46 protein-coding genes and 1 tRNA gene are annotated in these 57671 nt (G+C 38.1%); 16 read left to right on the top strand and 31 right to left on the bottom strand.

Features of this window, described 5'->3' with window-relative positions:
• Nucleotides 1-174 precede the first annotated feature (174 nt).
• From tsaD to ACFIJL_RS01005, 3 genes are all read left to right on the top strand, one after another.
• A complete protein-coding gene (gene tsaD, locus ACFIJL_RS01015) occupies nt 175-1269 on the top strand; it encodes a tRNA (adenosine(37)-N6)-threonylcarbamoyltransferase complex transferase subunit TsaD (protein WP_375622105.1) in 1095 nt (364 codons plus the stop codon).
• A 662-nt stretch (nt 1270-1931) separates the two neighbouring features.
• Nucleotides 1932-2366 carry an EVE domain-containing protein gene (locus ACFIJL_RS01010; protein WP_375622104.1) on the top strand — a complete coding sequence of 145 codons (435 nt, stop codon included), beginning with the start codon at nt 1932-1934 and terminating at the stop codon, nt 2364-2366.
• Between the two features lie 893 nt (nt 2367-3259).
• Nucleotides 3260-3940 (top strand): response regulator transcription factor, encoded by a 681-nt coding sequence (locus ACFIJL_RS01005; protein ID WP_375622103.1) that lies wholly within the window; start codon nt 3260-3262, stop codon nt 3938-3940.
• A gap of 903 nt (nt 3941-4843) precedes the next feature.
• Here the strand turns inward: ACFIJL_RS01005 and ACFIJL_RS01000 are convergent.
• The 5 genes from ACFIJL_RS01000 to argH form a co-directional block, all read right to left on the bottom strand.
• On the bottom strand, nt 4844-5614 hold the full coding sequence (locus ACFIJL_RS01000; protein WP_375622102.1) for a class I SAM-dependent methyltransferase: 771 nt from the start codon (nt 5612-5614) through the stop codon (nt 4844-4846).
• A 222-nt stretch (nt 5615-5836) separates the two neighbouring features.
• Nucleotides 5837-8266: a TIGR02302 family protein gene (locus tag ACFIJL_RS00995; RefSeq protein WP_375622101.1), complete on the bottom strand. Its 2430-nt coding sequence runs from the start codon at nt 8264-8266 to the stop codon at nt 5837-5839.
• 126 nt (nt 8267-8392) lie between these two features.
• Nucleotides 8393-9673: a diaminopimelate decarboxylase gene (gene lysA / locus ACFIJL_RS00990; RefSeq protein ID WP_375622100.1), complete on the bottom strand. Its 1281-nt coding sequence runs from the start codon at nt 9671-9673 to the stop codon at nt 8393-8395.
• An 8-nt stretch (nt 9674-9681) separates the two neighbouring features.
• Nucleotides 9682-9861 carry an LPS translocon maturation chaperone LptM gene (locus ACFIJL_RS00985; protein WP_375622099.1) on the bottom strand — a complete coding sequence of 60 codons (180 nt, stop codon included), beginning with the start codon at nt 9859-9861 and terminating at the stop codon, nt 9682-9684.
• A gap of 51 nt (nt 9862-9912) precedes the next feature.
• A complete protein-coding gene (argH, locus tag ACFIJL_RS00980; RefSeq protein ID WP_375622098.1) occupies nt 9913-11313 on the bottom strand; it encodes an argininosuccinate lyase in 1401 nt (466 codons plus the stop codon).
• Nucleotides 11314-11345: 32 nt separating this feature from the next.
• On the opposite strand from argH, the gene ACFIJL_RS00975 reads away from it, so the two are divergent.
• A complete protein-coding gene (locus ACFIJL_RS00975; protein ID WP_375622097.1) occupies nt 11346-12041 on the top strand; it encodes a TlpA disulfide reductase family protein in 696 nt (231 codons plus the stop codon).
• 2 nt (nt 12042-12043) lie between these two features.
• Here ACFIJL_RS00975 and ACFIJL_RS00970 read toward each other — a convergent pair whose 3' ends face one another.
• The 7 genes from ACFIJL_RS00970 to ACFIJL_RS00940 all read right to left on the bottom strand — a co-directional run bounded on the left by ACFIJL_RS00970 (nt 12044) and on the right by ACFIJL_RS00940 (nt 19119).
• Nucleotides 12044-12520 (bottom strand): YaiI/YqxD family protein, encoded by a 477-nt coding sequence (locus ACFIJL_RS00970; RefSeq protein ID WP_273790302.1) that lies wholly within the window; start codon nt 12518-12520, stop codon nt 12044-12046.
• A 30-nt stretch (nt 12521-12550) separates the two neighbouring features.
• The gene (locus ACFIJL_RS00965; RefSeq protein WP_375622096.1) at nt 12551-13405 is read right to left on the bottom strand and encodes a YihY/virulence factor BrkB family protein; all 855 of its coding nucleotides are present in this window, start codon (nt 13403-13405) and stop codon (nt 12551-12553) included.
• A 410-nt stretch (nt 13406-13815) separates the two neighbouring features.
• On the bottom strand, nt 13816-14745 hold the full coding sequence (locus ACFIJL_RS00960) for a prephenate/arogenate dehydrogenase family protein (RefSeq protein ID WP_375622095.1): 930 nt from the start codon (nt 14743-14745) through the stop codon (nt 13816-13818).
• Nucleotides 14746-15349: 604 nt separating this feature from the next.
• Complete coding sequence (gene holA, locus ACFIJL_RS00955) at nt 15350-16390, bottom strand: DNA polymerase III subunit delta (RefSeq protein WP_375622094.1); 1041 nt, start codon at nt 16388-16390, stop codon at nt 15350-15352.
• 4 nt (nt 16391-16394) lie between these two features.
• Complete coding sequence (locus ACFIJL_RS00950) at nt 16395-17189, bottom strand: ABC transporter ATP-binding protein (protein WP_375622093.1); 795 nt, start codon at nt 17187-17189, stop codon at nt 16395-16397.
• A complete protein-coding gene (locus tag ACFIJL_RS00945) occupies nt 17182-18078 on the bottom strand; it encodes an ABC transporter permease (RefSeq protein ID WP_375622092.1) in 897 nt (298 codons plus the stop codon). Before ACFIJL_RS00945 ends, ACFIJL_RS00950 begins: the two co-directional genes overlap by 8 nt.
• A 63-nt stretch (nt 18079-18141) precedes the next feature.
• On the bottom strand, nt 18142-19119 hold the full coding sequence (locus ACFIJL_RS00940; RefSeq protein ID WP_375622091.1) for an ABC transporter substrate-binding protein: 978 nt from the start codon (nt 19117-19119) through the stop codon (nt 18142-18144).
• 186 nt (nt 19120-19305) lie between these two features.
• Here ACFIJL_RS00940 and ACFIJL_RS00935 point away from each other — a divergent pair.
• A tRNA-Gly gene (locus tag ACFIJL_RS00935) sits at nt 19306-19380 on the top strand.
• Nucleotides 19381-21092: 1712 nt separating this feature from the next.
• Here ACFIJL_RS00935 and thiD read toward each other — a convergent pair.
• Nucleotides 21093-21947 carry a bifunctional hydroxymethylpyrimidine kinase/phosphomethylpyrimidine kinase gene (gene thiD / locus ACFIJL_RS00930; protein WP_375622090.1) on the bottom strand — a complete coding sequence of 285 codons (855 nt, stop codon included), beginning with the start codon at nt 21945-21947 and terminating at the stop codon, nt 21093-21095.
• Between the two features lie 129 nt (nt 21948-22076).
• Between thiD and ACFIJL_RS00925 the strand changes: the two genes are divergently transcribed.
• From ACFIJL_RS00925 to ACFIJL_RS00915, 3 genes are all read left to right on the top strand, one after another.
• Complete coding sequence (locus ACFIJL_RS00925) at nt 22077-22883, top strand: lysophospholipid acyltransferase family protein (protein WP_375622089.1); 807 nt, start codon at nt 22077-22079, stop codon at nt 22881-22883.
• Nucleotides 22884-23576: 693 nt separating this feature from the next.
• Nucleotides 23577-24674 (top strand): D-alanyl-D-alanine carboxypeptidase family protein, encoded by a 1098-nt coding sequence (locus ACFIJL_RS00920; RefSeq protein WP_375622088.1) that lies wholly within the window; start codon nt 23577-23579, stop codon nt 24672-24674.
• Nucleotides 24675-25080: 406 nt separating this feature from the next.
• On the top strand, nt 25081-26142 hold the full coding sequence (locus ACFIJL_RS00915; protein WP_375622087.1) for a CobW family GTP-binding protein: 1062 nt from the start codon (nt 25081-25083) through the stop codon (nt 26140-26142).
• Between the two features lie 1581 nt (nt 26143-27723).
• Here the strand turns inward: ACFIJL_RS00915 and ACFIJL_RS00910 are convergent.
• From ACFIJL_RS00910 to ACFIJL_RS00900, 3 genes are all read right to left on the bottom strand, one after another.
• A complete protein-coding gene (locus ACFIJL_RS00910; RefSeq protein ID WP_273790140.1) occupies nt 27724-28473 on the bottom strand; it encodes a murein L,D-transpeptidase family protein in 750 nt (249 codons plus the stop codon).
• Nucleotides 28474-28512: 39 nt separating this feature from the next.
• Nucleotides 28513-29469 carry an acetyl-CoA carboxylase carboxyltransferase subunit alpha gene (locus ACFIJL_RS00905; protein ID WP_375622137.1) on the bottom strand — a complete coding sequence of 319 codons (957 nt, stop codon included), beginning with the start codon at nt 29467-29469 and terminating at the stop codon, nt 28513-28515.
• A gap of 78 nt (nt 29470-29547) precedes the next feature.
• Nucleotides 29548-30486: a site-specific tyrosine recombinase XerD gene (locus tag ACFIJL_RS00900; RefSeq protein ID WP_375622086.1), complete on the bottom strand. Its 939-nt coding sequence runs from the start codon at nt 30484-30486 to the stop codon at nt 29548-29550.
• Between the two features lie 260 nt (nt 30487-30746).
• Between ACFIJL_RS00900 and ACFIJL_RS00895 the strand changes: the two genes are divergently transcribed.
• The 4 genes from ACFIJL_RS00895 (at nt 30747) to ACFIJL_RS00880 (ending at nt 33708) form a co-directional block, all read left to right on the top strand.
• Complete coding sequence (locus ACFIJL_RS00895; protein ID WP_375622136.1) at nt 30747-31379, top strand: shikimate kinase; 633 nt, start codon at nt 30747-30749, stop codon at nt 31377-31379.
• The gene (gene aroB, locus ACFIJL_RS00890; protein ID WP_375622085.1) at nt 31354-32487 is read left to right on the top strand and encodes a 3-dehydroquinate synthase; all 1134 of its coding nucleotides are present in this window, start codon (nt 31354-31356) and stop codon (nt 32485-32487) included. The genes ACFIJL_RS00895 and aroB overlap by 26 nt, the downstream gene beginning before the upstream one ends.
• A gap of 415 nt (nt 32488-32902) precedes the next feature.
• A complete protein-coding gene (locus ACFIJL_RS00885) occupies nt 32903-33298 on the top strand; it encodes an MliC family protein (RefSeq protein ID WP_375622084.1) in 396 nt (131 codons plus the stop codon).
• 17 nt (nt 33299-33315) lie between these two features.
• Nucleotides 33316-33708 (top strand): MliC family protein, encoded by a 393-nt coding sequence (locus tag ACFIJL_RS00880; RefSeq protein WP_375622083.1) that lies wholly within the window; start codon nt 33316-33318, stop codon nt 33706-33708.
• A gap of 16 nt (nt 33709-33724) precedes the next feature.
• Here ACFIJL_RS00880 and mnhG read toward each other — a convergent pair whose 3' ends face one another.
• The 7 genes from mnhG to ACFIJL_RS00845 all read right to left on the bottom strand — a co-directional run bounded on the left by mnhG (nt 33725) and on the right by ACFIJL_RS00845 (nt 40503).
• Nucleotides 33725-34135, bottom strand: coding sequence for a monovalent cation/H(+) antiporter subunit G (gene mnhG, locus ACFIJL_RS00875; RefSeq protein ID WP_375622082.1), 411 nt, complete (start codon nt 34133-34135; stop codon nt 33725-33727).
• Nucleotides 34132-34413 carry a K+/H+ antiporter subunit F gene (locus tag ACFIJL_RS00870; protein ID WP_375622081.1) on the bottom strand — a complete coding sequence of 94 codons (282 nt, stop codon included), beginning with the start codon at nt 34411-34413 and terminating at the stop codon, nt 34132-34134. The genes mnhG and ACFIJL_RS00870 overlap by 4 nt, the downstream gene beginning before the upstream one ends.
• Nucleotides 34410-34895 (bottom strand): Na+/H+ antiporter subunit E, encoded by a 486-nt coding sequence (locus ACFIJL_RS00865; RefSeq protein WP_375612748.1) that lies wholly within the window; start codon nt 34893-34895, stop codon nt 34410-34412. The genes ACFIJL_RS00870 and ACFIJL_RS00865 overlap by 4 nt, the downstream gene beginning before the upstream one ends.
• Nucleotides 34892-36514 carry a monovalent cation/H+ antiporter subunit D gene (locus ACFIJL_RS00860; protein WP_375622080.1) on the bottom strand — a complete coding sequence of 541 codons (1623 nt, stop codon included), beginning with the start codon at nt 36512-36514 and terminating at the stop codon, nt 34892-34894. Before ACFIJL_RS00860 ends, ACFIJL_RS00865 begins: the two co-directional genes overlap by 4 nt.
• Nucleotides 36514-36855 carry a Na+/H+ antiporter subunit C gene (locus ACFIJL_RS00855; RefSeq protein WP_273790150.1) on the bottom strand — a complete coding sequence of 114 codons (342 nt, stop codon included), beginning with the start codon at nt 36853-36855 and terminating at the stop codon, nt 36514-36516. The genes ACFIJL_RS00860 and ACFIJL_RS00855 overlap by 1 nt, the downstream gene beginning before the upstream one ends.
• Nucleotides 36855-39776 (bottom strand): monovalent cation/H+ antiporter subunit A, encoded by a 2922-nt coding sequence (locus tag ACFIJL_RS00850; protein WP_375622079.1) that lies wholly within the window; start codon nt 39774-39776, stop codon nt 36855-36857. Before ACFIJL_RS00850 ends, ACFIJL_RS00855 begins: the two co-directional genes overlap by 1 nt.
• 229 nt (nt 39777-40005) lie before the next feature.
• Nucleotides 40006-40503 carry a BA14K family protein gene (locus ACFIJL_RS00845; RefSeq protein ID WP_375622078.1) on the bottom strand — a complete coding sequence of 166 codons (498 nt, stop codon included), beginning with the start codon at nt 40501-40503 and terminating at the stop codon, nt 40006-40008.
• A 167-nt stretch (nt 40504-40670) separates the two neighbouring features.
• Between ACFIJL_RS00845 and ACFIJL_RS00840 the strand changes: the two genes are divergently transcribed.
• A complete protein-coding gene (locus ACFIJL_RS00840) occupies nt 40671-41768 on the top strand; it encodes a carboxynorspermidine decarboxylase (protein ID WP_375622135.1) in 1098 nt (365 codons plus the stop codon).
• A 53-nt stretch (nt 41769-41821) separates the two neighbouring features.
• On the top strand, nt 41822-43060 hold the full coding sequence (locus ACFIJL_RS00835; RefSeq protein WP_375622077.1) for a saccharopine dehydrogenase NADP-binding domain-containing protein: 1239 nt from the start codon (nt 41822-41824) through the stop codon (nt 43058-43060).
• A 1113-nt stretch (nt 43061-44173) separates the two neighbouring features.
• Here the strand turns inward: ACFIJL_RS00835 and lpdA are convergent.
• The 8 genes from lpdA to ACFIJL_RS00795 all read right to left on the bottom strand — a co-directional run bounded on the left by lpdA (nt 44174) and on the right by ACFIJL_RS00795 (nt 55306).
• Nucleotides 44174-45580, bottom strand: a complete 1407-nt coding sequence (gene lpdA, locus ACFIJL_RS00830; protein ID WP_375622076.1) for a dihydrolipoyl dehydrogenase — start codon at nt 45578-45580, stop codon at nt 44174-44176.
• Nucleotides 45581-45611: 31 nt separating this feature from the next.
• A complete protein-coding gene (odhB, locus tag ACFIJL_RS00825) occupies nt 45612-46823 on the bottom strand; it encodes a 2-oxoglutarate dehydrogenase complex dihydrolipoyllysine-residue succinyltransferase (protein WP_375622075.1) in 1212 nt (403 codons plus the stop codon).
• 33 nt (nt 46824-46856) lie between these two features.
• Entirely contained in the window at nt 46857-49856 is a 3000-nt protein-coding gene (locus ACFIJL_RS00820) for a 2-oxoglutarate dehydrogenase E1 component (RefSeq protein ID WP_375622074.1), read from the bottom strand.
• Nucleotides 49857-50021: 165 nt separating this feature from the next.
• The gene (gene sucD, locus ACFIJL_RS00815; protein ID WP_375622073.1) at nt 50022-50924 is read right to left on the bottom strand and encodes a succinate--CoA ligase subunit alpha; all 903 of its coding nucleotides are present in this window, start codon (nt 50922-50924) and stop codon (nt 50022-50024) included.
• A 3-nt stretch (nt 50925-50927) separates the two neighbouring features.
• On the bottom strand, nt 50928-52124 hold the full coding sequence (gene sucC / locus ACFIJL_RS00810; protein ID WP_375622072.1) for an ADP-forming succinate--CoA ligase subunit beta: 1197 nt from the start codon (nt 52122-52124) through the stop codon (nt 50928-50930).
• A gap of 88 nt (nt 52125-52212) precedes the next feature.
• Complete coding sequence (mdh, locus tag ACFIJL_RS00805) at nt 52213-53175, bottom strand: malate dehydrogenase (protein WP_375622071.1); 963 nt, start codon at nt 53173-53175, stop codon at nt 52213-52215.
• A 288-nt stretch (nt 53176-53463) separates the two neighbouring features.
• Nucleotides 53464-54663: a cell division protein ZapE gene (gene zapE / locus ACFIJL_RS00800; RefSeq protein ID WP_375622070.1), complete on the bottom strand. Its 1200-nt coding sequence runs from the start codon at nt 54661-54663 to the stop codon at nt 53464-53466.
• A gap of 97 nt (nt 54664-54760) precedes the next feature.
• Nucleotides 54761-55306, bottom strand: coding sequence for an AprI/Inh family metalloprotease inhibitor (locus tag ACFIJL_RS00795; protein ID WP_375622069.1), 546 nt, complete (start codon nt 55304-55306; stop codon nt 54761-54763).
• A 225-nt stretch (nt 55307-55531) separates the two neighbouring features.
• Between ACFIJL_RS00795 and dapF the strand changes: the two genes are divergently transcribed.
• The gene (gene dapF, locus ACFIJL_RS00790; protein WP_375622068.1) at nt 55532-56383 is read left to right on the top strand and encodes a diaminopimelate epimerase; all 852 of its coding nucleotides are present in this window, start codon (nt 55532-55534) and stop codon (nt 56381-56383) included.
• Nucleotides 56383-57666 carry a tRNA (N(6)-L-threonylcarbamoyladenosine(37)-C(2))-methylthiotransferase MtaB gene (gene mtaB, locus ACFIJL_RS00785; RefSeq protein WP_375622067.1) on the top strand — a complete coding sequence of 428 codons (1284 nt, stop codon included), beginning with the start codon at nt 56383-56385 and terminating at the stop codon, nt 57664-57666. Before dapF ends, mtaB begins: the two co-directional genes overlap by 1 nt.
• The last annotated feature ends 5 nt before the right edge of the window (nt 57667-57671 follow it).

Genomic DNA, 57671 nt, shown 5'->3' with positions numbered 1-57671 from the left:
GTTTTTAAAAAAACATTTGCATTTTATACTCGAAAATACAGCTTTATTTTTTAATCAACGATATCATAAAATTCAAAGAAATAGAAAAATCAATTCTAAGAGAAATACTTTGCATCTTTTTCTGTTCATGGTACGCACGCAGGAAAGAAGCTTCAATATAAGGTTTTGTTTAAAATGCGTCTGCTGGGAATAGAAACAAGTTGTGATGAAACGGCAGCAGCTATCATTGAATATAACAATGAATCAAACAGCCGAATTCTTTCCAATGTTGTTTGGAGTCAAATTGATCACCATGCACCTTACGGCGGTGTTGTTCCTGAAATTGCTGCTCGTGCCCATGTTGAAGTTCTTGATCATTTAATTCTGCAAGCACTAACAGAAGCAAACACAAAATTAAAAGATATTGATGGCATTGCAGCCACCAGTGGACCTGGTTTGATAGGAGGATTGTTGGTAGGCGTTATGAGCGCAAAGGCACTCTCTCTTGCCACTGGCAAACCATTTATTGCGGTAAATCACTTAGAGGGACATGCTTTAACAGCTGTGTTAACGCACAACGTCAGCTTTCCTTATTTATTACTTTTGGTTTCAGGAGGTCATACACAAACAATCCTTGTTCATGGAGTAGGCAACTACCAACGTTTAGGAACCACTATTGATGATGCATTAGGAGAAGCCTTTGATAAAACAGCAAAACTTTTAGGTCTTCCTTATCCTGGTGGACCAGCACTTGAAAAAGCAGCTTTATTTGGTGATAAAAATCGCATCCCTCTTCCACGTCCTTTAAAAGGTGAAAAACGATTAGATTTTTCTTTTTCAGGACTCAAAACTGCTGTTCGACAAGCCGCAACAGCCATAGCTCCTCTTACAGAAAATGATATTGCTGACATTGCCGCAAGTTTTCAAGCCGCCGTAACCGATACAGTACGTGATCGCGTTCACCTCGCTCTACAACACTTTGCCCACCAATATCCTCTCTCTCATAATCAAGAAAAACGTTCTCCTGCTTTGGTTGTTGCGGGCGGCGTTGCCGCAAACCAAGCCATTCGCTCTACATTACAAGAACTTGCCCATCAACATGGTTTTGAATTTATAGCCCCTCCTCTTTCCTTGTGTACCGATAATGCTGCAATGATTGCTTTTGCCGGTGCACAAAAGCTTGCACGGGGAGAAACAAGCCCTCTTGATATTGCCCCTCGCTCACGCTGGCCATTAGATGAAAAAGCCCCCCCCTTGATCGGGATGGGTCGCCGTGGAACAAAAGCATAAGAAAATTAACATCTCTCAAAGAACGAAAATTTTCATTCAATCTGAATCTGTAAACAGTCCGAATTTCTTATCAAGCGAATTTCCCTTGGCTTCCAAATCACACAATTCACTTAACCCAAAGCTCGACACGTAAACCTAAATATTCACCACATATTCTGAAAACCTTCATGTTTCAAAAAACTGCCTTATATCATTACATTTCAAATGACGGTATTTTACAGCATAATAAAACGCACTTTATCGTACGATAGCATAATACCAAGCCATCCCTTTGACATCATCACCTTTGTCCATCTATTTGTTTCATTGCCATTGTAATCTTAAAGCTTTTTAAAACCAATTTTCTTGCTAAATTCTCTCCAACGCAATGCTCCTATAGTAACTACATTTCAAACAGCAGCTGAAAAGATGATTAAGCTTCCACATGGCTGAGCAATTTTAAGTCTATTACTTCGATACACTGATATATTTTTCTGCTACAAGATAAGCAAAGTACCTTTATACAACATGAAATATTAATGGAACGCATTTTTCTATATACAAGTTATTTTGAAACAAGAAATTCTTTACCCCATTTTTAAAATTATCGTTAAGGGTATTACGAAAATACTTATAAAAATTCGTATGATAAATACATAACAATTTATGAAAAAGGTGAACTTATGGCTTATTGGCTTTTTAAATCTGAACCCTATAAATGGTCATGGGAGATGCAAAAGAAAAAAGGAGCTAATGGCGAACAATGGGATGGTGTACGCAATTATCAAGCCCGTAATAATATGCGCGCCATGAAATATGGTGATAAAGGTTTTTTTTATCACTCAAATAAAGGTTTAGAAATTGTGGGCATTGTAGAAATATGTGCTGAAGCACACCCTGATTCTACAAGCTCTGATCCACGCTGGGAATGTGTGGATATCCGTGCACTTTGTGACATGCCAACACCTGTTTCATTAAAACAAATTAAAGCCAACCCCAAACTAGCAAATATGGCGTTGGTCAAAACCAGCCGCTTATCAGTGCAACCCGTGACAGAAGATGAATGGAAAGAAGTCTGTTTGATGGGCAACCTTAAGAGGGAAATGCTTTTATCTTAAAACAATAATTTTTATTCATTAACTCATATAAAAAGATGCTTTATAGCGCAAAAGAATAAGCACAACACATCCTTCTGTTGAGGTATTCTCATGCTAAATGCATAAATATGATATTTTTCTTTGTCATTTTTTATCCTGCACTCTTTCTCAATACAGTCTCCTTCCAAATTACACAAAAAGCCTCTTTATGATGCATCTTTTCGGCATTGCTAAAGGCAAAGCTTGCTCAACGATTATAATAAGCAACACCACGAACATAACACTCAATCCCCTTCGCACACAAATGCAACAAAAAAACAAAACTGAACGTGGATAAAAAATAATAAAAATGATCGTGAAGTTCTCCTAAACAGTGCATATGCGCTAGGTTTTGCACAATTCTCTTCACGCTTAAAAAACGCATCATATTGCGTGTTCATTGTTTTGCATGTTGGACGAGTGCGCCTCATACCGCAGGATTCTCTCATTCCCAACCTGTTTATATTGAATCAATCAAAAGCTATTTGCTTGCACATTACAAGCGGAGAAAGTCCCATATGGATAAAAACCGTGAAAGAAAGAACTAAAAATTCCTCCTATGAATCGTCTCAAGTGCCAAGGACTGTCCGCAACACCCACGAACTAGCAAAGTGAATGATAGTGCCACCTTGTTTCTCCATAAAGCGTAAAGATGATGACACTCAATGGCTAAAACACGTTCTAGAACATAAAAAACGCTTCCAACCAATACGTAAAATACTCTACAGACGGAATACCTTCTTTTCAGCAAGCAACCATTAGAAATTATAAAAATTTATTTTTTAGAAGCGCTCTCTTTTAATTTTTCTTGCATGAAATCTCATTTTTCATGAAACTATACCAATCAGTGCATCAACATGCCTATAAGGAAAAACATGAACCACTATACTCTTTTAATCGTTGAAGATGATGATCTACGCCCCATTTTAGTAGAACAATTGCAAATGCATCAAGAGTTTAAAATTTTCCAAGCAAAAACAGCAGAAGCGGGAATGAGAATAATCCAAGAAGAAAATATTGATCTCACTATTTTGGGATTTCAACTTCCTGATCTTGATGGCTACAAAGCCGTTAAACAATTACGCACCCAAGGATTTCGTGCCCCCATTATCATGATAATAAATTATGATACAGACTGTGATAATATTTTAGATCTTGAAACAGGCGCCAATGATTATGTAACAAAACCCTTTCGCTTTGCGGTGTTATTAGCGAGAATTCGAGCACAGTTGCGCCAATATGAACAAAATGAAGACGCAACCTTTCATATTGGTCCCTATACTTTTAAACTAAGACAAAAACTTCTTCTTGATCAATGCAACAATAAAATCTGTCTCACAGAAAAAGAAGCAGCGATCCTTAAATGTCTCTATCATGCCAATGATAAAATTGTCAGCCGTGAAACATTGTTAGAACAAGTTTGGGGATATAATGAAAATATTATCACCCATACTTTAGAAACCCATATCTATCGTTTGCGACAAAAAATCGAAAACGATCCCTCCAATGCACAAATTCTCATGACAGATCAAAATGGTTATCGTTTAAATCTTTAATTCGAGATTTACTGTTTCAAAAATAATTTTAATATCCTAAATGAAAACAAAAACGAGATAAAAAAACTTCGCATATAATAATTCGAATGCTATTACATAGAACTTACTCTTATGACAAAAGATATAACATTATGAATAAAAAACGAAATATTCCAACATGAGAACCAGAAACAAAAATGCTTTCAAACCTCACAATATACTTTGTAACTTCTGTTTCACATGCTTTTGTTCTTTTTAAAATTTTTAATATGTTCCGCATATAAATAATCGTGATATCTTTTAGCAACATTCTTGATCATAACTATCATCTTTAGATGAGTGCTATTTATGATTATTTTTTCAGAAACACCGCTCCACGCACTGCTTTATCTCACATTCACTAGCCTAAATTGAGAGATGTTTTTTATCTTTATAGTTTTCCTCCATTCTTTATGATTTTATATTCTCTTAAGAGATGGTATAATTTAATGATATAACGCTAAATGTTTATCCTAACGATAAAGCCATAGAGCACCACCATCTTTACGCTTATAAAAGAACAAACCGGCACCATCACACACTTTGTTAGATCTCGATGTTGCAAGAGGAGCCCTTGATACTTGAGATGGTTCATAAGAAGCATTTTAATCCTTCCTTGTACAGTTTTTAACCACCATGAACCATATTATGTAAGATCCCTTGGACTCTGCTATTTTTATGCTTACGAAGATACCAGCATTTTTTCTCTTAAAATGTTTCCACTATTCATGAAATATGGTTCGGTATATAGATACTTGAGATTTTTTATTCACATGCCAATTCCACATATTAATGTACAAAGGAATATTTTTTAATTGTAAATGCAAAAAATTGAAATAAGAGAATGCCTCTATATTTGCGGTTCTTATGACAATGACAAAATGATTAATTATCTTTATAAATTAAAATATTTCTTGTCTGTGGTGATAAAGCAGGAATAAAAATACGTCGCGACTGACGACGCTGTACGAGCAAACCCTGATAAACACGTTTTTGTGCTTGACACATTAAGAGTCCACCAAAATAAGGCAAAAGATAGCGAGCAAATGGCTCATAAAAAAATGAGAACAACCGCGAAAAATACCCCGTAGAGGGCATATAGTGTACAATTTCTTGTATTGGCCCAGAAACAAAATTTGTTTTTTCGAACAAACGAATAATCTGTTGCCGACTATAGGGTTCGCCATAACCAAAGGGCGTAGTAATATTGCGCGCCCAAAAACCAGAGCGATTAGGTACAATAACGATCAAGTGGCCATTAGGTGCTAAAACACGCCATATTTCATTCAACGTTTCAAATGAATTTTCTGTATATTCTAATGCATGGACCAATAAAATACAGTCAACTGACGCATCAGGAAGGGGCAAATCTTCTTCAAAAACAAGCGCTGTAGCAACTTGCTCAGCACAAGGCCAAGGCGAAGCACCCTGAGCAGCAGGCATAAAAGCAAAACATTGTTGGGCACGTTCACGCAATACAGAAAGATAAGGAAGCGCATAACCCAACCCCATAATTCGTTTATCGGTAAGATCAGGCCACCATAAATTCAATTGGTCACACAACGTCTTTTGCACACGCAGCCCAAGTGCAGAAGCATAAAAATCTTTCAGCGTAACGATATCCAACTCAACATACCATGTAGAAACAAATTTCAAACATTACAGATTTTCATATACCAAACCTATATGGACTTCTGCTCTTTTTCCGCAATAGCGAACATTTCAATATTGCATATTTTAAACTTAAATGATCAAAAAATCAGTACAGCAGGATGATTATTGCGTTACAAGCACTTTAATCATTTTTTTAGAGATGAACTCCATAGAGGTTCTTCATACACTGTTTTTGACATCAATTAAGAAAAAAGCCAACATTGGTTAATTAAAATGAAGCAATCTTTCAAGATAGTTTTTTTCTTCTTCTGGAAGATGCTCTTTACCAAGACGTTTGCGAATTTCATCCAAAATCTGCCGCGTACGCATTTGATCACTTTCTTGTGGTAGTGCCTCACCTTCTTGTTTTTCATCTGTTTTTGAAGAAAGTGGACGTCCTAACGGATCTTTAGGACCAGAATCAGCATTTTGATCATCTCCCGTTTCTTTGAGTGTTTCGCGCATTTTTTTCAAAACATTTTGTGCACCTTGCCTCAAAGATTCCAAAGCATCAGACTGATTTTGTATAGATACCTGATGATTTCCATTATCAAGAGCATTTTCCGCAGAATTCATTTTTTCTTCTGCCATTTTTAATGCGCCCCCTGTTTCAAATCCTTGTTCTGATAATTCTTTTTCCAATGTTGATAATTCAGACTGCAATTCAGCTTGACGTTTTTTTAAAGATTTTTTTTGTGTTTCCGGTACATTTTCTCCGCGTTTTTGTTCCATCTCTAACTGATGTGTTTCATTGAGAATTTCTTGCTGACGACGCATTAAATCTCCAAGCTGGTCCATCTTTTCTTTCATTTGTGCAGATTGGCTTTTTTCTCCCTCATTTTGATTGCCTTTTTGCACCTGCAAATGATCAAGCGTCTGTTCAACTTCCGCCAAGAGTTGTTCAGCTGCTAAAGAAGAACCCGTTTTAGCCATTTCCTCAATTAAATTTAGTTTTTCTTGTAATGTAGCTTCAGAAAGATTAGGACTTTTTGAGCTTTTAGAATTTTTAGAAACTTGACTATCTGGTGTTTTTTCAGCCAAAGCACGAATATACTCATCCATAGCTTGACGTAAATCTGCCATAAGCCGTTCAATTTCTGCCGCTGGAGCACCGTAACGCAATGCATCACGTAAAGCAGCTTGTGCTTGTTTTAACTTTTTTTGCACGGATTCAAGTTGATTGCCTTCAATACCCAAAGCAATTTGCCATAAATAATCCACCACATCGCGCAAATCCTCGTCTGTTTGTGCCAAAGAAAGTCTTGTCCACGCACTTTGTAGAACAATAAAATGCGATGCATTTTGCAGCCCCTTTTCTGGACGCACAAGCAAAGCAGAAAGCATATCCAATACACGCTCTCTCGCAGAAGCATCAAGCGCTAATAAACGACGCAATTCAACCACTGCGCGTGCAACAGGATTCGAAAAAACACGCTGTGGTAATATCATAACAAAAGTTTTGCTACGCCCTTTCTGCCCCGCACCATCTTCTGCCACCAAAGTAATTTTAACTTGCGAACCCGCCCATGGATGCGCTGATACATCGTGCACCGTCCGCATTTTCCCCTTTCCACCACGCGGAAGAAGAAGCTCTATTTCCGGAGCATTATAAAGAGAAGAAACACTTTTATTCTGAGGAAGAAAAGGCTCTATTTCAACAAAAGCCTTTGTCACACCATAATCATCATCCACCACATATCGTAACTCCAATGATCCCGTTAAAATCCTCCCTGGTTTTTCCAACCAATGAATTGTTGGAAGCGTGTCCTTAATTATCTGCAAATGCCATTGCTGTTTTTTACGACGTGATGATACAAATAAATTTATTGAATGCTTTAAATGTGTTTCAAAATGAACGATTGGATCATTCAAAGTTGTTTGTTCCGTTTTCTCTGAAAACGAAACTTCCCTCCCATCTTCTACAGACTTTGCTTTTACTGTAATGCCAGCCCCATTGACAACGCGCACAACAACATTACTCCCTTCAGGGATTTCTCGTTGTGTTTTCTCATCTTTTGTCAAATAAATCGGTGCCACACCGGTATAAGCAGGGGGTGTTACCCAAGCATCAATCCGCATGAGTTTTTCATCAACGACAGGACGAAAATCAAAGGCATCAGCCAAACGCCCCCCTTGTGAACCAAAAGAAAAACTAAAAGCGCACACAAAAAGAAGAGCACACAAAGCCCTCAAAGCCAAAGGATCATAATCCGCACTATTAAGAGAGATAAATCCAGTTTTTAAATGGTATAATTGCTTTGCCATTCGGCATTGATGTTCACGCCAAATAACAGCACTAAAATCTTCATCATTTTCAGAACATAAACGATCTGTCTGAATATTCAAAGGCTGGTGTCTAAGATCATTGACGCGTTCAAGGCGGCAATTTACTTCCCGCATTGTGGGAAACCGAAAACGAATAAGAAAAAATAAACTCGCCCCAGCACAAACAAGTATAACCCCAAGTAAAAGCAAATGTGACCAATAGCCCAAAATGCCAAAAAGTCCCAACCAGCTAAACGAACAAAAGAGACTAAGAACGAGGAAAAATGGCAACAACCGTACCCACATCCGTTCAAATGAAAGGATCCCCCACATCAAAATGCGCACACACAAAAGCTTCATTGCAAAACCTTTGATGTTTTTATTTTTCATAAACAAGCATTTATCCCCTTTTATCGTGGTGCATTAAGATCATAAACCCCATACAAAACAATTTCTAGAAAATAAATTGTTTCATCAAAGTTTAGTAAAAATAAGACCCAAAATATTTAATAATGCTCAATCTAATTTGGGCTCAATCCAATCTGGAATATGATCACAGCCTATCAATTGTGCATAATCAAGGCGTGGACGAATGACTGCATAACGTGTATCCTGAACTAGAACTTCCGGCACCAAAAGTCGACTATTATAAGTGCTTGCCATCACTGCGCCATAAGCCCCTGCTCCTGTTAACATCAAAACATCACCCGCTTTTAACACTGGTAAAGAACGTTCCAAGCCTAAATAATCACCAGTTTCACAAATAGGACCAACAATATCAGCATTAATCAGAGGGGCATCTACTGGTGTTTTTTTCACTGGCATTACATTTTGCCACGCATCATAAAGCGTTGGACGCATGAAATCATTCATCGCCGCATCAACAATAACAAAATTTCGTCCTTCCCCCTTTTTTAAATACACAACCGATGTTACCAACACACCGGCTTCACCAACAATACTACGCCCAGGTTCTAAGATAATATTGATCCCTAAAGGCGCAATATGTTTCTTTACCAGTGCTGCATACTCAAAAGGAGAAGGTACTGGATGCTTCTCATAACCATAAGGAATACCAAGCCCGCCCCCAATATCGATATGGGTTATCGCATAACCATTATTCCATAATTGACGCACAAAATCTGCAACAATAACAAATGCATCTTCAAACGGTTTTAAATCACAAATTTGACTGCCAATATGGAGATCAACACCACACACATGAAGACCAGGCAATTGAGCTGCTTTTTTATATGCATCACCCGCCAAAGACAGTGGAATACCAAATTTATTCTCAGACTTACCTGTTGTAATTTTTTTGTGAGTCTTAGCATCCACATCAGGATTAATGCGTAAAGAAATACGAGCTGTTTTTGAAAGCGCAGCAGCCCGCGCCGATAATTGTTCAAGTTCTGGCTCTGATTCAACATTAAAACAATAAATATCTTGTGCAAGAGCAAAATCTATTTCTCTCACTGTTTTACCAACACCAGAATAAACAATATTCTGTGCAGGAATACCAACAGCAAGTGCACGCCGTAATTCCCCTTCTGAGACCACATCAGCTCCCGCTCCATTGTTAGCTAAAAGTTGTAAAACTGCTTGATTGGAATTCGCTTTAACCGCATAAGCAATTAAACTCGGCATATCATGAAATGCATTCTGATAATCTTTAAAATGTGCAACGATTGCGCTAGCTGAATAACAATAAAAAGGTGTTTCAACTTCCCGCGCAAGTTCCAAAAGAGAAAGACCTTCAGCGTGAAGCACACCCTGATGATAAGAAAAAAAACGCATAAAAATTCCTATTGTATTAACCGATCAAGAATAAAAGGTTTATCTGTTTTACCTTGAGAAACAAAAGTTCCTTGTGAAGAATTCACTCCTGTTGAAGGAGGTAACTCTAATGACCCTTTACGCCCACACCCAACGATACCCAAGCCCCCAAAAAGGACAATTATCAACCCCTTTAATATAATTTTCATCTGTCCTCTTTCCTCATCTCGATCTCTTTGTTACCTTTAAAATACAATCACTCAAGCGCTCACGAGACGCTTTTTCCAATACGCAATTTGCCGAAGAACCTCTGAAGGCGCTGTTCCCCCAAAGCTTTTACGACTTTCAACAGATTTTTCAACGGTCAAAACATCAAAAAGTGCCGCATTGATATCAGGACAAATTGCTTGAAGTTCATCTAATGATAAATCCTGAAGGCGACACTGTTTTCTTTCTGCCAATGCTACAGCACGCCCCGTTATATGATGTGCTTCACGAAAAGGAATCCCTAATTCACGTACAAGCCAATCAGCAAAATCCGTAGCTGTTGCATATCCTAAATCTGCTGCTTGTTTCATGGCTTTTTTATTCACTTTCAAATCAGCAATCATCCCTGTCATTGCTGCTAGTGATAATTCCAAACTCAAAGCCCCATCAAACACATATTCCTTATCTTCTTGCATATCCTTTGAATAAGCAAGCGGTAATCCTTTCATCACCGTTAACAATCCCATAAGCGCACCATTCAATCGACCTGCTTTTGCTCGTACTAACTCTGCCGCATCAGGATTTCTCTTTTGTGGCATAATGGAAGACCCTGTTGAAAAAGCATCTGATAAATGAATAAAACAAAACTGTGCACTTGACCAAAGAATTATTTCTTCCGCCAATCGCGAAAGATGTGTTGCACAAAGAGCGCCAGCGCTTAAAAATTCCAATGCAAAGTCACGATCTGAAACACTATCAATTGAATTGCGTGTAGGTTCGCGAAAGCCTAGCGCTTTTGCTGTCATAAAACGGTCAATTGGAAAGCCTGTCCCCGCTAAAGCAGCCGCCCCTAAAGGCGATTCATTCATTCGCTCAAGAGCATCACGCATCCGCGATAAATCTCGACCAAACATTTCAACATAAGCCATCATATAATGACCCAATGTTATGGGTTGAGCCAATTGTAAATGCGTAAAGCCTGGCATAAAGGTATCAACATGTTGTTCTGCGCGAATAAGTAATTGCTCTATCAATCCTTTTAAAGCTTGTGCTATCTTTTGCGTTGCTTCACGTACCCACAAGCGAAAATCAACAGCAACTTGATCATTGCGTGAACGCGCCGTATGCAAACGCCCAGCTACAGGACCTATCAATTCGCTCAACCGCGCTTCAATATTCATATGAATATCTTCAAGCTTTCGTGAAAAAACAAATTTACCGTCTTCAATTTCTTGGCGAATAAGTTTCAAACCATGAACAATTTTTTCATAATCTGATTGTGAAATGATTTTCGTTTGCGTTAACATAGCCGCATGAGAAAGAGAACCTTCAATATCTTGTCGATAAAGTTTTTGATCAAAATCAATAGAGGCATTAATTTCTTCCATAATTGCAGCAGGACCTGCCGCAAACCGACCACCCCACATTTGGTTCTTTAACTTCTCATCTGTCATATTCTGAAAACACCCCTCCAAAGGACAAAATTATGATTTTTCAAATTTTCATCAGCAAAAAAAACAATAAAAAAAGGCAACTTTCCCTTGCATTCTTTATCATTGCATTGAGTTTATACGCAACCATAAACTACGATACCAAAAGAGAGTTTTTTCTTTTCAATTTCATTTCAGCAGCACAAGCACAAGAAATAAATACTAATAAAGCACGAGCAGAAAAAATGATGGCGATACGAAAAGCAGCAAAAGGCTTTTTTAGCCACATACGATTTGCTGATACGCCCTCAGATATGAATAAACTCTCTTTCAAGGATATTCTAGGAAAAGAGCACACACTCAGCGAATTTACTGGAAAACCAATGCTGGTCAATCTATGGGCTATTTGGTGTGCACCTTGCCGCACAGAAATGCCCGAACTTGCGCAATTAAAACGTGAATTAGGTGGAGAAAACTTTGATGTCATAGCGATTAATATCGATAAAACTGCTTCTCCTGAAAAAATTCAGCAATTTTTACAGAATATTCATTCAGATAATTTGCTTTACTATCGCGATGAAACAATGGATATTTTCAACAATGTTAGAAAACAGGGGCTCGCTTTAGGACTCCCCATTACATTGCTTATTGATAAAGAGGGATATCTCATTGCTTCCTTCAATGGTGCAGCACCATGGGCCAATGACGATGCCAAAGCACTTATAAAAGCAGTCATTAAAGAAGCCCTATAACTTTAATAACCTCGTCTTTTTAAACGTTGTATAACAAGATCCAGTGCTGACAAAAAAGCAGAACGGTCTTTACGAGAAAAAGGACGAGGACCACCTATTATACTGCCCTGTCCACGCAAATCTTCCATCAAATTGCGCATCGCCAAAGCCTGACCAATTGAATTTACATCAAAAATACGCCCCGTTGGCGAAAGACAAAAACCCCCAGCTTGCACAACCCGTGCTGCTAAAGGAATATCACTGGTAATAACGATACTTGCCTCATGCACATGTTCTACAATCCAATCATCAGCACCATTGAATTCACCGGCAACGACCACTCTTTCAATGAGTGCTTCATCTGGAAGGGACAAAGAACGATTTGCCACAACAAATGTCTTAAGCTGATAACGATTCATCACACGATAAACTTCATCTTTTACGGGACAAGCATCTGCATCAATCAACAAAGTGATAGCAGGCTTTATTGGGATATTCATACCTTGGCTTTCAAGCAATAATAAGCTCTTTCATTCATCTGAATGTTGCAAATCCTTGCGATAAAACATTATCGCCGCGTTTATTTCTCCTCCCAAAATAAAAATTGCACTCAATATGTAGAGAAAAATAATAGCAACCATAATAGATGCCAACCCTGCATAGGTAGAAATATAATCAAACATCGTTAAATATTGCGCAAAAGCGATAGAAGCCATAAACCATATAAACATTGTCACCACTATTCCTGGTAAAATATCTATAAATTTCCGCCGCCCTGCTGGAAGCCATTTATGAACAATCAAAAGACTGATAAACAAAATAACGATTGCAACTGTATAACGCCATACACGAATAACAGCAATATATTCAGTCATAAAAAAAGAATGATTTTGCATAATTTTGATCAACAAAGGCGCCAGAATCAATAAAAAGCTAATCACAACAAGACCAACAGCACCAAGGATTACAAAAAACAGACTTTGAAAACGACAAAATAACAAACTCCGTCGATCAGTAACACGGTAAGCTTTATTTAAAGCCGTACGCAACGCCTCTATCCCATTAGAAGCAAAATAAGCCGCTCCAATGACAGAAAGCGTCAGCACACCGCCTCGATGAATGGTTAAAACATTGACAATTTCTTGGGATAAAGGCTCTGCAATAACATCAGGCAATAACTGCACCAGTGCTTTAATTTTTTGCGGTGTATAGGTAAAAGCCCCTAGAAAACGAGCAAAAGATGTTCCGAAAATAAAAAAAGGGAAAAATGCTAAAAGCCCCGATAGCGCAACATGGCTCGCAAAAGCACTTCCATTATCACGCCAATAATGACTTATTGCGTCACACAAAATACGATAGCTATACCAAAAGATATTTTTTAACAAAACTCAATACTTTCTGGTAAAACTCTTCCTCAGTCTATTTCAAGTTTTATAAAAATCATCAAAACTCTGCAAATAAACATTTTGCAATGTTGCAATATAACGGTCAATAATCAATACGGTCAAGCCCGACTTTATACCAAAACAAAAACAATAACCCACTCTATGAAGTTCTACAACGACCTCATTTTTTTGTTACTTCTACAGATCAGTAACCTCTTCTGTACATCATATGTCCTATAGAGAACTAAGCAAGATGATCGTGCACACATAAAACCTTTTGAAGTCATGGTTATCTATATCGGAGCAATCGCCACTCTTTTTTATTGCAATCTATGACTGAGTAGAGAAAAAACTTCTTATCGGTTTTTAGAAAAAACCAACGAAATTCAACAAAAACCTCTTGTTTTTACTCACCCTTTTTTAGAAACATTCTGACGCCCAAAATCAGGAGCATCAATTTCCTGTCCAGCATCAATAATATTGCGGCGTACAGCACGCGTACGTGTAAAAAAGTTAAACAGTGTCTCACCATCTCCTAAATGAATTGCCCGTTCTAAAAAAGCAAGCCCCTCACTAAAACGGCTCAACATTTCTAAAATAGCATCCTTATTATGCAAACAAATATCTCGCCACATAACGGGATCAGAAGATGCTAAACGCGTAAAATCACGAAAACCGGAAGCGGAATAAGCAATCACTTCCGAATTTGTTACTTTTTCTAAATCACTCGCTGTCCCAACAGTATTATACGCAATCAAATGGGGTAAATGTGAAACAATAGCCAAAACAAGATCATGATGCTTAGGTTCCATCTTTTCGACACGCGCACCACAAGCTTCCCAAAACGCTGTTAATTGTGCGACAGCAGCAGCATCGCTATCCGCAAAAGGCGTTAAAATACACCAACGATTCATAAATAAATCAGCAAAACCAGCATCCGGTCCTGAATATTCCGTTCCAGCAATTGGATGCCCTGGAATAAAATGAACCGTTTTTGGCAATAAAGGTGCCATTTCCGCAATAACCAACGCTTTCGTAGAACCAACATCACTCACAATCGCTCCAAGTTTTAAATGATCACGAATGGTTTTTGCCACTTCTGCACTAGCCCCAACAGGAACAGAAAGAATAACCAAATCTGCTCCTTCAACAGCTTTTGCATTATCTGTCGTATAAAAGTCCCCAAGCTCCAATTCTCGCGCTCTTTTCAGGGTTTCTGGACGACGTGTTGCAATAGAAATCTGAGCCGCAAGATTTTTCTTTTTAATCACTCTTGCTAAAGAAGACCCAATCAGACCGATCCCAATGAGCGCTATTTTTTCAAATTGAATATGGAGCATCTTTCACCTTTAAGGATTCTTTACAAATGGCAACAAAGACAGTCGTAAAAATCATAATTTTCCTGTCTGTTTATTCAAGAGTTATGCGCAAAACATTAAAAAACTACAACTAGGGAATAAAGAATAACGCAGTTTACCAATCACCACCTGCGCCAAACTGACAACAGATCATTTTACTTACAAAAACACAAAAAAATGAGTGACGAAAAATGTAACATTAAGCTCTAAACACTCACTTCATTGCTGACCAGAGCGCACCACTGAAACAAAATAAAATGCATTCTCATAAATTCTTTATCAAGACAATAACAACCTTACACAAATCTCATCAGGTTACTTTAATCTCACTAATTTACTCTCAAAAAAACGTATCAAAAGCGTAAGCAGATACCCTTCTAAATTACCACAATACATTATATTGATTGGTACAATTGGTAAATTCTATAACATCAAAACAAGTTTTGCGAGTATTGAACACACCGTAAAATAACGCATTCTCAAAAATACAGCTTCTTCAACCTCTACTTGATAATACAACAGTTTTAATTGCTGAAAATGCCTCTGTATTGTATTCAAAATAAAAAATCATAATATTTTTAAAATACTAAGCTGCCATCTGGCGTCGTGCAATAATTGTAAGTCCTAACAAAACTTGACGAATGATAGCTTCACCCAAAAGCGGATTTTTACGGCTGTCTAAAACAGCACTCTGAATTCTTTCCATTGCGTAAGAAATCTGTTCTAACTTCCAATATTTTAAAGCTTGTTCAACGGTTTTTTTCCGTTGAAAAAAAATAGGGGGCCGTGCTTGAGAAACCACCGTAAAAGGCAATTTTCCTTCAACCTCTACCTGATAACGCAATAGCTGTAATTGCTGAAAATGTCTTTGAGCTGTACTCAAAATTAAAAAAAGTGCCCCATGCACTGCTGCATGTCGGTTAAAATGCGCTTCAAAGCCTGATATATCGCCCAATAAAAGAGCATCAACGACTTCATCTTGAGAAAGAGCACTGACATCGCTTACAACAGCTTTCACATCTTCAAGAGTAATATGAACATTTGCAGCGTAAAGACAAAGCTTTTCTAATTCACCGCGTGATACAAGACGATCCGCCCCTAAATTTTCATGCAACCATCTACGTGCATCCAAAGAAAGAGTCTTCTTAAACTGCCCTAAAACCTCATCAATCAAACCGTCAAGAGAACGCATATCATCGGCAAAACAAGGTAAAGCCATGGCTTTTGATGCCGTTTCAACAGCACTGCGCAACCCTGTTCCTTTTTTTAAATCCCCTGCTTCAATGAGAATAAAACAGGCTTCTGGCGGCTTTTCAATTAAAAGCTTTAAGGCAGCAAGAAAACCTTTTTGGTTAGCAGCATTAGAAATCCATATCAAACGATCTCCCCCAAAAAGCGATAACGTACGCGCTTCATTTTCCAAACGTGCAGGATCTTTATCAATTTCAGCAGCATCCAAACGAATTGTTGAAAATGGATCTTCTATAGCTACCCGTGTAAGCTTAGCAAAACATTGTGCACGCTCACAAATAAGACCACGATCTGTCCCATAAATGAGAACAATAGGAAAAGCACGTGAAAAACGCGTTAGAAACTGATCAACTTCATGTGCTTTTTTCTGAGCCACATTATTAATCCATTAACAGTTCATCTTCATCAAGAACTTCCCCGCGAACTTTCTGAAACATACCAATTAAATCATTGACATCCAAGCCCTTACGCTCTTCATGACAGACATCCAAAATCACTTTTCCACCATGCAACATCAAAGTGCGATCTCCATAATCAAGAGCCTGACGCATAGAATGGGTCACCATGATAGTCGTTAATTTTTTCTCTTCAACGATTTTTTCAGTCAACCGCATCACAAAATCAGCCATTCCAGGATCAAGTGCTGAGGTATGTTCATCAAGCAATAAAACATCCGCATGCGCCAATGTTGCCATCACAAGACAAACTGCTTGGCGTTGCCCACCTGATAAACTATCCATAGGATTATGAATATATGCTTCAAGACCAATGCCTAATTGAGCAATTTTCTCTCGAAAAAATTGCCGTTTCTCATGATTTAAAGCCGCACGCAAACCACGACGACTTCCTCGAAGAGCAGCAAGAGCCAAATTTTCTTCAATTGTTAAAGAACCACAACTTCCCTCTAACGAATCTTGAAAAACACAAGCAATCTTTCCAGCGCGTTCACTGACTGATTGCCTAGAAACATTTTGTCCATTAATAACCACTTTCCCTGTTGAGGGAAGCGTTGCACCCGCTAAAACACTGAGCAAGGTTGATTTACCAGCACCATTTGAACCAATAACCGTAACAAAACTACCCTGCTCAATTTTGAGGTTAATATCAATTAAAGCCTGTTTTTCCAAAGGCGTTTGCGGTTTAAATGTAACCCCAACATGAAACAACTCAATCACGTTTATGCCTCCTCCAATAGCGTGGCACAATAAGGGTTAAAACAACCAACAGCGAAGTAATCAACTGAAGATCTGTCGACGTATCAATACCAATGCCATTTGCTTCAAATGCAAATTGCACCGCCACACGATAAAGCACAGACCCCATAATACAGCTGATTATAATCCAAAAAATATTGCGCGTACGAAAAAGAGTTTCACCGATAATCACAGCTGCCAACCCAAAAACAATTGTTCCAATTCCACCGGTAATATCTGTTGCAATCGCAGTTTGAATATAAAGAGAACCACCAAGTGCCACACACGCATTGGACAGCCCCATTCCAAAGTATATCAATGCTGATGTATGAACACCTTGCGCCGTCGCCATGCGTGGATTAGCGCCCATTGCACGCATAGCAAGACCAATTTCACTTTCCAAAAAGCGCCAAATCAAAAACGCCATAACCAGCAATACAATACCAACGAAAAGAGGACGCACAAAAATATCAGATAAACCAAACATATTATAAAAGGGCGTTAACGCGGTATCAGCAAGAGCTAAATTAACATTAGACCCTCCCATAATTCCCATAATACGAAGATTAACCGTATAAAGTGCTGACATTGTTAAAATAGAAGCTAAAAGATTCAAAATACCAAAACGCAAATTCAATAGAGCTGTTAATAAACCAGCCACCATACCTGCACAAAAAGCGCATGCCATAGCTGTCCATGCATTGAAACCCAAGAGAATCAAAACACCACAGACACAGGAACCAAGAAGAAACGATCCATCAACTGTTAAATCAGGAAAATCTAAAACCCGAAATGAAAGATAAACCCCTATAGCAACAAACGCATAAATAAGGCCTAATTCCACAGCACCAGAAAACGCAAATATATTCATGTAAAGACAATCCCCATGAAAACTTAACGTATTTTTATTGTATCAACACCCTATTAATAAAAGTTATTGAATCACCTTTGTCGCACGGTCAATAACTGCCTGCGGGATAATAATCCCTGCTTTTTGGGCTGCTTTCAAATCAATTCGAATGTCATTATTAGCCGCCTGCACAACATCAATATCACCAGGCTTTTCACCCTTTAGAATACGCACAACCAATTTCCCAGCATCAACCCCTACATCATAGAAATTCACACCTTGCGTCATAAAAGGCCCACGCCCGATAGTATTAGCATCAACAGTAAATACAGGCATATTGGCTTCCTGTGTGACCTTTATTGCGCCCTCTAAAACAGATAAAATCGTATTATCAGCAGGAATAAAAATAATATCGACCTTACCAATTAAAGCGCGTGTTGCTGCCTGAACATCTGAAGGCTTTGGTGCCGATGAAGGAACGATTTCAATTCCAGCTTTTTTTGCTACATCTTTTAACACTTTAAGTGTTGAAACAGAATTTGCTTCGGAAGCATTATAAAGATAACCAATTTTTTTCAAATCTGGTTTTACTTCTTGCAAAAGTTTAACACTTTCAGCAACATCTATACGATCCGAACTCCCTGTTACATTACCGCTAGGTTTGGTAAGCGAAGAAACTATTTTAGCTCCGATAGGATCAGAAATCGCCGCAAAGACGATAGGAATTTGTTTTGTTGCTGCAAGCATTGTTTGCGCTGAAGGCGTAGTAATAGCTACAATAACATCGGGTTTATCACCAACAAATTTACGTGCAATTTGCGTTGCTGTTGAAATATTGCCCTGTGCTGATAAAAAAGTAAGTTGAAAATTTTCACCTTGCTTATAACCATTTTCTGCAAGAACATCTTCCACACCTTTACGAACAGCATCCGCAGCAGGATGGATCATAATTTGTGTGAGTGCAACTTTAATGTGTTTAACTTGGTCATCCGCTTTTACAACACTGTTCATCATAAAAACAGTTGCAATAATAATCCCTAATATATTTATTCTCTTCAACATTATATTCCACCCCTCTCCATGTAAAAATTAAAAAAGGAATAATTTATGACTGAAGAATTTTCTAAAATCAATCTTTATTTCATTTTATCGAAACATGGACAAAATAAATCAAACTAAAATGATATTTTTTTGTTGCAATTCGTAGAAGCCTACGCCATACAGACAAGACATATATCGAATCGGTAAGCGGGTGTAGCTCAGGGGTAGAGCACAACCTTGCCAAGGTTGGGGTCGTGGGTTCGAATCCCATCGCCCGCTCCATTGAATTTTGTATTTATTCGTTCTTGTGTGGAGTTATAGCTTGTCATCGGTTGTTGTAGCTGTATGTATGTAGCTTGCCAGCAGGTTTTGTATATTTTGCCACTAGGTTTTGTACCAATTTATTTTTTTCAAAGAGTTTTTAAGGGGTTCTCAAAGGGTCTTCAAAGACCTTTCAAAGATCATTTAAAGGTCTTTTATGTGTATTGTTTCTTTTTCTATATCGCAGTCGATGATGAAAAATCTCTCACGCTAATTGTAATTATTTTCAAACGAAATAACTGTTTTCACCTATTATTTAGAGTAAATTAAGTTTTTTGGATTTCTGGCACATCATTTGAAAGACAAAAGAAATGTTCCCTTGTACTTGTGCAAACAGCGTGGACATCATTTGATAATCCTCTTTCTTGAACAAATTCTTATCCAGAATAATCTTCAATACAAAAATAAATTAATAACTTGGTTTATAAAGATAATTTATAATTATTCATATTGAGCAAGCGTCTAAAATATCATAGGATTATCTCATTTCAAATCTCTATACATTAAAATCACTCACAATCATCTGCTCATGCATAACAGGAAAAATTGAGGCATCAATAAAATTCACTTGAAGAAAGGAATAAAAACTCTTCTTCTGAACACTCTGAAATACCAAAGATTATCGCAAAATTGGGAGCTAAAATAGTATAGGGGAGTACCCCTTTCACCTTGAAAACGTAAAAATGGGAAGCATAATAGCTTTATACACTTCATAGAGGCTTTAGACCATTCACGAACGTTATTATAAAATGGATATGACACACTTTGAGAGAAATCTCTTTAAAATAGACATGTGAATTAACAATATAAATGCATTCTATTTTACATGAGGAGCATAACTTCAAATCAAGGTAAGGTAACATAAAGTATTGAAACCGTCATAGCGCACAATAAAATCAGACCATTTTAAATGTTTAATGGTAACCTCTGCTAAACAACAGAATAAAAATTCAATTTTGAAAAGATTAAACCATATGCTACAGGTCTATTGAAACTCCGATTGTGCAATCGACTACCTTCTCGCTAAAACTTAATCACTATAAATATAAAAACCTTAAAGTCCGCTCTAAATTCGTAAAAGTTTTTAGATCTTGCTGTATTAAATGTTGAAACTCCTCATGGCTACTCATCTGAAACGCCAATAATTTCATAAAGCAGTTCCATAAAAAAGGATAATGACGTTGTAATATCCGAAAAAAATTTACCACATAACCTGAAAGATCATTGATAATTTCATCAGGAAGTATCAATTTCTATTTAGAAAACCCTATCCATGCCGACAAAAACTATATAAATGTTAGATATATAATAATTTTGATGACGATTTTGGCTCATCCTGTTTTGCCACCAATATAAGAAACAGCGAATATAGTGGATCCGCCAGCTTTAATATCGCCTTGTAAAAGGTCTTTCCCTCTACTCTTTTTGCTATCAAATCCTGATTTTACAATTCCTTGCTCTCTTTTTTATACTCAAAATTGCCTCTGAAACAGGATAGATTAATCGTAAAAAATATATAAAAGAAGCAAATTATAACATTTTTTCTTATCCTTCTTAATACAAAATAACTGTTAAGCTACAATACGCTAACATTTATCAGTCATAAGTCCAAAACATCATATAATGACGAAACAAATTCATAGAGTGAAGATTTTTCACAATCAATCGTTGTATTAATCTTTCCATAATGCATAAAAATGATGAAGCGGCCCTCGCCCTTTCCCTACTTTTAAAGCATCTGAGGCAGTTAAAGCGCCATGCAAATAATCTTTTGCTTGTTTAACAGCGCAATCCAAAGGTTGAGTAGGTAACAGAGCTGCAATGGCAGCAGAAATGGTACACCCTGTCCCATGATCATGAGTGGTTGAAAGACGAGAGGCTTCAAGTATAACAAGGTTTTCACAATCACAATAAAGATCTGGACTAGAACAATCGTAATTTTCTGTACTATTTTTGGTAAGCGTATTCAAATGTCCCCCTTTTAACAGAACGGCATGACACCCTAGCGCCAAAAGTTGCGGACCATATTGATACATAGCCTCTAAAGACCATTGCACTTCACATCCCAATAACAATGCAGCTTCAGGCAAATTTGGCGTGATCAAAGTTGACATCGGCACAAGAACATCACGCATAATTTCAATTGCATCAGGCTTTAAAAGAACATCACCACTTTTTGCAACCATAACCGGATCAAAAACAATGAGGCGTGCTTTATGATAAACAAGACGTTCTGCAATAGTCTGTGCAATCTGAGCATTTGCAACCATACCAATTTTAACGGCATCAACATGGATATCCTCAAAAACAGAATCAATTTGATCTGCAACAAAAGAAGCATCTAATGCCTGAAAAGAACGCACACCCTGAGTATTTTGTGCAACAACAGCTGTAACCACACTCATACCATAAGTTTTCATAGCTGAAAAAACCTTCAAATCCGCCTGCATTCCAGCGCCACCAGAAGGATCTGTTCCCGCAATAGATAAAATCCGTGGAATAAAAAGTTTATCTTTTTGTAATTCCATTAACCTCTTTCCTTCTGTTTTTAAATATCGGAAAATGAGTTACCGAAAAAATAGATGCTTGAGAAAACATAAAGAAGATGTTTTCTCATGTGAATTATATTATATATGAAGTCTTCATATAGATATAAAATGGAAAATGTAGTGCTTATCCTTCGTTCTATTCTTTTTACGTTCGCTTTTTATACAACAACTTTCATACAAATGATTCTTTACGCTCCCGTTTATTTTTTAATGCCCCGCAAAAAGGCATGGATTGTCCCTAAAACATGGGCACGCGTTACACTCTTTTTGCAAAAATACATCGCAGGCACAAGTTATGAGATTGAAGGTTTAGAAAATCTTCCCAAAGGACCCTATATCATTGCTCCAAAGCATCAATCGGCTTGGGAAACTTTCAGTCTTGTTCCTTATTTTGATGATCCCACTCTCATTTTAAAACGTGAATTGATGTGGATTCCATTGTTTGGCTGGTATATGGCAAAAACGCAAATTATCCCCATTAACCGCACAACACCCATCAAAGCCTTAAAAATGATTATACAAAAAGCAAAAGAGAAAGTAAAACAAGGGCGCCAAATCTTGATTTTTCCCGAAGGAACACGCCGACAACCCGGTCAAGAACCAGATTATAAGTCAGGAATTGTCGCGCTCTATAATGAATTAGGACTTCAAGTTGTCCCTATTGCACACAATGCGGGTTTATATTGGCCACGCGGTAATTTTCGCCGCTATCCCGGAACAATTCGTGTCCGTATTCTTCCCCCGATAGAAGCGGGTTTAAGCAAACGTGATTTTCTAGATCAACTTGTCCAAAAAACTGAAAAAGCGTGTGATGAACTGCTTCTCTTAGCAGCTCAAGATCCTACCCCTCCTCCTATGCCACCATACGCTGTTCACAAACTTCAAAAACTAAATCATCATGAAACAATGCACTGATTGATAAGAATAATGCATAACTTTGTATATTGAGCGGAGTATAGGGAACAAAAATATAAGAAAGATACTTCAAACTTTCTAATTTAAAATTGTAAAACACTTGTACATGATAAGAAATGATCAATGTGTAAATTTTTTTGAAAAAGAATTCTTCCTCTCTTTAAAATCATTTAAATAACATACATCTCATTGATTTATAAGGATATTTTATCGTTATTCAACTTGAATGAGAACCCTGAATACCGTAAGACTCTCTCATTTCAAATCTATTTTAGGTTGAATCAATTAGAATCATTTTCTTGCACATTACAAGCGGGGATATCTGTGTGAATAAAACGATACGAGAAAAGATTGAAATGCTTTTTACGAACCGTCTCAAGTGCCAAAGGCTATCCTAACAGGAAAGTAAGAAAAATGTATGATTATGCCGCTTCGTTTCTTCCTAAGAAACATCAATCCTCCCAAGAACCTGAAATCTTGTATAATCTTCATTATTTAAAAAGTATTTCTTGAGATACTTAAGTCATCAAACAAAATTCAAGGGGAAAATAAAAATGAGTGTTGGTTTTTATCCCACATACACAACGGATACAGCAATTAACCATCTTTTCTCCCTAACCTAGACTTAAAAGCTTTGTGTGCTACATTAAAACAATTCTAAATAACGAATAAGAGGGAACTAGATTTAAATTAATGCAACGTCTCTTCTATAATTTATTTTTTTCTGTGATTTTGAGTTTATCCAGCGCTGTTGCTCTAGCGCAGCCTTTTATTTCTGTTGATGTTACAACGGGGCATATCTTAAAACACAATCAAGCTTTTGAGCGTTGGTATCCTGCTTCCTTGACAAAATTAATGACTGCTTATGTTATTTTTCGTGCCATGAGCCGAGGGGAAATTTCACCAAAAAAACATATCACTATCAGCGAATACGCAGCAAAAGCTCCCTCATATCGTTCAGGCTATAAAGCTGGTTCTGTACTCACACTTGATACAGCCTTAAGTATTACCATGGTTAAATCTACTAATGACTTAGCCATTGCTATGAGTGAAGCCGTTGCTGGTTCACAAAAAGCTTTTGTACGTAAAATGAATAGCGAAGCTAAACGTTTAGGCATGTTTGGCACCCATTTTGCGAACGCAAGTGGTTTACCAGACCCTCAAAACTACTCTACGGCACGCGATATTGCTCTTTTAGCCGTTCAAATACGTCGAGAATTTCCACAATATGCTCATTATTTTTCTATTCCAGCCATTGATTTTGGTAATAATCGAAAAATCCAACATAACTCAAACAACCTCATTGGCCGTTTTTATGGGATAGACGGTATGAAAACAGGCTTTATTTGTGCCTCTGGTTTTAATCTTGTTGCCTCAGCCACCCGCAATAAACGTACAATTATTGCTGTCATTCTGGGTGCTAACAACATAAGTGAAAGAGAAGAAAAAGCTGCACAACTTCTTGAAATAGGATTTTTGCACCAAGGAAACCCCCAATTAACACTAGCAACATTAAAACCTTATGGGAGCAACATAACACAAGCCAACAATATGAGACAACAAACATGCACACCTGAAGCCATAAAAATGCATGCAAATTCATATGATGATCAAGGAAATATTATTCTCACCTCACCTTTTATCACTGCTCCACCTTCTTTTTCTCATCCTTTATCAGTACACCTCATTCGTACGCCACAAACACCTAAAATGACAGTAAAACCACTAAGAAAACCCTATATTCCGTATAAAAGGCACGCAAACCATTCTATAAAAAGCCATAAATCATAATCTACAATTAATTATAATACTTTGATTTATAATGATAACTAATTATTTTGTAGCTTATGTCAAAATCACAAGTATTGTAAGATTCTCTCATTTCAAATCTGTATTTGTTGAATCAATAAAAACTAGTCTCTTGCGCGCCACAAAGTGGATGAACATGTAGATAAAATAATTAAAACAAAAAATAAAAATCCTTCCTATAAGTCCTTTCAAGAACCACGAATTATCATAACATTGACGCTAAAAAGTGTATGATATACCCACCTACATCTACCTTTATAAGCGTAAAGATAGTGATACAATGGATTTCATGGGGGGTAACCATTATATCCCTCACGGACACCATTATAAATTGGTTAAACGTACTGAGATATATTTTTTAAAAACAAAACTATGATTGATGATTAACATGAAAATAAAGCGCATCCCCCTCACGCTTATTACAGGTTTTTTAGGCTCTGGCAAAACAACTTTGCTTAACCGTATGCTACAAGACCCTCTTTTAACAGAATGTGCTGTTATCATCAATGAATTCGGCGAAATCAGTATTGACCACCTTCTGGTTGAAAAGGCAACAGAAGGAATTATTGAGCTTGCCAATGGCTGCTTATGCTGCAATTTACGCAGTGATCTCATCGACACATTAATTGATTTAATAAATCGCGTTCAGACAGGACAGATCAAACAACTCCATCATATTATCATTGAAACCACAGGGATGGCTGATCCCGCCCCTATTTTACAAATACTTTTAAGCCACCCGTTATTTATTCAAACATTGTCCATAAATGCTGTTCTTGCAACATTTGATACATTAAGCCCACTTTCCATATGTGAGCGCTATCCTGAAATATATAAACAATTAATATTTGCTGATAAAATTATTCTCACCAAAACAGATCTTAGAGACCCACAAACGCTTTCAGATACACTCCTTAGCACACTTAAAACAATGAATCCTACAGCGCAAATCATTGACGCCCATTCTGAAGATTTCTGTTCAAATCTATTAATAAATAACTCATTATGGGATGAAAGAGTAGAAAATACAAAACTTAAACAAAATCTTACGACTACCCCGCATGATCATACGCCCCATAAAACCATTCGTACCTTTTCACTAAACTGTGAGGGTCCTGTTGATTACGCCACAATTGAAGCTTTTTTAGATCTCCTACAAGAGCGTTATGGTACAAAATTATTACGTATTAAAGCCATTATCGCATTGCGTGATGACCCTTATCGCCCACTTGTACTCCACGGCGTACAAACATTTTTTCACCCTCCCATAAGATTACCAGCATGGCCAAAAGGAATAAAACAAACACGTTTTGTCATCATTGCCGATGGTGTTGAAAAAGAAGCTATACAAAAACTCCTCAATGCTTTTTTTAATAAACCAGCAATAGATACTGCAGACAAAACAGCTCTCTTAGAAAATCCTCTGGTCATTCCAGGAATAAAATTTTAATTTTTTCTCCCCTTCAATGATATAACATTAAATTCATTGGCACCACCATCTTTATGCTTTTAAAGGAGCAAACGGGCACATCATTACACACTTTGCTAATTCCCGATGTTGAAACAAAAAGCTTTTGGCACTTGAAACGGTTTGTAAAAAGCATTTTAGTCTTTCTTGTACAATTTTACCCACGCGGCTATCCCTGCTTGTAACGTGCAAGCAAATGGTTTTAATTGATTCAACATGGAACAACTTTGAAATGAGAAAATCTTACGGTATTCAGGGTTCTAATTCAAATGGAATAATAAATTATCTTTATAATCAATATGTTATAAATTTATAAAAAACTTTCATAAATATTTCTATTCAAGTTTATTAACATAATGGAATAAAAAATAAGAAAATACACATTTTTAACAATGCTTTCTGCACAATAATGCCTCTCATAAAATTATTCGTACCTTTTCACTGAGCGGCAAAATCCCCATAGACTACCACAATTGAAACTTTTTAGCTCTCTTACAAAATCACATGCCGGAAAATGACTATCTATTAAAACACTCCAGCGCTAACATATTACCCTTATCTGTAAAATCGTCGCCCTCACACAAAATAGAATACCATTGTATCACGAATTCACGCACTCGTTTAAAAACACCGTCTCTCAATACGCATTATTCCTATTTCAAGACGCTACCCATAAATAATATAATACAAAATTCTCCATGAAATGTATAAGGCCCATTCTCCATCTTTACTCTATAAATATGTAAACTGATCGCCTCATACTTTTGCCAGTTAAAAATGTTTTGAAAAAACTTGGCACTTTAGAGTACTCATGAGAACTATCTGTACTCCTTTCTTTAAGAGTTTTATTCACATGCCAATCCAATTTTATGGCGTGCAAAAAGTGGTTTCGATTGATTCACCATAAACAAATTTTAAGATAAAAGGATCTTATGATATTTAGTCCCTAATTCAAACTGAAAAATTATAAACTATCATTATAAATCAAATTGTTATGATAAAAATTTTTAATATCCATCAATCTGTAAACAGATTGTTTTCTCTCTAAATGCGCTTCATCTGCAAACCACTTCATGTGATTCATTTCACAGACAGATTGGCCAAATTCTTGGTTCTAAAATATTCTGCTCAACTCTATATTTATTCAAGCTAATTGAAATCAAAATCCCTGTTAAGAAAAAAACCAAAATCAGACAGAGGCAATATCGCATTTTAAAATATGTGAATGTATCTTATATAACAGCACGACAAGACAATATTTTACAGCATAAAAGAATAAAACTCTTTGAAAGAAATAAAAAGAGAGGCACATTCCATGTTAACTTACTCTTCACTAAAAACGAAGATTGATACCAATACCGATGTGCAAACAATCCAACTTCTTTGAGAAAATTCCTCTTGGCTTCCCACTTCATCTGATTTACTTACATAAGGCTCTATGAAAAAACTCTGCGCTTTAAAATATTGACTACTCACTTAAACACCTTATGTGAAAAGTTTTTGCATATCCTGTATCGCCATTATTAAGTGATAGTGTTACAGTGCAATAGAATACAATAACACTCACGGCATTCGAGAAACTGAAGTTTTATCAATATCGCGATTAAAAACGTAACGTTTTCCATAAACCTCAACAGTTGGAGGTTGACGATTTTTTTCAAAAAAATCATAACCTTTCTTAAGCATAACCCAGAATTGATAATGAGGATCCTTGCTATGACGTGACATATTATCCTCGGTCATGCGGAAAGGAAAAGCCTGTAACTGAAACTCTCTTTGTCCTCCTTTAAAAGCATCCCGTGCAAACGCATAAATCTGAGCCATGTTCTTATCACTCATAGAATAACAACCTGCGGAAAAGCAAGAACCATGCACCATAAGATTGCTTCCTGTGCGACCATTTTCTTGATCATAAAGGTTAGGAAATCCTATATTAAAAGAAAGATAATATTTTGAATAAGGATTCATTTGGTTTGCGCTAATCGTATAAAAACCCTCTGGTGTCTGAAGATCCCCTTCTTTATATTTAGGTCCAAGCTTACCAGACCATTTGCAAATGCCATAGCGAGCAACCAAGATAAAAGGTCCTGAACGAGATTGTTTCCAAACTTCAGCAAGATTTTCTTCCTTGAAAAATCGCATTACAATTGGTGCATAAGGATCAATATCGTACAAAGCCATTCTATTCTGGATTTCTTGCGGCAACGGCTGCTCAACCTTAGCACGAATAGAAGCTGGTAATCTTCCTTCACATGCCGTCAATATTCCCATTACAAACAACATGCACACAGCAAGGAATCTGCTAAATGTCATCGAATAAAACTCCAATCCAACACCCCTCACAAAAATAACCTATGTTAGAGATCGACCAATTTGAAGATATTTTTCCCTTCGCTCTTGTTTAAGGGCTTCCCCATCTTTTCCAGCCATAGCTTTTAAAGCCTCTGAAATAACATCACCCGTTGCATCAATGGCAATCTCTTTGCCACGATGTGCTCCCCCTAAAGGTTCCGAAATAATGCCATCAATAATCTTTAAGCGATACAAATCTTGAGCGGTAATACGCATATTCATTGCAGCATCTTTCGCACGAGCTGGATCACGCCATAAGATAGAAGCTGCTCCTTCTGGTGAAATAACAGAGTAAATTGCGTGCTCCAACATATAAACTTTGTTGGCAGCCGCGATTGCTATCGCCCCTCCAGAACCGCCTTCTCCAATAACAACAGAAACGACAGGAACTTTCAAACGCAAAGTTGTAGCTGTTGATTGGGCAATTGCTTCTGCCTGCCCCCGTTCTTCAGCACTTACCCCAGGATAAGCGCCTGCCGTATCAACAAAAGTGAGAAGTGGCAAACCAAAACGATCAGCCATTTCCATAATACGTACAGCTTTACGATAGCCTTCTGGACGAGCAGAACCAAAATTATAGCGCAAACGTGTTTGCGTGTCATAACCTTTCTCTTGACCGATATAAGCAACAGCCTCACCTTTAAAGCGTGCAAACCCCGCTTGAATAGCTTCATCTTCAGCAAACTTACGATCTCCGGCCAAAGGCGTAACGTCACTCAATAAGCGTTTAGAATAGTCCATAAAATGGGGACGATCCGGATGACGAGCGACTTGTGTTTTTTGCCACGGCGATAATTTTTTATAAATATCGCGCAACGCTGTTTGGGAACGCGTTTCAAGACGAGCAATCTCATCGCTCATATCAAAACTGCCTTTTTCCTGAGAAATTTTTTTTAATTCAAGAATTTTCCCGTCAAGATCAGCAACTGGTTTTTCAAAATCAAGATAATTATACATTTGTGTCAACTCATTCAGTGTCACTTATACACTTATAATTTGCTTTATAAAGTCTTTTTCAAAAACATCACCTTTTCTTTAACGAGCCTTTTGCTCATCGGCAAGTGGGTGATGCTCATTGACTAAACGATAAAGTCCCTCTTCCAACACATGGGTATAAATTTGAGTGGTAGCAATATCAGAATGACCTAACAAATGTTGAACAGCACGCAAATCAGCACCATTTTGCAAAAGATGACTAGCAAAAGCATGACGCAACACATGGGGAGAAAAGCTATCACTTTCTATTCCTGCTCTTCTAGCGAGATTTTTCAACTCCCGCGCAACGACTTGACGAGCAATATATCCTGTCTCGGAATGCGCAGGAAAAAGATAAGAACTCGTAGCATCCTTTCCCTGATCACGCAAGTTTAACCACTGCGAAAGAACTTGGCATGCTTTTTTTGATAACAGCACCATTCGTTCTTTTTTGCCCTTACCACGAACCAAAACGCTGTACTCCTTCCTTCGAACAGACTGAACCGGCAGACTCACCAATTCACTGATGCGTAACCCCGTTGCATACAGCATTTCAATCAATAGCTGAAGACGCAGTGCACGGAAATACCCTTTGGACCCATAGTCTGCTTGATTGACTTCTAACTCCGCAAAATCAAGCAATTTTATCACTGCATCTTCACTCATGATTTTTGGCAAAGGACGCCCCTGACGAGGTGCGTCAATATCATGAGAGGGATCATCTGCTCTCAACCCTTCAGCATAAAGAAATTGATAAAACTGACGCAAAGTCGATAAACGGCGCGCTTGCGATGATGCCGCAAAACCAAAAGTATGCATAAGTGACAAAAGAGTAATTAAGTCTTCTTTTTGTGCTGAAAAAAGCGAGACAGAGTGTGAAGATAATTCGTCTTGTGCCCACTGTAAATCATGCTGATAAGCCGCAAGCGTATGAGGTGAAGCTCCTCTCTCCGCACTCATCATCTCAAGAAAATGATCTATCACAGCACCACTTTTCATTTCATTGATTCGCTTCCGTAGAAAGATTCCATGAATCCAAGGGAACATCGATGTACATATCCACAGTTACTGGTTCAACCCAAACTACAAGAGCACCCATTATAATAAAAAGGACAGAAAGCAAAATGAAAAGAATCATCAAAAATCTGGTCAATGTTGGCATAAGACAATAACCTATCCAAAAATATTCTATCTCGTATTATGCCTTACAAAGATTAACAGGAATTGACTTTAAGATGGATAAATGCCGAAATAAAGTTATGAAAAGCAATCGACCAAAACGCGTCCCCATAACACAAATAAAGAATCAGCTCTTATCGTCCCTTGATAAAAGAGCACTTGTCCTTGTTGGTCTTATGGGGGCAGGCAAATCAGTGATCGGAAAACGCGTCGCCACCATGCTCCGTTTACCTTTTTATGATTCTGACCAAGAAATTGAAAAAGCTGCACAAATGACAATCACGGAACTCTTTGAAATTTATGGTGAATCCGAATTTCGTTCTCTTGAACAGCGTGTTATTCTAAACCTCATGAAAAAAAGGCCCCTTGTTTTAGCAACAGGTGGTGGTGCCTACATAAATGAAAATATCCGAAAAGCCATTCACAAAAATGGTATATCCATATGGCTAAAAGTCGATCTTGATATCCTCATGCAACGTGTCTCAAAGCACCCAACACGTCCCCTGCTTCAAACAGCCAATCCTAAAGAAACCATGCAAAAACTCATGGAACAGCGTTATCCTATCTATGCAAAGGCAAACTTAACAATTAACAGTCATAAAGAAAGCCGTCATACCGTAGCACAAAATGTTATACGATCCGTACAGCACTACCTATACACAGAAATTAACAATAGGGATAACCAGCATGCAAACCAAAACCGTCACTGTTAAACTGGACAAACACTGTTACGATATCATCATTGGTCCGGGTCTTATTACACAAGCTGCTTCACAAATTAAACATGCTCTTAACAAAAAAGATCCTCATCAAACGCGCTTGGCACTTGTTACAGATACAAATGTTGCTTCCCTTCATTTGGAGATATTGCAAGCAGAATTAACAAAAAATAAAATTCATACTGTCCCTATTATTGTAGAAGCAGGAGAACAATCAAAATCATTTTCAACCCTGCAAGTTGTCATCGATCAAATTCTTGCTGCGCGTTTAGAAAGAGGCGACTGTGTTATTGCTTTTGGCGGTGGTGTCATTGGTGATCTAGCAGGATTTGCGGCAAGTATAATCCGCCGTGGCATGAACTTCATTCAAATGCCCACAACGCTTCTTGCACAAATTGATTCTTCTGTTGGTGGAAAAACGGGAATCAATAGCCAATATGGCAAAAATCTTATTGGTGCCTTTTATCAACCACAATGCGTTATTGCTGACACGTGTCTTCTTGATACCCTGCCACCGCGCGAATTTCGCGCTGGCTACGCAGAAATAGTAAAATACGGTCTCATTAACCAACCTGACTTTTTTGAGTGGCTTGAAAAAAATGGGCAAAAAATTTTCTCTAATGGCCCAATACGAACAGAAGCCATTGTTCGCTCATGCCAATTTAAAGCTGCCATTGTAGCACGTGACGAACATGAGAAAGGAGAGCGCGCACTCTTAAATCTCGGCCATACATTTGGACACATGCTTGAAACAGCAACCACTTATGACTCCAACCGTTTAATCCATGGCGAAAGTGTAGCAATTGGGATGATTCTAGCTCATCAATTCTCTGCTCAATTAAATTTAATAAGCCCCACGCTTACACAACGCATTGAAGCGCACCTTAAAGCAATAGGATTACCTACACAATTAAAGGATATCCCAGGGTGTCTACCAGATGCTGAAACTTTAATGACTCTCATTGCCCAAGATAAAAAAGTTTCGCAAAACAATTTGACTTTCATCTTAACACGCGGACTTGGCCAATCATTTATTGCAAAAAATGTTTCACCAGATGCAGTTTTATCCTTTTTGGAACAAAAATTAACAGAAATTCGTTAATTCATATTGAATATAATTGATTCGTTTTTATACTTCTATTAAAGATTAACATGATGATGTCTGCGTAGCTCAGTAGGATAGAGCACAGGATTCCTAAAGAAATTGGGCACTTTGAGAAGAAATCCTCAAAGTGAATCTGCTCAAATTCGGGGAAAGCTTCATGGGCGACTATATGCCAATCCCGAGCCAAGTCTCTCTTCAAATGAGAGAAAGGTGTAGAGACTGAACGGGCAGCACCTAAAGAGCAAAAGCTTCAAGGTGAAGAGACAGTCCAGACCACAAACAGCCGATAAGGCTGGCGGTGAAAATCGAAGTGGTATGAATCCTGGGGTCGCAGGTTCGAATCCTGCCGTAGACACCATCGTATCAGTCAAATTATTCTTTGTGCACAATATTAGGAATATAGGGAAGCATCATGAAAAAAACTTTGCACATTTTAGGATTTTTCACCGCTTTAAGTTTATCACTCTTCAGCTCAAACAATAGCTTAGCTGGTTCTTTAATCATTGAAGTACCAGACAATCCAGAGCCCAAAACAGAGACCATTACCTATCAGTGTGAAACTGGAGCAGGTAAAGAGCGCGTTGAGGCAGTCTATCTTAATGCTGACAATATTTCGTTGGTTGATTTCAAATGGAATGGTGATCGTGTCATTGCTGCTAATGTCATCGCTGCGACAGGAGCAAAATTTGCAGGAGCTCAGTATATCTGGTGGGAGAAGAACAAAGAAGTCACGCTTTATGACTTGGCTAAGGATCCAGAAGAAAAAAAACCTATCCTCTGTAAAGATGAGTCAACATTATTATTTTAAATAACACGGGAAATATTATGAAAAAAATTTCTTTTACTAAACAATTTTTCATTACTTTAAGTGTGCTCCTCCTCGGTTCAATTAATGCATTAGCAAGTTCTTTAGTCATTGAAGTACCAGATGATCCAGAACCAACAACAGAGACCGTCTCCTATCAATGCGATATGGGAACAAGCAAAGAGTATGTTGAAGCAACTTATTATAATGCTGGCAATATTGCGCTTGTTGATTTAAAATGGAACGGTAAGCGCATCGTTGGTTCTAATGTAATTTCCGCTTCTGGAGGAAAATATGTGGGTGGACAATACATTTGGTGGATAACTAAAAATGAAGCCATATTTTACGATCTTATTAATGATCCAAAAGAAGAAAAGCCCATCCACTGTGTAGAAGAAAAAAGCACAGAATAAGGAAGATTCTTACATTTCAAGAACCGCGCTGGCTCTCATCTCTTGATGTTCCTTCTGACGTGGGTAGTTTTTCCTCCGTCTGGTGTAATAAAAGAGCCAGCGGTTTTTCTGATTGTTTTTCTGAATGATGCCGATAAGCTGCTGTATGTGAAAGCAACATAGAAGCTACCGGTGCTGTTAAAAACAAAAAAAACATCAGCAACACTTCATGAAAAACAAAATAATGGTCCACAAATATTGAATAAAGAAATGAAGAAATAAGAATACTACCAACGCCCCAACTCGTACAGACTGAAAGCATATGCAAACGCTTATAAAAATTAGAAAAACGCACCAAACCTATCGTTGCGATCAATGTCAATCCAGACCCTAATATTAAGAAAACTGTGATAGCAATAGCAACCACAAGCGATACATCATCTTTCATTCAATAATCTCCCCTCGCATGAGAAATTTCGCCAAAGCAATACTCGAGACAGAACCCAACAACCCAATAATGAGAGCTGCGACAAAATAAGTGGTTGTTCCTGAACGAATATCGAATGTAAGAAACAAAAGAATAGTGCTTATATAAAGGGCATCCAAACCCACAATCCGGTCCTGCGCCCGTGGACCACGAATCAACCGAAACAGCGCGAAAATCACCGCTAAACTTAAAAAAAACTGTGAAAAGAAAAGCCCCCAATAAAGAATCACCATACTCATAAAAAAATCTCCAAAAGCAATTGCTCATACCGTTGTTTGATCAACTGTTTGTAATCATATCCATTTTTTAAATTTAAGACATGAAGCAAAAGTTCACCCTTTTTACTATTATAGGCAACCCAAGCAGTTCCAGGGGTTGCTGAAAGGATGCATGCTAAAATAGCCAAAGCAGTGCGATTATGAAGCAGAAGAGGTACTACAATAAAACCAGATTTCTGCTCTCGAGACCTTTTTGTTAAAACAAACCAAGCCACCGAAACATTCGAGAATATAGAATCTATAAATACTCGAAAAACGAGACGAAAAACCGCACTCCAGCTTTTAATAACAACCTTCTCCGGCTCCAGAAGCCGTATCATCCAACCACAAAACAAAGCGGTTAAAATCCCTAAAAGCAATTGCCCTAAACTAAAACCATTTAAAATAAGCCACATAAGGACAATGACACCACTGAAAAAAGGGGAAGGACAAAAACGATTCATTTACTTATCTCCCTATTTTCGAGAGAAAAATCCGTTAAAACGCTCCCAATATAGTTTTGAGGTTCATACAAAGTCTTAGCAGTTTCAGACATATAATGACTAACAGGACTAGCTACAATTGTTATAAGAAAACACAAAGCAAGGAGAACGGCAATAGGCGCAAATTCTATCACTTGTACACGGGGAATACGCCCTTCAAGAGAAACCCAAAAAGTCCGGATACCCGTTCGTGTTAATGCAATCAAAGCCGCAAAACCAGAGAGGGTGACAAAAACTACAAAAAGCCAATCTTGGTAAACCGGAAGAGAAGCAGAAAAATCCTCTCTACTGTGGTTTAAAATTGCCATGAACATCATAAATTTAGCAACAAAACCAGAAAAAGGCGGCAATCCAATAATCAAAATGGCACAGATACCAAAACAAGCTCCAAGAATTGCCAAGGTTACCGGAAAATAGATGCCAACTTCATCTTCTTCCTCCTCTTCATCGTCACCATACACCTCCATTGTGACAGCAAGAACATTAGCAGCCACATCTTGACAGCGTTCAACCAACTCTACCAAAAGAAAAAAAGCTCCCAGTGCTAAAGTTGAAGAAACAATATAAAAAAGTGCGCCTGCTGTCAGTGCTGCATTGCCTATCCCTATCGCAGCCAACAATGTACCAGAAGAGACAAGGACACTATAAGCTGCCAAACGCACCAAAACCTGGCTCGCCAATACCCCAATAAAACCAACAATCATAGTGGCAAGCCCACCATAAAACAAAACCGTATGACCAAAATGGTTAAAGTATTCACTTTCAGGACCAAACCATAGCAACGTTAAACGTAAAATAATATAAATACCAACCTTGCTCAAAAGTGCAAAAGAAGCTCCAACGGGCGCTGCTGCTGCACTGTAAGTTGGCACCAACCAAAAATTAAGCGGCCACATACCCGCTTTAAGCAAAAAAGCAATACCTAAAAATGCAATACCTATTTCGAACAAAACAATATCTGTAGAAGATATATATTTTATTTTAACAGCCAAATCGGCCATATTAAGAGTACCAACGACTCCATAAATGAGCGCTATACCCACTAAAAAAAATAATGAAGCAACAAGATTAACCACGACATAATGCAACCCTGCGCGCACGCGTGTCTGACCAGAACCATGCAAAGCAAGCCCATAGGAAGCCGTTAACATAACTTCAAAAAACACAAATAAATTAAATAAATCGCCTGTCAAAAAAGCACCATTTATCCCCACCATAAAAAATTGCATTAGTGACTGAAAATGAGAACCAGCTTTGTACCAATGAGCCCGCGCAAAAACCAACACGCTAGTCACCAACAAGCTGGAAAGTAAAAGCATCATAGCGCTTAAGCGATCAAGGACTAAAACAATTCCAAAAGAAGACGGCCAATTACCAAGTCGATAAACATCGCAAGCCGGTGCTATTTCAAGAGTACGTATAATCAATAAAATGGCAGTAACGACCAACAGTCCCGCAGAAGAAAGACTGATGAATGATTTAAGTCTTGCACGACGTTCATCATAAAAAAGAAGAAGTGCTCCAGTGATTAACGGCAAAAGAATAGGCAAAATAAGGAGATGATGCACTCCTATTTCCATTATTGCACCTCACGTCCATCAACGTGATCAGAACCCGTTAAACCACGTGAAACCAACAAGATAACTAAAAATAAAGCTGTTGTTGCAAAACCAATCACAATCGCAGTTAAAACCAAGGCTTGTGGGAGAGGATCGACATAATTAGCTGGATTAATAACAGTGGTAGGATCAACAATTGGAGCAGCATTACTACGCGGTCTACTCATTGAAAATATAAAAAGATTAACACCATAGGAGATCAAGGACAAACCAAGAATGACTTGAAAAGTACGTGGACGCAAAACAAGCCAAATACCTGATCCGACAAAAACACCGATACCCAAAGAAAGAACAATTTCCATTAATTTTCCTTCTCTTTTAAAATAGGTTTCTTACCGATTCGGTAACTCCTAATTGACTGGTGTGCAAGTGCAATTAAAATGAGAACAGTTGCTCCTAACACAAGAGAAAGCACACCAAAATCAAACAAAAAAGCAGATGCCATGGGAACTTTCCCAATTAACGGAAGATGAATATATCGAAAAAAGGATGTTAAAAAAGGATATCCAAAAAACCAAGAGCCCATCCCCGTTACGACTGACAATAATAAACCAAAGCCTATCCAACGCAAAGGTAAAACTCTCAAATGCGTTTCCACCCACCGAATATCGCGTGCAAGATATTGTAAAATAAACCCTATCGCCAAAGTAATACCACCGACAAATCCACCTCCTGGCAGATCATGCCCTCGCATGAATAAATAAATAGCAAAAGCGATAATAATCGGAAAGAGCCAACCCATAATAACAGCAGGAACAGCTAAATAATTCAATACTGTATCTCCCACATTTCGATTAGGCTGTGCTATATCAAAGGCTTTCTGGATACGTTGTTGAAAAGGCGCATCAATACTCTCAGGCGCAGGACGAAAACGTCGTAAGAGGGCAAAAACAGTAAGGGAAACAACACCCAAAACCACAATTTCTCCCATGGTATCAAAACCACGGAAATCAACCAATAACACATTCACAACATTGCGACCACCAGCATCTGAGTAAGCATGTGTTAGAAAAAAATCAGAAATCGTTGTGCCTTGAGGACGTGTCATCACTGCAAAAGAAAGCCATGCTACACCAGCACCTCCTACAAGGGATATGATGAAATCACGGAAACGACGCAAGCGAACCCAAAAATGAACAGCAGCTGGCCCAGGGTCATGCAAACGTTTAGGCAACCACCGTAAACCAAGCAATAATAAAACGACTGTAACAACCTCAACAACCAATTGTGTTATTGCTAAATCAGGAGCAGAAAGCCATAAAAAGGTTGCACAAGTCATCAAACCAGCTCCCCCTAAAAGCATAAGTGAAGCAAGACGATGAAACTTTGCTCTCCAAGCAACTAAAAGCGCACATAATCCGCCAACCAGCCAAAGAGCGAGAAAAGGAATATCAAGTGGAAAAAGCGGTAATGTCCCCACTGGAATGAAACCATCGCACCAAAGTAAAAGACCAACAAAGGCAAAACAGACCCAAAAAATCCAATGCAATTGGATCTGCAAACGGCGTGTTGACAAAGCAGATTCCACCGCACGGGCCCATTTCCAAGAAATAATTACGAGAATGCGTTCAAAAATACGCGGTCCTTTTAAGTGACGGAAAAAAGGAGCTCCATCATCACAGGATAAAAAATAACGATGCCCAACAGCATAGAGCAATCCGCCCCCTAATAATGCAACAAAGCTCATCACTAATGGAGTGTTAAACCCATGCCAAACAGCCAAACTATAAGGAATTGTCATTGGTCCTAAAACAGACACGACCGCATTATCTAAAATAGGTCCTATTGTTAAATTAGGGAAAATACCAACCGCTAAACAAATAAACACCAAAAGCTCCATTGGTAAACGCATAAAATGCGGTGGTTCATGGGGAGTCTTGGGTAAATTGTCAGGCTTTGGTCCTAAAAAAACACCGTGAATAAAGCGTATAGAATAGGTCACACTAAACAGACTAGCTAGCGTTGCCACATAAGGCGCAATCCAATCGAGCCATGATTCCATATGCGTTTCAACAGCTTCAGCAAAAAACATCTCTTTCGATAAAAAACCATTCAACAAAGGAACCCCAGCCATCGCTGCACTCGCAACTAAAGCAAGAGTCGCTGTAATAGGCATAGAACGATAAAGCCCTGACAGTTTACGCATATCACGTGTTCCCGTCTCGTGATCAATAATGCCAGCAGCCATAAATAAAGAAGCTTTAAAAGTAGCATGATTGGCCATATGAAAGATCGCCGCAACACATGCAAGTGGACTACCAAGACTTAAAAGTGTTGTAATTAATCCAAGATGACTAATAGTCGAGTAAGCAAGCAGTCCTTTCAAGTCTTGCTGAAACATGGAAAAATAGGCACCTAGAAGAAGAGTTGAGAGACCTGAAAAGCCAACCAGCCAAAACCAAGATTCTGTTCCAGAAAGCACAGGCCATAAACGAACAAGCAAAAACAATCCCGCTTTTACCATTGTTGCCGAATGCAAATAAGCCGATACGGGAGTTGGAGCAGCCATCGCGTTAGGTAGCCAAAAATGAAAGGGAAATTGCGCGCTTTTTGTTAACCCTCCCAATAAAATACAAATAAGGATAGGACTATAAAGAGAACTTGACCGGATCATATCTCCAGACTGCAGCACCTTATCCAAATCAAAACTGCCAACAGTATACCCAATCAATAAAACTCCAATAAAAAGGGCAAAGCCGCCAAAACCTGTGATCGTTAGAGCCATACGCGCACCCTCACGCGCACTTGCATTATGGTACCAATAGCCGATTAACAAAAAAGAAAAAATACTGGTGAGTTCCCAGAAAACAACCAAAAAGACGAGATTACCTGATAAAACTATTCCTATCATTGATCCCATAAAGGCCAAAAAAAAGGAAAAAAAACGAGGTACAGAATCCGCTGGATCCATGTAATAACGTGAATAAATGACAACAAGCAGCCCAATCCCTGTAATGAGCAAGCAAAAAAGCCACGACAAACCATCTATACGAAGAATCAAATCGCTTCCCCATTCTGGAAGCCAAGAAATATCTAAACGCACTATGTGGTTTCCGCGAACTTCCGGATAAAGCATTATTGTAAAAATAAGACAGAAAAGCGCGACAATCCCAGCAAACCAGGCTTCATTATTTTTTGCTGTCGAACGAAAAAAGCCAATGACAGCACTTCCACCAAAGGGAAGCAAAACGAGCAATACCAACATTGCTTCCCGTGTTGTCATTCTTTAAACTCCATTTTGCCTTAATATTTTGTCATCGACAAAACAAAAACTTATATTCTCACCCCCCATTCCACACTTAATGATAATAAGATTTAATAAAACTTAAAAGCATTTAAAATTTTAAAAAAAACAATGCTGGCATGAAAATACTGCGCACCACACAAGTCTTCTCTTTATTGTAAGAACAATAACGCCCACGACAAGAAGCAATTAAAATTTTATTTAATTTCTATCCTTTAAAAAAGCGTGATAAACACTGTTTACGAGGTCCATGAAAAGGCTGGAAACTATTATCTTTTTTATTATAAGAGCGATAACGCGCGCGGCAAGATTCAATATGCTGGAAAAACATCCATGGCTCTTTTTTTTCCAATTTTTCTGAAGAAGAAGCTAAAAACTCTCTTTTGGTATCTGATACAACTTTTAATGATGCGCCTTTTGTGCTTAAGTGCGAAGATGTAACAAATGCCGCTTCAGGATACCACCAGTTATCACTGTATTTACGATAACCACGCCGATAATGACGATAACCTTTGAAACCATTAAGTTCTCTACGCCCCGTAAAAATCAAAGGCACCGAACTATCTTGAACAGAAGTCTGCATAACCAGTTTTGCTTTAGCATCACTTCTATTTTGCCCCCAATTAACAAGAGTGGTTGTTATAATGAAAAAACTGCTAACAAATACAAAAGCTAAAGCATAAGATATTTTTTTTTTCATACTCATAACAAAAAACTCAACATAATAAACAATAGTAATTACAGAAAGCCTTTCTCTTGCTAGACAGAAAAAGATTCTTTTCTTAAGACTCTTTTTTCTTGAGACATTCTGTTACTCTTTGTACTAAACGTTGATCTTGGCAATAAGATCCTTCAAAAAAGAATGAATAAATGATGATAAAAACCCCCTATTATCTTATAGACAAATCGAAACTCATCAAAAACATGCAAACGATTTCTCGTTTACGGGAAATGTCCGGAGCTAAAATTTTACTTGCTTTGAAATGTTTTGCCACATGGAGTGTTTTTGATTTAATGTCTGAGTTCATGGATGGAACCACATCATCATCCCTTTATGAACTGCGTTTAGGAAGAGAAAAATTTGGCAAAGAAACCCATGCTTATTCAGTGGCTTGGGCAGATGATGAAATTGATGAAGCCTGTGGTTATGCAGATAAAATCATCTTTAATTCCATCCAACAGCTTCAACGCTTTTCTGATGCAACAAAAACCATTCAAAGAGGTTTAAGGTTAAATCCAGGAATCAGCGCATCAAATTTTGATCTTGCTAACCCCTCTCGCCCTTTTAGCCGCTTAGGAGAAACAAACCAAAGCGCTATCAAAGAAGTTCTGCCTCTTATCAACGGATTGATGATCCATAACAATTGTGAAAATGCTGACTTTAATCTTTTTAACCAAATGCTTGGGTATATGGAAGAAAAATTTGCAGAACTTTTTTCTGCTGTTGACTGGATAAGCCTTGGCGGCGGAATCCATTTTACGGCTGAGAATTATCCTCTAGAAGCTTTCGCAAAACGCTTAAAACAATTTTCTAAAACTCATAGTGTCACTCTTTTTCTAGAACCAGGAGAAGCTGCTATTACTAAAAGCACCACATTAGAAGTCAGTGTTCTTGACACATTGTATAATGAAAAGAATCTAGCCATCGTTGATAGCTCAATTGAAGCACATATGCTTGATCTTCTCATTTATCGTGAAAGTGCTAAATTAGAACCCAATCAAGGACCACACGAAATTATGATTTGTGGAAAATCTTGTCTTGCCGGCGATATTTTTGGAACATTTCAATTTCAAAAACCTCTTAAAATAGGCGATAGACTGTCTTTTCAGGATGCAGCAGGTTATACAATGGTCAAGAAAAACTGGTTTAATGGCGTTACAATGCCTGCTATTGTTCTCAAAGAGTGCGATGGTACATTAATACTTCAACGCCAATTCAGCTATAACGACTATCAGGAAAGCCTTTCATAAAGATCAACCATAAAAACGTCATACAACAGTATTAAAAAGGAGATGAACCTACAATGAAAAAAAATGTTCTCATTATTGGTGCTGGAGGTGTTGCACAAGTTGTTGCACACAAATGTGCTCAAAACAATGATATTTTTGGTGAAATTCATATTGCTTCACGAACACTCAAAAAATGTGAAGCCATCATTGCTTCTATTAAAGAAAAAAACACAATGAAAGAGCAAGGTGTTCTCAAAAGCCATTCGCTCAATGCCATGAATGTAGAAGAAACTATAAAGCTCATCCAAAAGACCAAATGTGAAATTGTCATTAATGTTGGTTCTGCCTTTCTTAATATGTCTGTTCTTTCAGCTTGTATTGAAACCAAATGCGCTTATATCGATACCGCAATTCATGAAGACCCATTGAAAATTTGTGAAACACCTCCTTGGTATAGCAATTATGAATGGCCTCGGCGTCAAGAATGTGAAAAAGCTGGTATAACCGCTATTTTAGGAGCAGGTTTTGACCCAGGTGTAGTGAATGCTTATGCGGCATTAGCGCGCGATGATTATTTTGATAAAATCACAGATATTGATATTATCGATATTAATGCCGGAAATCATGGACGTTGGTTTGCTACAAATTTTGATCCAGAAATTAACTTCCGTGAATTTACAGGACAAGTATGGTCATGGCAAAATAAAAAATGGACTTCCAATAAAATGTTTGAAATCAGCCATGAATGGGATCTTCCCGTTGTGGGAAAACAAAAAGCCTATATGACAGGACATGATGAAATTCATTCATTATCCAAAAATCTTGATGTAGAGAATGTCCGTTTCTGGATGGGATTTAGTGATCGTTATATCACTGTTTTTACGGTTCTAAAAAATCTCGGACTCTTATCCGAACAACCAATTAAAACGGCAGAAGGTCAAGAAGTTGTACCCTTGAAAGTCGTAAAGGCCGTCTTACCTGATCCTTCCTCTCTTGCCCAAGACTACACAGGAAAAACCTGTATTGGGGATCTTATTAAAGGCGAAAAAGATGGAAACCCGAGAGAAATTTTTATCTATAACATAGCCGATCACAAACAAGCTTTTCATGAAACTGGAGCACAAGGCATTTCCTATACAGCTGGCGTACCAGCAGCCGCAACAGCCCTTCTTATTGCCACAGGCGAATGGGATGTTAAAACTATGGTCAATGTAGAGGAATTACCACCCCACCCTTTCCTTAAATATCTTGATCATATGGGGCTTCCCACTTTTATAAGAGAACAACAAGAGGATAAAAAATTACAATTTTAATACTTATAGAAAGCATATGCTTAATTTTTTAAGTTATCACAAAACTGCTCAATGAAAACAAACTTAATATTCTCGTGTAATTATGGTTTTCAAAAAAATTTTAGCTATTCGTTATATTTTGGCAACATTGCGATTTCTTAACAACCTTAAAGAAGAGACATATCATCTTTTTAAGACATAGCAAGCAATGATCAAGATAAACAGAGAAGCAAAAACTAATTTAATTACACTGTATGACTTGTCTTATCATAAAAAAGATAGTGTCATAAACAAAAGATATAAAAATACTGCTCTTTTAAATAAGAGCGGTATTTTTTAGAATATTCAATCCCTCCCCTCTTCATCTTAAATGACAAAGATCCTTAACCCACATCAATCATTAAACAATTCAATTTCTTTGGGTGAATTCCTTTTGACTTCCCTCTTCATATATAACGTTTTGATTTATAATAATAAATCATCATTTTTAATTTGATTCATAACGCTGAATACTATAAGATTTTCTTAATCACAAACTCTCTCACATTGAAGCAATTAAAATCTTTTGTCTGCACATCACAAACAAAGCAAGCGTATGAGTAAAAAATGACAAATTTCTCTTATGAAAACGCTCAAATAATAAAGAGCTTTAGCAATATTGAAAACTGAAAAAGTGTATTATAATGTCAGTGTGTACTTTTACTAAACATAAAGATGATGGTGCACAATAGGTCTTGTAACAGTTTGAATGAATTTCATATATTTCAAGAGGAACTTTACAGTTATACCATTCACGAGCCACCATCGCGAAGTAGATTTGAGCATTTTGAGAGATGTTTGCTTAACACAAAACACGCAGATAAGCTCGGAATCCTATCTTAAATATTTTATAACAGTATAAAAACTACCCCATATATAAAACTTTACATAGACTAAACACCACTGCTCTAAACGATAGTGCACAACAGGATAATCAATCAAAACTGCACAACAGATATCTAAAAAAGTAATTATCGAAAAGCATACAACAAATGGAACATTCCAATACTATTGGTTATATTCCTTTTTTTGTTGCATGCTTCACTAATATTTTCTGCCCCCCGTGCCTTTTAAAATGTGCTTTTTAAAAGCTTTTTAAATATGAAGTGGTTTAGCAAATGTTGCCAAAGCTGCCTCACGCACAGCTTCTGATAAGGTAGGATGTGCATGGCAACAACGTCCCAGATCTTCTGATGAACCACCAAATTCCATTAAAACTGCAATTTCATGGATCATTTCACCAGCACCAAATCCAAGAATATGTCCTCCTAATACCCTATCTGTTTTTTTATCAGAAAGGATTTTAACGAACCCATCACTCTTTTGCATTGCACGTGCACGACCATTGGCCATAAAAGGAAATTTGCCAACATTATATTCAATACCAGCAGTTTTTAGCTCTTCTTCTGTTCTTCCTACACTCGCAATTTCCGGCTGTGTATAAACAACACTAGGAATAACATCAAAATTAACATGTCCTTTTTGACCTGCCAAAATCTCTGCCACAGCAATGCCTTCTTCCTCTGCTTTATGTGCTAACATTGGCCCTTTTACGACATCACCAATTGCATAAATTCCTGGAACATTCGTCTGCCAATGGGCATCAATTGCAATAAATCCGCGTTCATCTAACTGAACACCAGCCTCTTGTAAGCCAAGCCCCTCTGTATAAGGAGAACGTCCAGTAGCAATAAGCACAACATCAGCCTCTAAAGTTTCAGCCTCACCACCTTTGACAGATTCAAAGCTCACCTGAGCAGTTGAGCCAGATTGTGTAACAGCTGTCACCTTTGCACCCGTTTTATATTCAATCCCCTGTTTTTCCATTAATTTCTGAAATTGCCGTGAAACTTCACCATCCATTGAGCCCAAAACTTTATTAAGATACTCAATAATGGTCACTTTAGCACCCAAACGGCTCCAAACTGATCCAAGTTCTGAACCAATGACACCAGCACCCACTACAATCATATGCGCTGGTACTTTTTCAAGTGAAAGAGCTCCCGTAGAAGAAACAATAGTCTTTTCATCAATTTCAACATTCACCCCTGGAATTCCTGAACTCTCTGAACCGGTAGCAATAATAATATTTTTTGTTTCAATTGTTTGTTTATTACCATCTCTGGCAACAACTTCCACATGACCCGCACTCAAAATTTTGGCTGTCCCAAAAAAAGTATCAACTTTATTTTTTTTCATCAAAAAAGAAACACCACTGGTATTGGCTGTCACCACAGCTTTCTTATGAACCATCATTTGTTCAAGATTAAGCTTAGATTTACCAATAGAAATACCAAGCGTTTCAAAACCATGCTGGGTTTCAGAAAACACTTCTGAAGCATGCAACAACGCTTTAGAAGGAATACAACCAACGTTGAGACATGTTCCTCCTAATGTTGTACGCTTTTCAATAATTGCTACTTTAAGTCCCAGTTGCGCCGCCTTTATTGCTGCTACATAACCACCTGGACCCGCTCCGATCACAGCCACATCATAAGACATCCGTTTCTCCTTTCATCCTGAAAACTGTATTTTACAAATCAAGAACAAGGCGTTCCGGATCTTCTAAGCTTTCCTTAACACGCACAAGGAAAGTTACAGCCTCTTGCCCATCCACAATACGGTGATCATAAGAAAGCGCTAAATACATCATGGGGCGGATCACAACTTGGCCCTCAACAACCATTGCTCGCTCTTTAATCGCGTGCATTCCCAAAATACCAGATTGTGGTGCATTCAAAATCGGTGTTGACATCAACGATCCATACACACCACCATTGGTAATGGTAAAAGTTCCACCTTGCATATCAGAAACGGCTAATTTTCCATCACGCGCAAGACGCCCCAAACGACCAATCTCTTTTTCAATCTCTGCCAATGACATTTGATCTGCATCTCGCACCACTGGAACAACAAGCCCTTTATCCGTTCCAACAGCAATTCCAACATTGACATAGTTTTTGTAAACAATATCTGTCCCATCAATCTCGGCATTAACAGCAGGAAGTTCTTTTAATGCATGACAAACAGCCTTGGTAAAAAAACCCATAAAACCAAGCTTAACACCATGTTTCTTTTCAAAAAGATCCTTATAACGCTTGCGCAAATCCATCACCGCTGACATATCAACCTCATTAAATGTGGTTAACATTGCTGCTACATTTTGTGCATCTTTAAGACGGCGAGCAATTGTTTGACGCAATTTCGTCATACGAACCCGCTCTTCACGTGTTTCTTGGACAGGAGTTGTCGAAGAACTCGTCGCAGAAGAAGAGGGTGTAGGGGCATTTGTACTTTGTTTTAATCCACCAAGAACATCTTCTTTAAGAATTTGTCCACGTTTTCCAGAACCTGAAATATCGCTTTTTGCAACATTATTTTCAGCCATCAATTTTGCTGCTGAAGGAGAAGGAGGCATTGCACTGCTCAAAGCAGGTTTCTCCGATTCAGATGAAGGCGCTGGAACAAGTGTAGCAGAAGGTGAAAATGATTGGGAGACACCAGCTTCTCCAGCTTTCACCACTCCTAAAAGAGCATTTACTTCAACCGTATCGCCTTCTTTTGCAATGATTTCAGATAATTTTCCAGCAACAGGAGAAGGAACTTCAACGGTTACCTTATCAGTTTCTAATTCAACCAAAGGCTCATCCATAGCGACAGCTTCGCCAAGTTTTTTAAACCATTTACCAACCGTTGCTTCGGTAACCGATTCGCCCAAAGTAGGAACACGAATTTCAGTAGTCATAATATTTTTCCATACATTCAGAGTAGTAATAAATTAAGAACCTAACGCGTCTTTAAGAAACGCAGCCAGTTGTTCAAGGTGTTTCACCATTAACCCAGAGGCCGGTGACGCACTCGCAGGACGACCTGCATAACGAGCACGTGAATATTGCGCATTAATATGCGTCAAAACCCATTCCAAATAAGGCTCAATAAATGACCAAGCCCCCATGTTTTTTGGTTCCTCTTGGCACCAAAAAACTTCTGCCTGCAAAAAGCGCGACAACACATTCACCAAAACTTTTGCAGGGAAAGGATAAAGCTGTTCAATACGAAGGAGGTAAACATCATCGATACCCTTTTTTTCACGTTCTTCATAAAGGTCGTAATAAACCTTACCAGTACAAAGAACGACACGGCGAATTTTATTATCTTTTTGCAACTTAATGACAGAATCTTTGAGACATTCTGCATCATCAAGCAACACACGACAGAAATTTGTTTCTGGCCCCATTTCATTGAGAAGAGAAACCGCTCGCTTATGACGTAAAAGTGATTTCGGTGTCATCAAAATCAATGGCTTACGGAAATCACGCTTAATTTGTCGACGCAAAATATGAAAATAATTTGCAGGGGTTGTACAATTAGCAACCTGCATATTATCTTCCGCACAAAGTTGAAGAAACCGTTCTAAACGTGCAGAAGAATGCTCCGGCCCTTGCCCTTCAAAACCATGAGGCAATAAACACACAAGACCAGACATACGAAGCCACTTACGCTCTGCGGATGAAATAAATTGATCAAAAATGACCTGTGCACCATTAGAGAAATCACCAAATTGTGCTTCCCAAAGTGTTAACCCTCGTGGTTCAGCAAGAGAATATCCATATTCAAAACCAAGAACAGCTTCTTCAGAAAGCATAGAATTAACAACGTCATAAAGCGCTTGCCCTTTTTGTAAATGATTCAAAGGAATATAACGCGCTTCATTCTCTTGATCATAAAGAACTGAATGACGTTGTGAAAAAGTTCCACGTTCAACATCTTCACCTGAAAGACGAACCGGCGCTCCTTCCAAACAAAGTGAACCAAAAGCTAAAGCTTCAGCGGTTGCCCAATCAACCCCCTCACCGGTTTCAAAAATTTTAGCACGATTATTTAAAAAACGTTGAATGGTTTTGTGAACGTGAAAATCTGCTGGAATTTCGACAAGTTTCTGACCAATTTCCTTTAAAGTTTTTAATTCAACACCGGTTGTTCTAGAATGCTGCTCATCAGAACTACTAAAAGCTTTGAGTCCCGTCCAGCTCCCATCAAGCCAATCAGCCTTATTAGGTTTATAAGAAGCACTTGCTTCAAGTTCACCTTCAAGTTTATCGCGCCATAATTTTTTTTGTTGCTCAATCTCTTCCGAAGTAATCATTCCTTCTGCTACCAATTGATCACTATAGAGTTGAAGAGTTGTTTTATGATTACGAATTGCTTTATACATAAGCGGCTGTGTAAAGGAAGGTTCATCACCTTCATTATGTCCATAACGGCGATAACAAAACATATCAATAACCACCGGTTTATGGAAAATTTGACGAAACTCTGTTGCTATTTTGGCAACAAAAACAACAGCCTCAGGATCATCACCATTCACATGGAAAATTGGTGCATCAATCATTTTTGCAACATCTGATGGATAAGGCGAAGAACGTGAAAAATGTGGAGATGTTGTAAACCCAATCTGATTATTGATAATAACATGAAGTGAACCTGCAACACGATAACCTTTAAGACCTGAAAGACCAAAAGTTTCTTGGATAACACCTTGTCCTGCAAAAGCAGCATCACCATGAATAAGCAATGGCAACACTTTTGAACGCTCACTTAAAGGGAGTGAATCAGTATGCGTAGGTCTTACAAGTTGATCTTGTTTAGCACGTGCTTTCCCCATAACAACCGGATCAACAATCTCAAGATGAGATGGATTAGCCAACAGCGATAAGTGAACTTTTTTACCATCAAAGTTCAGATCAGCGGTAGTTCCCAAATGATATTTAACATCACCGGATCCCTCCACATCATCAGGCTTATAAGATCCCCCTTTGAATTCATGAAAAATAGCTCTATGCGGTTTGGCAAGAACTTGTGAAAGAACATTTAAACGACCACGATGTGCCATTCCTAAAATAACTTCTTGCACCCCTAAAGTACTACCACATTTAATAATTTGTTCAAGAGCAGGAATCAGCGCTTCACCACCATCGAGTCCAAAACGCTTCGTACCTTTATATTTAGTGTCTAAAAACTGTTCGAATCCTTCTGCCTGAATAAGCTTATTCAGGATAGCTTTCTTATCTTGTTGTGTGAAAGCCATTTTCTTATCTCGCCCCTCAATGCGTTCTTGAAGCCATGCTTTCTGAACCGGATCAGAAACATGCATATATTCCACACCGATTGTTGAACAATAGGTACGATTGAGAATCTCAAGCATTTGCGGAATAGTTGCATATTCCAACCCTAAAATATTATCAATAAAAATGGGACGCTCATAATCAGCTGGAGTAAAACCATAAGCTTCTGGAGAAAGTTCCTTATAATCCTCTAATTTTTCTGCCAATTTAAGAGGATCAAGCTGCGCATGGAGATGCCCCCGTGCTCGAAACGCACGAATCATCATAATTGCATGAACAGAATCACGTGTTGCACGAATAATATCTTGTTCACCGGAAATTCTTCCCTTTTGAGCAGCACCCGTTACTGCTTTTTCTTTTAATTTATCACCAAGATATTTTTCGAGAGAAGACCAATCACCATCAAGAGCAGAAACCAACTCGCCATCCGCCTTTAATGGCCAATGATCATGTTGCCATGTTGCTCCTTCAGCATTTTTGAGAACATCTTCTTTGTTATCATGAAGGCCTGCAAAAAAAGCACGCCACTGTGAATCAACACTGGTAGGATCTTTTTCATACTGGGCATAAAGTTGATCTATATAATCCGCATTCCCACCATAAAGAAATGACGTCTGTGCAAAAAGACTATTTATCTCGTCCTGCCTTGCCATATACCTCTCCGGAACATTTATTCCGTCTCCTCATATCTCTTTTCGACCTTTAAATGCTTACAAAGCAAGTGAGGGTTCGAACATTCAAAAAAGCTTTACCTTTTTATATTCAAATTTTTTTCACCTGAATATAAGAACATATTCTTATTCAGGTGAAATTTTCTTTTAGCCTTTTAAAACTGACATCAAAGTCTTACCTATCTGTGATGGTGAAGGAGAAACCCGAATTCCGGCGGATTCCATTGCCGCAATTTTATCTTCTGCCCCACCTTTACCACCAGAAATAACAGCGCCAGCATGTCCCATTGTACGTCCTGGAGGAGCCGTACGGCCAGCAATAAAGCCAACAACTGGCTTTTTACGACCTTTTCTTGCTTCATCTTGCAAAAACTGTGCTGCTTCTTCTTCAGCAGAACCACCAATCTCACCAATCATAACAATAGACTGGGTTTCATCATCTGCTAAAAACATTTCCAACACATCAATAAATTCAGTACCCTTAACAGGATCACCACCAATCCCTATCGCAGTTGTTTGTCCGAGACCTTCCTGACTCGTTTGAAAAACGGCTTCATAAGTTAAAGTTCCCGACCTCGAGACAACTCCAACAGAACCTTTTCTAAAAATAGAACCAGGCATAATACCAATTTTACATTCATTGGGTGTGAGAATACCGGGGCAATTAGGACCAATAAGACGAGACTTTGAGTTTTCTAATCGCGCCTTCACTTTAACCATATCCATAACGGGAATACCTTCCGTAATACAGATAATTAAACGAACTTCAGCTTCAATAGCCTCTATAATAGCTGCCGCAGCCCCTGCAGGAGGAACATAAATAACGGAAGCATCCGCGCCTGTTTTTTCTTTTGCTTCTGCAACATTAGCAAAGATAGGAAGAGTTTCGCCCTTTGAACCTTCCCATGTTTCTCCACCCTTTTTAGGATTAACGCCACCAACCATTTGTGTACCATGATAAGCAAGCGCCTGTTCTGTATGAAATGTTCCTGTTTTTCCTGTAAGCCCTTGAACGAGAACTTTTGTCTTTTTATTCACAAGAATTGACATAGCTTAAGCTCCCTTCACAGCTGCAACAATTTTTTGGGCAGCATCATCTAAATCATCAGCAGGAATAACATTCAAACCACTCTCATTGATAATTTCTTTACCCTTATCAACATTAGTGCCTTCAAGACGAACAACCAAGGGAACTTTTAAACCAACCTCACGAACAGCAGCAACCACACCTTCAGCAATAACATCACAACGCATAATACCACCAAAAATGTTAACCAAAATGCCCTTAACATTTGGATCGGCCGTAATAATCTTAAAAGCTGCTGTCACCTTTTCTTTTGATGCCCCACCACCAACATCCAAAAAATTTGCCGGCTCAGCTCCATAAAGCTTAATGATATCCATTGTTGCCATAGCAAGCCCAGCACCATTAACCATGCAACCAATCGTACCCTCAAGAGCAACATAAGCAAGATCATGCTTTGATGCTTCTATTTCCTTTGGATCTTCTTCTGAAAGATCGCGCAATTCTAAAATATCTGGATGACGAAACAAAGCATTATTGTCAAAAGACACTTTCGCATCAAGAACACGCAAGTGACCATCTTTCATCACAATAAGCGGATTGATTTCTAAAAGGCTCATATCTTTTTCACAAAATGCCTTATAGAGAATTGGAAAAAGCTTTTCACCATCTTCTCGCGCACTACTTTGTAGTTTTAACGCATCACAAAGTCTTGCACAATCAGCAGAAGTAACACCCTCTACAGCATCAATGGGAAGTGTGAATATTTTTTCTGGTGTTTCTTCAGCAACCGTTTCAATATCCATTCCACCTTCTGTTGAAACAACAAAAGCAATTCGACCAACGCTACGATCAACCAAAAGTGAAAGATAAAGCTCCCGTTCAATATCGGCACCGTCTTCAATATAAAGGCGGTTGACCTGCTTACCTTCTGGACCAGTTTGTTTAGTTACCAAAGTCTTTCCAAGCATTTCTTGAACATTTGCAACAACTTCTTCAACAGATTGTGCAAGCCGAACACCACCCTTTGCATCAGGACCAAGTTCTTTAAACTTACCCTTACCACGACCACCAGCGTGTATCTGACTTTTAACCACATAGAGAGGTCCGGGCAATTTTTCCGCCCATGTTTCAGCTTGCTCTACAGAATAAACAGCGACACCATTTGCAATTGGTGCTCCATATTCATGAAGCAGACGTTTGGCCTGATACTCATGGATATTCATGCATTTGTCCTTTTCTTTTATGGATCATTATTAATCCTAAAGTTTTAATATTCTAAATACTTATTTAATGAATTAAATCTTGTTCAATTTACTTGAGACTAGGCACAAGAGCAATACAAGCTTCACAAAGCTTTTTAACCGCATTTACTGAATGATCAAAAGCACCTCTTTCTTCTTTATCAAGATCAATTTCAATGACCCTTTCAACACCACCTGCACCAAGTACAACAGGAACACCAACGTAGGTATCATTAACCCCATATTCCCCTGAAAGATAAGCTGCAACAGGCACAACACGCTTAGTGTCCTTTAGATAAGCCTCAGCCATAGAAACAGCAGAAGCTGCTGGTGCATAATAAGCAGAACCTGTTTTTAACAAACCAATAATTTCTGCACCGCCATCACGGGTACGCTGGATAATTTGATCAATTCTTTCCTGTGTTGTCCAGCCCATCTTTACAAGATCCGGCAAAGAAATACCACCAACCGTTGAATAACGCACGAGAGGAACCATTGTATCACCGTGACCCCCTAAAACAAACGCTGTCACATCTTTAATAGAGACCTTAAATTCCTCAGATAAGAAATGACGAAAACGCGCTGAATCAAGAACACCAGCCATACCAACCACTTTATGTGTAGGAAGACCTGAAAATTTCTGCAATGCCCACACCATCGCATCAAGGGGATTGGTAATACAAATAACAAACGCCGAAGAAGCGTATTTTTTAATTCCAGCTCCAACTTGTTCCATAACCTTTAAATTAATACCCAAAAGTTCATCACGGCTCATACCAGGTTTTCGCGCAACGCCTGCTGTTACAATAACAACATCAGCACCTTCAATTGCTTCATAAGCATTAGCACCTTTTAGACTAATATCAAAACCGTCAACAGGTGAGGATTCGGCGATATCTAGAGCTTTACCTTGAGGTACACCTTCTGCAATATCAAATAAGATAACATCAGCAAGCTCTTTAAGCCCAATAATATGTGCTAAAGTACCACCAATCATACCTGAACCAATGAGAGCTATTTTTTTTCGTGCCATTTTATTTTTTCCTAACTTTTAGATAATTCAGCGCACACCCATCAGCGTCCGTATACTGAATATTTTTGACTTCAACCATATTCAAACAATATCATAAAAAGGAGTAAAGAAATGAAATTTACAAATTTATCTCCTTACAGAAACAACAACCCTCCGCTGAAACAACTATTAGAAAATTATCACGATGTATCGATAAAGTGAATTTAAAAAAAATACAACAGAATTATTATATTTCTTTAATTTCAAAAAGTTATTGTTTTTACAGTTTACGTAAAGGTAAAAGTATAATCAATGCTTCTTCTTCAAAAGAAAATGTTCTTCCCAAAGTTTTAAATAATCGTAGCTTTGCATTTCGAAAAGACGTGATTGTGTTCTTTGAAATTCAAATGTTTCCGTAATCTGCGCATGCCCTTTATACAAATCTCCTATCCCTGCCGCCGCCGACATAAACAACCGTATGTGGCGCTCATAAAGAATATCAATAAGCAAAATAAACCGTTTTGTTTCATTGCGACATGTATCATCCATGACCGGTACATTATCAATAAAAATCGTATGATAACGCTCCCCTAATAACAAATATTCAGCTGCGGCCAAAGGCTTTGCACATAAATCCCCATAATCAAAACGTGCACATCCTGCACCAAAGCGCGGAATAGGAATAAAGCGCCCTTTTATAGAAAGCTCATCAGATCTCTCCTTATGTCCTTGTAATACAAGTGACCATGCTTGATCCATATATTCATTTGCTTTAACCCCCAACGGCGACACATACACCTGTTGTAGATTTGATTTTTCAAGGCGATAATCTGTTTTTGCATCAAGATTAACAACGCGAACATATGCTTTTAAAACCTGAATAAAAGGTAAAAAGAGTTCACGATTTAAACCGTTACAATAAAGGTTATCCGGCGCCACGTTTGAGGTGGCAATAAAGAAAATTCCTTTGTCAAACAATGCAGAAATAAGCCGCCCCAACACCATAGCATCAGCAATATCTGTTACACTAAACTCATCAAAACAAAGTACCTTTGCTTCTCGTGCTAGATCCTCAGCAACAGCTAAAATAGGATTATCCTGTTTAAATTTTGCACACCCAGATGATTGACGATAAAAATTAATACGCTCATGCACATCAGCCATAAAATCATTAAAATGGGCACGCTTTTTATGACCTTTCGGCAAACAAGAAAAGAACAAATCCATCAGCATGGTTTTGCCCCGTCCTACTTCACCATAAATATACAATCCCTGAAAAAAACCTGTTTCATCTCCTTGTTTTACAACACAAGAAATATTTCGTTTTTTCCTTTTAAATATTCTATTAAAGAAAGAACAAAATATAGAAGGCCAAGGACGAGAGATATTTTGTTCCGCAATTTTTTTTAATAAATGATCAAAATTTTCTGTTATAGCTAATTGAGCGGTATCGAAACAAACCTCTCCTTTATCGACAAGCTCCTTATAACGTGTTGAAACGAGAATCATCCAAAAAACCTTTTTCAAACCGATCTCAATGAAAAATACAAATACTTTTCACGAATCTGTCCGTCTAGTTTATTTTGTCATAAACGATCAAAAATGATTAACGACTTAAAATAACGGGATGATCATCAAGTGTACGTCCCTCAAAATGATCAACTTTTGAAGAATAAAGAGCAAGGATAACACGTCCAGATTTATTATAAAAATATAATCTTTTTCCTTTAACAGCCCACGACCTCACTTGGGAAGCAATTCCTGGACAGTGTAAAGGACCAGCACGGTACCCTTGTCCAAACTTTGTTTGTGGCGTTGCAATCCGGCAAACTTTTCCTTCCATAGAAAGATTCCATACCCCAGCAATACTTGCAGGAAATAAATCAGTGGCATTGCTTGGCAATTCGAGACTAGCTATTCGTCCATCGCTCTGTGAATCTCCTTTTTCATACATCGAAGCGTTTGCATCTTCAGATATAGGCGAAGAAGTAGACGAGAGATCAGACGCTTCCAATATTGTCATTTGTTGAGATGGATAAAAAACTTCTAATGCGTTACCATCGTCATTACCGTCAAACCGTGTTGTTGAACATCCCCCTAAAAACATTACAGTTGATAGTGCAACGAAAAACGAAATTTTTGAAAACGCCATATCTATACTCTCTCCTATGACAATAAATAAGTTCACAAAAAAAATAAGTGAATATTTGTTATGGTTACAAAGATAAATTAACAAATTAAAAAAAACAGGTTAAAATTACTTATTTTAAACGAAATAATTTATGTACCCATTTTTATATTGATTAAACACTAGAAATTTATAATATTTTCAGTCATATATTTTTTTATAAGTAATCATTAGAAATAGAGAAGTTTCATGAAAACGCCATTTAGCAAAATGGACGGTCTTGGAAATCAAATTATTGTTGTTGATATGCGTGAAAGCACTCATGCTCTTACACCACAAGCAATCCTTGCTTTATCAGCAGATCCTGAAATGCATTTTGATCAAATCATGGCTATCCACACACCAACCCAAAAAAAAGCCGACTTCCGCATAGAAATATGGAATGCCGACGGGTCAATGGCTAAAGCTTGTGGCAATGGTACCCGCTGTGTCATTGCATGGCTTAAAGATCACAATTTTGGTGAAAAATTTCATTTAGAAACTCCCGCTGGAATTATTAAAGGGAAATACCAAACCGATAATCTCATTTCTGTTGATATGGGATGCCCAAACTTCAATGCAAAAGAGATGCCTGTTTCACGTGAAATAGTTGATACCAATCACGTAGAAATTACGGCTGGTCCCCTAAAAGATGCTTGTCTCATATCCATTGGCAATCTCCATGCTATCTTTTTTGTTGAAAATGATATTGAACATATTCCATTAGAAAAATATGGGCCCAAACTTGAACATGATCCCCTGTTTCCTGAACGGTGCAATATTTCCATTGCTTGCATAACGTCAAAGAAAAGTCTAAATTTACGCACATGGGAGAGAGGAGCTGGATTAACACAAGCATGTGGGAGCGCTGCTTGTGCAAGTGCAGTAGCTGCTTATCGACGTGGTCTTACAGAGCGCCATATCGATGTAAACTTACCAAGGGGAACACTTAATATTTTTTACCGAGAAGACGATCACATTATTATGACAGGACCAATAAAATATCAATTTAGTGGTTTTTTAAGCCCTTTAACAGGGGACTACAAAAAGGATCACTCCTGATGGCAATAGAAATTGTAACTTTTGGTTGTCGACTCAATAGCTACGAATCGGAAATCATTCGCAAAGAAAGTACTTCTTCAGGGTTAGAGCAGCTCAAAGATGGTGCGATTATTTTTAATACCTGCGCTGTCACTGCCGAAGCTGTACGACAAGCAAAACAAGCTATCCGCAAAGCACGACGTGAAAATCCCCGTGCACGTATCATTGTAACAGGGTGTGCAGCCCAAACAGAAGCACAAAATTTTGCCTCAATGACAGAAGTGGATCTCGTTTTAGGAAACGAAGATAAACTTCACGCCCATTCTTATCGTCAACTTCCTGATTTTGGTATTAATCATTCTGAAAAGGTGCGTATCAATGACATTATGGAAGTACAAAAAATTGCTCCACATATGGTCAATGCAATGCAAGAGCGCACCCGCGCTTTTGTACAAGTACAAAACGGATGTGATCATCGCTGTACATTTTGCATTATTCCTTATGGACGAGGACCATCTCGTTCAGTTCCCATGGGTGCTGTCATAGAACAAATTAAAAAGCTTATAGGTGGGGGTATCCAAGAGGTGGTCCTTACAGGTGTTGACCTTACAAGTTATGGCCACGATCTTCCTGGAAAAGCTACTCTAGGAAAATTAACTTCAGCAATTTTGCATCATGTCCCTGACTTAACACGTTTACGCCTCTCATCTATTGACTCTATTGAAGCAGACGAAGAACTCATCAATCTTTTAGCTTATGAAAAAAGAATCATGCCCCATTTGCATTTATCTTTGCAAGCAGGTGATAATATGATTTTAAAACGGATGAAACGGCGTCATCTGCGCGAACATGCCATTCAATTTTGCCAAGAATTGCGTGCCAAACGTCCTACAATGGTTTATGGTGCTGACTTAATTGCTGGTTTTCCTACAGAAACAGAAGAAATGTTTCAAAACAGTCTTGTTTTAATCAAAGATTGTAATTTAACCCATCTCCATGTCTTCCCCTTTAGTCCAAGAGAAGGAACACCTGCCGCACGTATGCCACAAATAAACCGTAAAATAGTTAAGATGCGTGCTGAAAAATTGCGTAAAGCAGGTGAAATGGCTTACCAAAAGCATCTTGCTCATTTACAAAACAGTCTACAAACAATTCTCGTTGAAAAAGATGAAATCGGACGAACAGAAGATTATACTCTTGTACAAGTTAAAGGTGCAAAAGCAGGAACAATTGTTCAAGCCCTTATAGTTGATCATGATGGCGATAAATTGATTGCTGTCCCTCCAAAGTTAAACGCTGCTTGAGCAGG

It is taken from the genome of Bartonella sp. TT119HLJHH (genome assembly GCF_042193385.1).
Taxonomy (GTDB): domain Bacteria; phylum Pseudomonadota; class Alphaproteobacteria; order Rhizobiales; family Rhizobiaceae; genus Bartonella.
Note: the sequence above shows the minus strand (reverse complement) of the source record. Positions and strands in the feature narration are given on the sequence as shown.

What these genes read in the sequence shown, in the direction of transcription:
- tsaD (WP_375622105.1), top strand. Translation starts at nt 175, where the DNA reads ATGCGTCTGCTGGGAATAGAAACAAGTTGTGATGAAACGGCAGCAGCT.
- ACFIJL_RS01010 (WP_375622104.1), top strand. Translation starts at nt 1,932, where the DNA reads ATGGCTTATTGGCTTTTTAAATCTGAACCCTATAAATGGTCATGGGAG.
- ACFIJL_RS01005 (WP_375622103.1), top strand. Translation starts at nt 3,260, where the DNA reads ATGAACCACTATACTCTTTTAATCGTTGAAGATGATGATCTACGCCCC.
- ACFIJL_RS00995 (WP_375622101.1), bottom strand. Translation starts at nt 8,266, where the DNA reads ATGAAAAATAAAAACATCAAAGGTTTTGCAATGAAGCTTTTGTGTGTG.
- lysA (WP_375622100.1), bottom strand. Translation starts at nt 9,673, where the DNA reads ATGCGTTTTTTTTCTTATCATCAGGGTGTGCTTCACGCTGAAGGTCTT.
- ACFIJL_RS00985 (WP_375622099.1), bottom strand. Translation starts at nt 9,861, where the DNA reads ATGAAAATTATATTAAAGGGGTTGATAATTGTCCTTTTTGGGGGCTTG.
- argH (WP_375622098.1), bottom strand. Translation starts at nt 11,313, where the DNA reads ATGACAGATGAGAAGTTAAAGAACCAAATGTGGGGTGGTCGGTTTGCG.
- ACFIJL_RS00975 (WP_375622097.1), top strand. Translation starts at nt 11,346, where the DNA reads ATGATTTTTCAAATTTTCATCAGCAAAAAAAACAATAAAAAAAGGCAA.
- ACFIJL_RS00970 (WP_273790302.1), bottom strand. Translation starts at nt 12,520, where the DNA reads ATGAATATCCCAATAAAGCCTGCTATCACTTTGTTGATTGATGCAGAT.
- ACFIJL_RS00960 (WP_375622095.1), bottom strand. Translation starts at nt 14,745, where the DNA reads ATGCTCCATATTCAATTTGAAAAAATAGCGCTCATTGGGATCGGTCTG.
- ACFIJL_RS00945 (WP_375622092.1), bottom strand. Translation starts at nt 18,078, where the DNA reads ATGAATATATTTGCGTTTTCTGGTGCTGTGGAATTAGGCCTTATTTAT.
- ACFIJL_RS00940 (WP_375622091.1), bottom strand. Translation starts at nt 19,119, where the DNA reads ATGTTGAAGAGAATAAATATATTAGGGATTATTATTGCAACTGTTTTT.
- thiD (WP_375622090.1), bottom strand. Translation starts at nt 21,947, where the DNA reads ATGGAATTACAAAAAGATAAACTTTTTATTCCACGGATTTTATCTATT.
- ACFIJL_RS00925 (WP_375622089.1), top strand. Translation starts at nt 22,077, where the DNA reads ATGGAAAATGTAGTGCTTATCCTTCGTTCTATTCTTTTTACGTTCGCT.
- ACFIJL_RS00920 (WP_375622088.1), top strand. Translation starts at nt 23,577, where the DNA reads ATGCAACGTCTCTTCTATAATTTATTTTTTTCTGTGATTTTGAGTTTA.
- ACFIJL_RS00915 (WP_375622087.1), top strand. Translation starts at nt 25,081, where the DNA reads ATGAAAATAAAGCGCATCCCCCTCACGCTTATTACAGGTTTTTTAGGC.
- ACFIJL_RS00910 (WP_273790140.1), bottom strand. Translation starts at nt 28,473, where the DNA reads ATGACATTTAGCAGATTCCTTGCTGTGTGCATGTTGTTTGTAATGGGA.
- ACFIJL_RS00905 (WP_375622137.1), bottom strand. Translation starts at nt 29,469, where the DNA reads ATGTATAATTATCTTGATTTTGAAAAACCAGTTGCTGATCTTGACGGG.
- ACFIJL_RS00900 (WP_375622086.1), bottom strand. Translation starts at nt 30,486, where the DNA reads ATGAAAAGTGGTGCTGTGATAGATCATTTTCTTGAGATGATGAGTGCG.
- ACFIJL_RS00895 (WP_375622136.1), top strand. Translation starts at nt 30,747, where the DNA reads ATGAAAAGCAATCGACCAAAACGCGTCCCCATAACACAAATAAAGAAT.
- aroB (WP_375622085.1), top strand. Translation starts at nt 31,354, where the DNA reads ATGCAAACCAAAACCGTCACTGTTAAACTGGACAAACACTGTTACGAT.
- ACFIJL_RS00885 (WP_375622084.1), top strand. Translation starts at nt 32,903, where the DNA reads ATGAAAAAAACTTTGCACATTTTAGGATTTTTCACCGCTTTAAGTTTA.
- ACFIJL_RS00880 (WP_375622083.1), top strand. Translation starts at nt 33,316, where the DNA reads ATGAAAAAAATTTCTTTTACTAAACAATTTTTCATTACTTTAAGTGTG.
- mnhG (WP_375622082.1), bottom strand. Translation starts at nt 34,135, where the DNA reads ATGAAAGATGATGTATCGCTTGTGGTTGCTATTGCTATCACAGTTTTC.
- ACFIJL_RS00870 (WP_375622081.1), bottom strand. Translation starts at nt 34,413, where the DNA reads ATGAGTATGGTGATTCTTTATTGGGGGCTTTTCTTTTCACAGTTTTTT.
- ACFIJL_RS00865 (WP_375612748.1), bottom strand. Translation starts at nt 34,895, where the DNA reads ATGAATCGTTTTTGTCCTTCCCCTTTTTTCAGTGGTGTCATTGTCCTT.
- ACFIJL_RS00860 (WP_375622080.1), bottom strand. Translation starts at nt 36,514, where the DNA reads ATGGAAATAGGAGTGCATCATCTCCTTATTTTGCCTATTCTTTTGCCG.
- ACFIJL_RS00855 (WP_273790150.1), bottom strand. Translation starts at nt 36,855, where the DNA reads ATGGAAATTGTTCTTTCTTTGGGTATCGGTGTTTTTGTCGGATCAGGT.
- ACFIJL_RS00850 (WP_375622079.1), bottom strand. Translation starts at nt 39,776, where the DNA reads ATGACAACACGGGAAGCAATGTTGGTATTGCTCGTTTTGCTTCCCTTT.
- ACFIJL_RS00845 (WP_375622078.1), bottom strand. Translation starts at nt 40,503, where the DNA reads ATGAGTATGAAAAAAAAAATATCTTATGCTTTAGCTTTTGTATTTGTT.
- ACFIJL_RS00840 (WP_375622135.1), top strand. Translation starts at nt 40,671, where the DNA reads ATGATAAAAACCCCCTATTATCTTATAGACAAATCGAAACTCATCAAA.
- ACFIJL_RS00835 (WP_375622077.1), top strand. Translation starts at nt 41,822, where the DNA reads ATGAAAAAAAATGTTCTCATTATTGGTGCTGGAGGTGTTGCACAAGTT.
- lpdA (WP_375622076.1), bottom strand. Translation starts at nt 45,580, where the DNA reads ATGTCTTATGATGTGGCTGTGATCGGAGCGGGTCCAGGTGGTTATGTA.
- odhB (WP_375622075.1), bottom strand. Translation starts at nt 46,823, where the DNA reads ATGACTACTGAAATTCGTGTTCCTACTTTGGGCGAATCGGTTACCGAA.
- ACFIJL_RS00820 (WP_375622074.1), bottom strand. Translation starts at nt 49,856, where the DNA reads ATGGCAAGGCAGGACGAGATAAATAGTCTTTTTGCACAGACGTCATTT.
- sucD (WP_375622073.1), bottom strand. Translation starts at nt 50,924, where the DNA reads ATGTCAATTCTTGTGAATAAAAAGACAAAAGTTCTCGTTCAAGGGCTT.
- sucC (WP_375622072.1), bottom strand. Translation starts at nt 52,124, where the DNA reads ATGAATATCCATGAGTATCAGGCCAAACGTCTGCTTCATGAATATGGA.
- mdh (WP_375622071.1), bottom strand. Translation starts at nt 53,175, where the DNA reads ATGGCACGAAAAAAAATAGCTCTCATTGGTTCAGGTATGATTGGTGGT.
- zapE (WP_375622070.1), bottom strand. Translation starts at nt 54,663, where the DNA reads ATGATTCTCGTTTCAACACGTTATAAGGAGCTTGTCGATAAAGGAGAG.
- ACFIJL_RS00795 (WP_375622069.1), bottom strand. Translation starts at nt 55,306, where the DNA reads ATGGCGTTTTCAAAAATTTCGTTTTTCGTTGCACTATCAACTGTAATG.
- dapF (WP_375622068.1), top strand. Translation starts at nt 55,532, where the DNA reads ATGAAAACGCCATTTAGCAAAATGGACGGTCTTGGAAATCAAATTATT.
- mtaB (WP_375622067.1), top strand. Translation starts at nt 56,383, where the DNA reads ATGGCAATAGAAATTGTAACTTTTGGTTGTCGACTCAATAGCTACGAA.